Consider the following 57,671-nt stretch of genomic DNA (forward strand, 5'->3'; position numbering starts at 1 on the left):
CCGGCTTTGATGAGGTTCCTTGTTGCCATTGTTCTGTTGGTTTGGGGTTCCCGCTCCTTTCGTCTTCGAGTGCTTCTGGTTTACTCTGGCTCCGCTCGGTGGTCCCGTCCGTTCTGCCGGGGCCGCTGGCCGGGGGTTTCAACGAAGGGCCGTTACCCCTTGTTGACCGCACACCCTGTTCATAACCCCGCTAAGGCGCGCCCGCACTGGGAAAACTTTATTTTCTCTCGCCCCGGCGCACGCACGCGTTTGGCGGATGCCGGAGCCCGCGCGGCGTGACGAACGGTGGTGAACGCTGATGCATTCGCCGTTTTTGCGCCAGCAACTGCCGCAAGTGCGCTAGCGAATGCCATAGGTGCGCTAGCGAATGGCCCGTGTGCGATCGCGTTCGTGGCAAGTGCGTTGGCCAATACCACCGTTGCGTTAGCCAATGCCACAAGTGCGGTCGCGTTCGGCGCAAGTGCGTTGGCGAATGCCGCAGTTGCGTTAGCGAATGCCGCACATGCGGATGCGTTCGTCGCGTTTGCGTCAGCGAATGCGGTACATGCAGTTGCGCGAACGATCCGCGCAAACGCAAAAACCGCGCGCGCAGCCGCGAAAACCGCCAGCGCCTACCCTGGATCGGGTAGATCCGGTGCGCACGCCGCCGAAATGCCCCCACCACTACCCTGAACTGGGTATTGCACAACGCGTGCGTGCGCACCTGCTTGCCACGATGCAACAGGTGGACGGTGTTCTCCTGGAAATGCCCTGCGCGGCCACCCAGCGCGGTGCCCTGGCGTGCTGGACACAAGGCAGCACCGACCCATGGCGCCGCGCGCGCCCCGGCCGTGGCACCCTGCTGCCACCGCCGCTGGGACCCGTGCACCAGCTCTTCGCGTTCTTCTATCCGTTGGCGCCCGCACCCGAATCCTACTGGCTCACCGCCTTGGAGCGCCTGGTGCGCCACCCGCGACCGGTCTTCAGTTACTGCTGCTGCGTGCCGCGCGACCCCGCCCGTTGCACCGTGGGCGGCCGCCGCACCGTGCGCGTGCGCTGGGCCGTGCCCATCGAAAGCGCCACCTGGACCGGCCACTCCTTCCAGCTCTACTGGCGCGCCCGCCACGAACACCACTGGCGCATGGTGCCGCTCGAAGACACCTTCCACTATATGGACAAGGGATGTGTTTGGGTGGAGGGCGTGGTGGGGAGGGGGAGGAACAAGTCTCAAGATCCAAGTCTCAAGTCTCAAGACTCAAGACTCAAGACATAAGGCGCAAGGCGCAAGGCGGAATGTTGAAAGCCAGGGACAAGGGCCGTGCGGATGTGATACCTGAGGAAATAGTTGTTCCTTTACTATACCCTAAACCCCTGAGCCATGATCAGTTCATTCCTGTTGGTCATCTGCCTGCTGGCAGGTGCTCTGGTGCAAGCACAACTGGGCGACCTCATACGGCCGCGCGGCATTGTTGCCAATGCGGGACAAGTGAAGAAGGCCGATGGCAAGGTGGCCGATGAACTATTGTACCGCTGGCAAGGCCCCGACTTCTCCATCGCCTTCCTGGCCGATCGTTTCGTGTAGGAGATCAGCTATGTGCACAAGGACACGCTCGCCGCGCACCGCACCAAGAAGCCTGAAGAGCGCAAGGGACTGCGCGTGGGGCTGCACCGCATCGAGTACATCTTCAACTCAAGCACCTCGGCACGTTTGTTTGCGGAAGAAGGCACCAAGAGCAAGATCAGCTACCCCGACCACCAAGGCGGGCCGCAGATCGTGCCGATGGTGTATGAGAAGTTGCTTTACAAGAACGCCTTCCCTGGTGTGGACCTCGTCTTCACCATCACCCCCGATGGCCAATGCAAGTACGATGTGGTGGTGGGCGCCGCAGGCGACTTGGCGGATGTGCGTTTTGATGTCACTGGCTTGGAAGCCGCAAGCACCAAGCTCGACGGCAACCAGTTGACGTGCGAACTGCCCTTCGGGCGTTTTGTGGAGCGCGTGCCGGAAGCGTATTCGGAAAAGAACGGTGGGCGCGAAAGGGTGAAGGTGGGTTACGCGGGGTCGAACCGGTCAGTGGGGTTCAGGATGGAAGGTGAGGAACAGAAGGGGCCGTTGGTGGTGGATCCGATCGGCTTGATCGAGTGGGGGACGTGGTTCTGCCCGCCGAATGGCAACAGCGGCCGCGCAATTAGGGCACATGCAGAAGGTGTAGTGTTCGCTGCGGGCAGTTGTTGGGGCGGGGAGCTAATACTCAATACCACAACGACCTACAGTGCTTTGGAAGATGTCTGGGTCGCGAAGTTCACCGACACAGGAAGTGGACTTCAAGCGACAGACCTCAACTGGTGCGCGGTCCATGGCGGCACCGGAACGGACGCGGTCATGGACATGGATGCTACAAATGATATCGTGGCCGTGGTGGGTTGGACCGAATCCCAAACAGGCATAGGAACGACCGCACAAACGCTCGACTTGGGGATAGCGAACGACACCTTGTGCACTCAGAACGGGATGGACGGATTCCTGATGTACTTTGATGCAAACACTGGTTCCAGGACCTACGGAACCTATATAGGCGGTACATGCCAGGACTTTGCCAATACCGTCGCGTTGGATCACCGGCCACTCGTCGGAACGCGTTGCTATGTGGGCGGTACTGCAGCATCAACGGTTATCGCGCCGTCGTACTCAGCACCCCAGTTCAGCCCGTATCAGCTCTCATCATGTGGAGTGGGGGGCGGTTTTATTCAACGGTACAACGAAACCGGCATCGATTGGATGAGCTGGTACAATGGGTGTCCTTTCGGAGGAACATATCCACTGGACATTGCCGTGGATCAGAACGGCGAGCCGGTCATGGTCGCATTTCTTCTATCGTCTGCTCTTGGCAGTGACCTTGGTATCTCGTTCAACGGCCCACCGGGCAATGGTGTTGGATCGGACCTTGTGCTCTCATCGTTCTCCCAGAATGGCCCGTTGAACTGGGCCCGTTGGCACGGAACACAACTGGACGATGGCGGGAATTTCTTTCCGTGGGTCGGCTTCGGTGCTTCGTTGGCCATCGCCCCCACCAACAACATCTATCTGGGATGGAGCCAGTCGGACTTCGTCGATAGCGATGGCATCATCGCTTGCATCCAGAACGATCCATTGAACCCCGTGGATCTCTGGACCCCGCTTCTGGATCTACCGTCAACACCATCGGCTTGCGGTAGCAATATCTCAGCCTTGTCCGTCACCTGCGCGGGAACGATCCTGGCTGTAGGAACGACGAGCTGCAATGCCGGAGAATTCTCAGAACCGAATGCCCACCAAGAGATCTTCGGAGGGGGTTACGTGGATGGTTATCTCATTGAGGTCGAAGACCTCGGCGGTAGCGGCAGCATCTTGCACAGGACGTACTACGGCGGCAGCGATAACGACTGGGTGATGGATGTTTCGGCGGACGATCCCGGAACGGCGGCCATCTGCGGTGATTCGTTCACGCCTGTCGGGGCAGGGGATAACATCGCGCACAATGCGGGCAACGGTAATATCATTTGGGACGATGGCCTACCCCAGTACCAGCGAGCCTTCCTCTCCCGCTTCTCCTTCGATTGCTGCCCGTCCACCATCACCATCCCCGACGGCACCTCTGCCTTGCAGATGGGCATAACCCTCTTCACGAACGAGCAGATCAAAGTGGAGGGCCAGTGGTTCATCGACGCCTCGATCAACCTGGTGAACTGCACCGTTCGCACGGCAACCGGAGCGGAGATCATCGTGAGCAATGGTGCCTACATGGACATGTGGGACACCCATATCAACTCGTGCGAAGAAATGTGGAAGGGCATACACGCCACCGACGGTGCACGGCTGCGATGGAAGACATCGAGCGTTGCCGATGCGCAGTATGGTGCATGGCTGGATGACGGAACCCTTCTATCGGCTTACCAGTGCGGCTTCATCAACAACTATACGGGCATCTACATCAAGAAGCCCTGCAACGGGTGTTGGAATTCGGTGAGCCTGAGCATTCCAGGATGCTGGTTCCGTACGCTGGCACCGGGCCTGAAGGATCCCTATCCCGGCCAGTTGCCCGTGCCCGGCTCCATAGGTTATGCCGGCATCGATGCTTCCGGAACTTACCTCAACATCTCCTCCACCCCGGTGGCTGGCGATATCTTGTTCAAGCACCTCAACTATGGCATTACCACGGGCAACGTCGGTTTCACGGTGGCCGATACCCGCTTCGAGGATATGATCCCCGACCTCACCTACGGCAACAACCAGCACCAGGGCGCGGCCATCTATTCCACCGGCTACAGCGGGTTCTACGGATTGAAGCTGCAAGGCCTAGGCACAGCGCTGAACGCCACAGCCACCTTCAAGAATTGCCGCACGTCCGTTTGGACCGAGAGCATGGGCTTGCGCGCACAGCAATGCCGGGTGGAAGGCCCCATGTCCCTCACCGGCATCACGGCCCGGTTCAGCAGCGGCCGCCTCATTGACATCAGTTCCAACAACATCAATGTGCAGCATTCAGCCATCGACCTGCGCTTCAACGATGGGGCTGCCCAACTTTCGGTGCACGACAACGAACTGCACTTCGGGCTCAACGGCTCCAATGGCCTTGTCATGTTCCCCGGCATCAACGTGCAGGAGATGAACGGCACCAATAGTGCCAGTGAGATCCGCAATAATCAACTGCATTGCCGGGGCGCTTGGCGGGGCATGTCGCTGAACAGCGCCAGCAACTACCTGGTGTCGGAGAACACCGTGGCCATGCTCTCCCAGCAGGTCAATCGCGGTGGCATCGAACTCAGGGGCTGCACCGATACGCGGGTGACATGCAACACGGTGTTCGGCCAGAACGTGGTGGGGCAACCACCTTGGTCGGCCTTGTGGCCTGTGTCGCACTTCACCCAAACAGGCATACGCCACAGCCTGGGCGCCACCAACTACTTGGCGTGCAACTCTGTGGACAACATCCTCCACGGCATCCTCTTCAACGGCTGGACGCCCGGCCTGGACCTCACCGCTAACAACTTCGGCACGCACAACATCGGGTTGGAACTCACACAAGGGGCGCTTATTGGTGGGCAGCTCCATAAGGGTAACATTTGGAATGTTCAGGCGACGTTTCGCGATGCACGATGGAATACAACCTCAGCCGGTTTGGACGTGATGACCGTAAATTTGGGCAACCCGCTCTGCTGGCCGAACAACTATGAGCCATCGGACTGGTTCCAAACTACCCCCGACCCAAATGATGAGTGTAGTACTATCATGCCACAATGCCCTTCAGTTAACTTCCAAGGCGGAGGCGGCCAGCGGTCATTGATCATGGACGAAGCTGTGATGTTGGGCAGCATCGAGAATGGCATTTACACGGATGAAACACGGTTGACCTTGGCGTATGAACTTTACTTGGCGTTGCTCAAGGACCCCGCGCTTTACAGCGGCAGCCCTTACACCGCTGACTTCGTAACGCTGATGGAGAACAGTGTGGCCGATGGCCTGAAAGATGTTGAGCAGCCCCGGAAGGAGTTGTACGAGGTACCTGGTCCGGTGCTGGCGAGCGTACAGCAGAACGAATTGGCTATTGAAGCGCTGTTGCTCCAAGTGAAAACCGCCATGGAACAACTGGCCACGGGCGGGCTTAGCCCAGCGCAGGAGGCGGCGTTGCAGGCCAGTATCGCGTCTTGGCAGCAGAACATTGAGAACTTGAATACTTACAACACCACGGCCATGGCCAATCTGGATGCAGCAAGAGCAGTTGAGGCCATGCTGCTCGAAAACGGTGCGGCAGCGCTGGCGAGCACGGAACTCATTGAGCAGAACGCCAAAGCGGTGAACGAGATCTACCTCAGCACCATAGCGGTGTCAGGGGAAGGCTTGGTCTTCGATGCTTCGCAAGAAGCGACGTTGTTGTCCATTGCCAGCCAGTGCCCGCTTCTTGGCGGCAATCCAGTGTATCAAGCCCGTTCCATGTACACGCTGATCGATGAAGAAATGGACTTCGATGATGCGTTGATCTGTGTGGCTTCAGGCTTTGCAGTTAAGGATGCTGATGCGCGCGGGCAGCATGTTGTGGTTTACCCCAATCCTAACCGCGATGGATTGCTCAACTTCATGTTGACCGGTCTGGATGACACGAAAGAGCACACCGGGACCATCGTCCTCTACGACGTGCAAGGGCAGGAGGTCGGCAGGCAGAGCATCAACAGCGGGCGGGCACAAATGGATGTATCCGGGTTGGCACAAGGCCTGTACCAATGGTCATTGATCATGGATGAAGGAACTCGGGAACTCGGAACGGTGACCATCTTTTAAGCGAAGTATGCCTCAAACCCGGAGAGTCGTCACGATGTGCTATAGAGTCGGATGCGCGTTTGTTGTAGTCCTGGGCTGGAGCCAGTTGGCTCCAGCCCAAGGGCTCAACAATCTTTGGCAGGGCGGTTATGACACATGGTTCGGAGCGCCCTGGGGCGGTTCGGATATTGAGTTCTCAAGCGGAACACCAATCATATTCACTCAGCCTAGCCGCGTGGTTGATTTGGGGCGGACATCCGCCAACATCACCGATGCTTCTGGCAATTTGCTCTTCTTCACAAATGGCGCGACCGTGGGGATACAGAATGGCGATACAATGCCGAACGGCGGTGGCTTGGCGCCCAGCGACTACACGGACAATTATCCCGAGGCCCTTCAAATACCCCAAGCAGCGTTGATCATTCCGGATCCCGGAGATGGCGAACGCTACTACCTTTTCCATTGCACGGTGGATGACCTGCAGACCTCCACTACGTTCTATCTGTACGTTACCACCATCGACATGGGTTTGAACGGAGGATCTGGAGAAGTTGTCCAGAAGAACGAGGTGGTTCTTAACGCAGCCATTCAGCCCGGCAAGCTGGCAGCCGTGCGCCATGGCAATGGGCGGGATTGGTGGGTGTACGCCCATGAGGTCAACACCGACAGGTTCTGGCGTTTCCTTGTTACTCCGAGCGGTATTGCAGGCCCCAGCGATCAAACGATCGGTGTCGTTCGTCCGTCGGATGCAGGTCGGACGGCCTTTTCCGCCGACGGAAGCAGGTTTGCGTACTACTGGGGCGTTTCGGACTTGGACATTTTTTCCGTGGACCGTTGCACAGGCCTTTTCAGCGACGATGTGCACATCGACATCAACGACTACAATGGCAATGCTGGTGTTGCATTCTCACCGAGCGGCCGATTCCTCTATGTCTCTTCCGTTTACGATGTCTATCAAGTTGACATGGAGGCATCTGATATTGCTGCGTCGATTCTGCACATTGCTGAGTGGGACTCCACATATTCACCGGGACCGCCGTTAGCAACGTTGTTCAATGCCGCGCAGTTGGCACCTGACGGTAGGATCTACATCAGTACGGGCAACGGTACCGACAAGCTGCACGTAATCAACTACCCGGACAGCCTTGGGGCCGCGTGCGGCATTCAACAGCATGCCATTACGCTCCCCACCTACTGGTTCAACTCCCTCCCCAACCACCCCAACTACCACTTGGGCGCCTTGGATGGCAGCGTGTGCGACAGCTTGGATGTGGGGTTGGTGGAGCAGCCGGAGAACTTGAACCTGAGCTTGTACCCCAACCCGAACGCAGGTGCCTTTGCTATCACCTACGCACCACAACCCACCAGCGGTATGCTGGAGGTGGTAGCACTGGATGGCCGTGTGGTGCACCGCGAGAGCGTGGCGCCCTGGAGCCAACTGAATCGCGTGGAGCTGCGGGACTTGTCGCCGGGCATGTACCAGTGCACGGTGCGGTTCGGTGCCCAAGAGGGCGTTAGGAGGTTTGTAGTGGAGTGAGGCGCTGGTGAGCCTATGTTTGATGGAAGCACTATGCAACCATGCGACATACTTGGGGCCACAGGCCCACGACCGATGGACACTCGGCACAGCCGAGCGTCAGCCGAGTGCGATCAGCGGGCGCAGCACACTACGCGAGCAGGTGCGGGGTAGGTGGCAACCCGGTTTACCAGGCAAGGTCGCTGTACACACTGGTTGATGAAACGTTGGACTTTGATGACGCCTTGCTCTGCGTCGCAGCTGGTTACGCAGTGAAGAACGACGACCAAGAGAAACTACGTGTCATGGTGTTCCCCAACCCGAACAGAGATGGGTCATTGAACTTCCGGGTGCTCGGTTTGGTCGATAACAACTTGACTGCTACAGTCAAGTTGTTTGATGAACTGGGCCGCGAGGTTGGCAGCACTCGCATGAACGGCGATCGCACTACAATGGATGTGAGCCAGCTGGCCCAAGGAGCATAGCATTGGACGATAGCGACTGAGGTCGGGACGATCGGTCGCGGCACCGTAACCATCTATTGAGTCGCAGGTACTGATGAAGGCGGGGAGGCTCTTTCGTTGGGTGTTGTTGGGTGGCATAGTTCCTCTCGGCACAAGCATGGCCTGCGGTCAAGGCTCGGACAATCTGTGGCTTGGAGGGTATGACAATTGGTTCGGTGCGGCGCCTTACGGAGGCTCCAATATTGAGTTCGGCTCTGGTGCCCCCGTGATTTCAATGGGCAGCCGATCAATAGACCTGTTCCCCACTGCTGCCAATATCACCGATAGCAATGGTGCGCTACTGTTCTTTACGAATGGAGTGGTTGTTGGCCGAGCCGATGGGGACACCATGTTGAACGGATCAGGGTTGAATCCAAGCGACTACACCAACAACTGGTACCCTAGTGGATTGTCCCTGTATCAGGGTAACATGATCGTCCCCGACCCTGGTAACGACCATCGTTACTACCTGTTTCATTGCACGGCGGACTACATACCGCAGTTCAGTGCGCGGTTTTTGTACCTGACAGTTGTGGACATGAGCTTGGATGGAGGCAACGGTTCAGTAGTAACGAAGAACCAAGTGCTGTACGATGGTGAAATGCAAGCGGGCCGGATCAACGCAGTACGCCACGGCAACGGGCGCGACTGGTGGGTCTATTGCCATGAGTCCAACAGCGATGTATACGTGCGCTGGTTGGTCACTCCACAGGGTGTTACTGGACCATTCACACAAGCGGTGGGGACTTGGAGACCGGTCGATGCCGGTCAGGTCATTTTCTCTCAGGACGGAGAGCTTTTCGCTTACTACTCCGGAGATACCGGTATCGACTTGTATGACGTGAACAGGTGTGATGGCACACTGGCCTACATCGGCCATGCCAATGTGCCGAACGCCCAGTACGGCCTTGGGGTCGCCTTCGCCCCGGGTGGCCGGTTCGTTTACCTGAGTGCACAGTTCTACTTGTACCAAATGGATTGTGCTGCGCAAGACTTGGAAGGATCACTGTTGGAAATCGCTGAATGGGATTCCACATACTCGCCGGCACCCCCGCTCGCGACATTGTTTGGCGCCTCGAAGCTGGCCCCCGACGGCAAGGTGTACATCAGCACATTGAACGGCACCGACAAACTACACGTGATCAACTACCCGGACAGCCTTGGTGCGGCGTGCGACATTCAGCAGCACGCCATTACGCTCCCTACGTACTGGTTCAACTCCCTCCCCAACCACCCCAACTACCACTTGGGCGCCTTGGAAGGCAGCGTGTGCGACAGCTTGGATGTGGGCATGGTGGAGCAACCTGAGAACCTTAACCTGAGCTTGTACCCCAACCCCAATGCAGGGGCGTTCGCCATCACTTTCGCACCACAACCCATCAGCGGTGTGCTGGAGGTGGTAGCACTGGATGGCCGTGTGGTGCACCGCGAGAGCGTGGCGCCATGGAGCCAACTGAAGCGCGTGGAGCTGCCGAGACTTGCACCGGGCATGTACCAGTGCACGGTGCGGTTCGGTGCCCAAGAGGGTGTGAGGAGGTTCGTGGTGGAGTAGGCTACGGCAAGCCTATGTTTGATGGAAGCACTATGCAACCATGCGACATACTTGGGGCCACAGGCCCACGACCGATGGACACTCGGCACAGCCGAGCGTCAGCCGAGTGCGATCAGCGGGCGCAGCACACTACGCGAGCAGGCAATGTCATTAAGTTAAGGGTTCTCACAGGGCCGGTTTGGAGTTGGTGAGATAGACGGGCTTGTCGCGTGTGCGGTACTTGTCGCGATCGCGTGGGAAAGTGCGGCCTGGGCGGATGGGCACGGTGGTGGAGAGGAACAGCTCGGACAGGTCGCGCATGGTCTGCTCATCGTCCTCTTGGGCCATGATGCGCATCACCTCCTGCTTCATGTAGCCGAAGGACACGTTGTTGTTGATCTTGTAGGAGAGCTTGCGCGCGGGGTGCTCGGCGGGCAACTGGTCCTGCGCCTCGTCGAGGAGCAGGGCGTGCAGGTTGCACATGAAAAGCGCTGCATGGAAATCCTGCTGGATGACCACATCGGTGTGTCCGGTGAAGTGCTCCACACGGGCGATGTTCTTGATGGTGTTGTAGAAGCGCTCCACGCCCCAGCGCTTGGCGTACAACTCTTTGAAGACGGCCGTCGCATAGCGCTGTTCATCGGTCAAGGATGTGAGCAGCACTTCCAGTTCGCCATTGTCCAGCAACACCTTCACCATGCGTACGTTGATGCGATCATTGCTCTGCGGACCACGACCGTGCTGGGTGTTCTTGCCAGCGCCCATGGGCACGGTGTGCGAGTGCAGGCCACCGGCCACGAAGTCGATCACCTGCTGGTTGAACTTGTGGGTGCAACGGATCAGGAAATGCGCTCCGCGCTCCAGCACCGCCGACATGAGCGCATAGCTGGGATAGCCGCGGTCGTAGATCATCAGGTCGCCCTCTTGGCACATGTGCAAGTGCTGCAAGGCCAGTTCACGTTCGCCCACCGCCCAGGGCGATAGCGTGCCATGGAGCACCATGTTGTTGAGCACATCGTAGAGCACCGAGCAACGCGCCTGCACCGTGCGGTTGCCGTGCTGGTTGCTCGCGCCGCCGTAGTGCTCGCCCAGTTCCTTGGTATGCGGCAGGTTGATGATGGACCCGTCGGTGGCCAGGAGCCGAAAGCCTTGCCAGCGCTTCACACGCTCGTCGTTGTCGGTGTAGAACTCTTGGTTCATCACTCGCATGAGTTCCTTGAACACCCCGGGCTCCACCTTCCTTCTGCTCTGGTTGAAGGCACTGCCCGATACGTTGCGCACCCCGTCGGCGAAGGCGCGCACGAAGCCCGTGAGTTCCAGCTGCAGGCTGCGCCGCGAGAGGCTCAGCATGAAGAGCACCACCTTCTTGAAGGGCATCTTGCGTTGGCGTGTGAAGTCTTTGGGCGAGCGCCTGAAGGTCTCCCTCAATGCGTCGCTGGCCAAACATCTTCTCACTGTTACGAGGATCCCACGGTTGGTCTTGCGCTTCGCTCTTGGTGCCATGGGCCAAAGAGCCTCCCCGCCGATCACCGTTGATCCCTCGACACCGCGACTTTTCAACCGCGTTGATCACAGCACAAGGCACTCCTTAACTTAATGACATTGCGCGAGCAGGTGCGGGGGATTTCGATGACGCCTTGCTGTGCGTGGCTGCTGGATTCGCAGTGAAGAAGGAAGATGTGGTCTCACCAACGGTGATTGTCTTCCCCAACCCGAACCGAACGGGTCAATTGAACTTCAGGCTTAGCGTACTGGATACAGAACAACAACTGAAAGGTCAGGTGTTGCTGTATGATGTGCAAGGCCAACTGGTTGAGAGCAAGCTATTGCACAACACCAGAGAACTGTTGGAGGTGGGGCACTTGGCACAGGGCCTCTACCATTGGGAGGTAATCGTTGATGACCATGTGCTGGGAAGGGGCAAGGTCATTCAATATTGAAAGACAATGGTCAAGCTCTGGGGAGGCGCCGTATTTGGATTGTGCTCAACACTTGCCCTTGGTCAAGGGCGTGACAATCTGTGGATGGGGGGCTCGGAAGGGTTTGCTCCTATACCCTTCGGTGGTTCCTCGATCAATTTTGTCACAGGTACCGCAGACATCTACTATAACAACCGGCCCATAGACCTTTATTACACTGCCGCCAACATTAGCGATGCCGCAGGCAATCTGTTGTTCTTTTCCAACGGTGTTGTGGTAGGAAAGGCAGATGGCGATACGATGCAGAACGGCACAGGTCTGAACCAAGTGACTACACGGACAATTGGTACCCCACAGGCCTTTCCCTATGCCAGGGCAATATGATCTTGCCGGATCCTGGAAACGATGACCGGTATTATCTCTTCCATTGCACGGCGGACTACATACCGCAGTTCAGTGCGCGGTATCTGTACCTGACAGCCGTGGACATGAGCTTGGATGGCGGTAACGGAGCAGTTGATACGAAGAACCAAGTGCTATACGATGGCGAAATGCAGGCGGGACGGATCAATGCTGTACGCCACGGAAACGGGCGTGACTGGTGGGTCTATTGCCATGAGTCCAACAGTGATGTGTACATGCGCTGGTTGGTGACTCCACAAGGCGTTGCAGGGCCTATCACGCAAGCAGTAGGGACATGGAGACCGGTCGATGCCGGTCAGGTAATCTTCTCACAAGACGGGCAAAGGTTCGCCTACTATTCCGGTGACACGGGTGTGGACCTATACGACGTGGATCGTTGCAACGGCGAGTTGGTCTATGTCGGACATGCCGACGTACCGAATGCCCAATACGGGGTGGGTGTCTCATTCTCCCCCAATGGTCGATTCGTTTACCTGAGCGCCCAGAACTTTCTGTACCAGATGGACGCCGATGCGAGCGACTTACAAGCGTCCTTGTTGGAAATCGCGGAGTGGGATTCGACCTATTCACCGAACCCGCCTTTTGCGACAAAGTTCGGTGCCTCCAAACTCGCACCTGATGGCAAGATCTACATCAGCACGATGAACAGCACCGACAAGCTTCACGTGATCAACTACCCGGACAGCCTTGGTGCCGCGTGCGACATTCAGCAGCATGCCATTACGCTCCCCACCTACTGGTTCAACTCCCTCCCCAACCACCCCAACTACCACTTGGGGGCCTTGGATGGCAGCGTGTGCGACAGCTTGGATGTGGGCTTAGCGGAGTTGCCGGAGAACTTGAACCTGAGCTTGTACCCCAACCCGAACGCAGGTGCCTTTGCCATCACCTACGCACCACAACCCACCAGCGGTGTGCTGGAGGTGGTAGCACTGGATGGCCGCGTGGTGCACCGCGAGAGCGTGGCGCCTTGGAGCCAACTGAAGCGCGTGGAGCTGCCGCGACTTGCACCGGGCCTATACCAATGCACGATGCGGTTCGGTGCCCAAGAGGGCGTTAGGAGGTTCGTGGTGGAGTAGGCTATCGCAAGCCTATGTTTGATGGAAGCACATTGCAACCATGGAACATACATGGGGCCACAGGCCCACTACCGATGGACACTCGGCGCAGCCGAGCGTCAGCCGAGTGCGATCAGCGGGCGTTGTGCACTGCGCGAGCAGGTGCGGAGAAAAACTGGGACAGGGCAAAGTGACCATCTTCTAGAGCGTTCTCTGATGAAGCCTTTCCCTGATCCGATCAGTTCCGCGTGGGAACGGTGCGCTTGTATTGTTTTTGGCTTGGTTGTCTGTAGTGTCGCGCAACCGCAAGGTCTCAACAACCTATGGCAAGGCGGGTTTGAGCATATCAGCGGCCCTCCTTGGGGAGGCTCGGACATTGAGTTCTACAGCGGCGCAGCCGTGATCACTTCGGAACTCGACAGAGTCATCGACTTGAAGCACACGTCTGCGAACATTACCAACGCCAATGGTGATTTGCTGTTCTTCACGAACGGTGTCGTGGTTGGTCAAGCCGATGGTGATACCATGCTTAACGGTTCAGGCCTCAATCCCAGCGACTACACCGACAACTGGTACCCTGGTGGGCTGCTTCTACCACAAGCGGCAATCATCATCCCAGGCCCTGGAGATGCGGAGAAGTACTACTTGTTCCACTGTACCTACGACGACATACCGTCTTTCACGGCCTTCAACCTCTACGTTACAACTGTGGACATGAGCCTGAATTCGGGGGCTGGGGAGGTCGTGGAAAAGAACGAGGTCATCCTCTCAGGCGAGATACAGGCGGGAAGACTAGACGCTGTGCGGCACGGCAATGGAAGGGACTGGTGGGTATATGCCCATGAGGTGGATTCCGACCGCTTCTGGCGTTTCTTGGTGTCGCCGAGCGGCATTGATGGGCCGTACGAACAGACCATTGGGGTTGCCCGACCAGCAGATGGCGGGCGGACGGTCTTCTCTCCGGATGGGAGCAAGTTTGCCTATTACTGGGGTGGGTCTGACTTGGACATCTTCGCCGTAGATCGTTGTTCCGGTAATATGAGTGACCACGTGCATGTCGCCATCGATGATTTCGACGGTAGCGGTGGTGTTGCCTTCTCACCAAGTGGACGATTCCTGTATGTCTCGTCCGTGTACGATGTCTACCAAGTTGATATGGACGCTCCTGACGTGGGGGGTTCTATCACTCACATTGCAACATGGGACTCCACGTATTCACCATCTCCTCCGTTCGCTACACTCTTCGAAGAAGCCCGCCTAGCCAGGGATGGCAAGATCTACATCAGTACTGGCAACAGCACTTTCAAACTGCATGTGATCAACTACCCGGACAGTCTCGGCGCAGCGTGCGACATTCAGCAGCATGCCATTACGCTCCCCACCTACTGGTTCAACTCCCTCCCCAACCACCCCAACTACCACTTGGGGGCCTTGGATGGCAGCGTATGCGACAGCTTGGATGTGGGCTTGGTGGAGCAGCCGGAGAACTTGAACCTGAGCTTGTACCCCAACCCCAACGCGGGCGCCTTTGCCATCACCTACGCACCGCAACCCACCAGCGGCACGCTCGAGGTGCATGCACTGGATGGCCGTGTGGTGCACCGCGAGAGCGTGGCGCCTTGGAGCCAACTGAAGCGCGTGGAGCTGCGGGACTTGTCGCCGGGCCTGTACCAATGCACGGTGCGGTTCGGTGCCCAAGAGGGCGTTAGGAGGTTCGTGGTGGAGTAGGCTACGGCAAGCCTATGTTTGATGGAAGCACTATGCAACCATGCGACATACTTGGGGCCACAGGCCCGCGACCGATGGACACTCGGCACAGCCGAGCGTCAGCCGAGGAGCGCTTACCACTGGATGATCACAACAGTAAGCGGCGTGCTTTGACAAGGCACCGTAACAGTTTACTGAGCCCCACCGTGGATGAACCGATGAAGACGAGAAGAGCCCGAGTGCGTGTGTTGCTGAGCGCCGTTGTCGCGCTTGGCGGGGGTGCGGCCTTCGGTCAAGGTCTGGACAACCTTTGGCTAGGTGGCTATGACAACTGGTTTGGTGCAGCGCCATGGGGTGGGTCGAGCATCAACTTTACAACGGGAACACCAGTGATCTACCAAGATCCGAGATCCATTGACCTCCTTCACACGGCAGCGAACATTAGCGATTCGAACGGTGAATTGCTCTTCTTCACGAACGGTGTGGTGATCGGGAAAGCCGACGGTGATACAATGCAGAACGGAGCGGGGTTGAATCCGAGCGACTACACGGACAATTGGTACCCGGATGGCTTGCTTTTGTACCAAGCCGACTTGATCATCCCGAAACCGGGACACCCAAATCGGTATTTCCTGTTCCATAACACCGTGGACGTGATACCTGGGTTCACAAGCTTGTACGTTTACCTCACCGAGGTTGATATGAGCTTGGATGGAGGGAGCGGCGCTGTGCTAACGAAAAACCAAGTGTTGCATACCGGCCCACTTCAGAACGGGCATTTGACCGGTGTGAAGCACGGGAACGGTCGTGACTGGTGGGTGTTTGCTCACGCGCTTAACACGGATGAATTCCTCCGGTGGTTGGTTACCCCGCAGGGGGTTTTCGGACCCTGGAGCCAAAGCGTAGGTGCTGTCAGGGACGCGGACCCGGGCCAAGTTGTGTTCAGTTCCGATGGTGGTCGCTTCGCGTATTTTGCCGGCCTGTCCGGCTTGGACGTGTTTGAGGTGGACCGCTGTTCAGGACTTTTTTCCGTCTTTGGCCATGTGGATGTATTGGACGGGTTTTACGGCATCGGCGCTTCCTTCTCCCCCAACGGGCGTTTCGTGTACTTGAGCAATGGTTTGGACATGTTCCAAGTTGACACCGAGGCAGCCGATATGCAGGGCGACACGGTGCATATTGCGAGATGGGATTCCACCTACTCCCCAGAGTTCCCATTCGCAACCGTATTCGGTGCGTCAAAGCTTGCTCCGGATGGTAAGATCTACATCAGCACGTTGAACAGCACGGATAAGCTGCACGTGATAAACTATCCGGACAGCTTTGGCCTGGCATGTGGTATTGTGCAACATGCCATCACCCTGCCCACCTACTGGAAGAACTCCCTCCCCAACCACCCCAACTACCACTTGGGGGCCTTGGATGGCAGCGTATGCGACAGCTTGGATGTGGGGTTAGTGGAGCAGCCGGAGAACTTGAACATGAGCTTGTACCCCAACCCCAACACGGGGGCCTTTGCCATCACCTATGCACCGCAACCCAGCAGCGGCACGCTGGAGGTGCACGCACTGGATGGCCGCGTGGTGCACCGCGAGAGCGTGGCGCCTTGGAGCCAACTGAAGGGCGTGGAGCTGCCGCGACTTGCACCGGGCCTATACCAATGCACGGTGCGGTTCGGTGCCCACGAGGGCGTTAGGAGGTTCGTGGTGGAGTAGGCGGCGGTAGGCCTATGTTTGATGGAAGCACATTGCAACCATGGAACATGGGGGCCACAGGCCCACTACCGATGGACACTCGGCACAGCCGAGCGTCAGCCGAGTGCGTTCAGCGGGCGTTGTGCACTACGCGAGCAGGTGCTGGGGGTCTGTACCAGTGGACGATGACCATGGATGGTGTGCGATTGCAACAGGGTAGTGTGACAATTTTCTGAGCTACGAATGAGAGTAGTGATGCGCTACACGCAAAGGACAGTTCTTGGGATGTTCGGCATCATTTGCCTAGGCCATTGGTTTGCTCAACGAGCCATAGGGCAGGGTTTGAACAACCTGTGGCAGGGAGGATACGAGCACATCAGCGGTCCTCCTTGGGGCGGCTCGGACATCGAATTTGCCGGTGGCACCGCCACAATTTCCCCCCAATTGTCCCGTGTCATCGACCTGCAGCACACGGCAGCGAACATTACGAGTTCTACAGGCGAACTGCTGTTCTTTACCAACGGAGTTGTAATTGGCCAAGCCGATGGCGACACCATGTTGAATGGGGCAGGGCTCAACCCCAGCGACTACACCGACAATTGGTACCCGGGCGGGCTCCTGCTCCCACAAGCAGCACTCATCATACCTGATCCGGGCAATGCCGAGCGGTGCTTTTTGTTCCACTGCACATACGATGACATCCCCACGTTTGCGGCGTACAACTTGTATGTGACAATCGTTGACATGAGCTTGAACTCAGGCCAGGGATCTGTACTGCAAAAGAACCAGGTAATTCATACGGGGAATATTCAAGCAGGCCGACTGGATGCGGTACGGCATGGCAATGGACGCGATTGGTGGGTTTATGCGCACGAGATCGCCACAGACCGCTTCTGGCGGTTTCTCGTGTCACCAAGCGGCGTTGACGGTCCTTACGAACAATTCGCTGGTGTTGCACGACCTGCAGATGGGGGGCGAACTGTTTTCTCGCCGGACGGAAGCAAGTTCGCGTACTACTGGGGCGGGTCCGACCTGGACATCTTCTCGGTCGATCGTTGCTCAGGGCTCTTCAGCGACCATGTTCACATCAGTATTGATGATTACGACGGAAGCGGTGGTGTGGCCTTCTCCGCGAGCGGCCGCTTTCTGTATGTGTCCTCGGTGCTTGATGTGTACCAAGTGGACATGGATGCAACCGATATTGGTGCATCCATATTGGACATAGCCTCTTGGGACTCCACCTACTCACCTTTCCCGCCCTTTGCTACCGTTTTTGATGCGGCCAAGCTTGCTCCGGACGGGAGGATCTATATCAGCACGGGCAACAGCACTGACAAGCTGCATGTGATCAACTATCCGGACAGCTTTGGTCTTGCCTGCGATTTGGTTCAACATGATATCACTTTGCCCACCTACTGGCAAAACTCCCTCCCCAACCACCCCAACTACCACTTGGGTGCGTTGGCTGGGAGCGTATGCGACAGCTTGGATGTGGGGTTGTTGGAGCAGCCGGAGAACTTGAACATGAGCCTATACCCCAACCCCAACACGGGGGCTTTTGCCATCACCTACGCACCCCAACCCACCAGCGGTGTGCTGGAGGTGGTAGCACTGGATGGCCGCGTGGTGCACCGCGAGAGCGTGGCGCCTTGGAGCCAACTGAAGGGCGTGGAGCTGCGGGACTTGTCGCCGGGCCTGTACCAATGCACGGTGCGGTTCGGTGCCCAAGAGGGCGTTAGGAGGTTCGTGGTGGAGTAGGCGGCGGCAAGCCTATGTTTGATGGAAGCACATTGCAACCATGGAACATACATGGGGCCACAGGCCCACTACCGATGGACACTCGGCACAGCCGAGCGTCAGCCGAGTGCGATCAGTGGGCGTTGTGCACTACGCGAGCAGGTGCGGAGAGGTGAGCGTCTTGGACCGGCACCTCGCAAGAATGAGCTCTGGTCAGTGCCCAATACGATAGGTCGGTCCTGTTGCGGCAACGCTTCCAGTCCCCCACGTCTATCATTGCCACCGCAGTCCACTGATCGGCATGCCCTTGTTCAGCACCATCAAGAACTTCTTCTCCCCTGACCGCCGCTGGCCTTGGCTGCTGCTGGCCTTGGCGCTGAAGCTGGGCGGTGTGGTGTTCTTCCTCATCTATAACCGCGCCGAGGCCGGCAGCCGGCACATTGCGCTGGAGCACGGCGATACGTTCTCGTACCTGGACCCCATCGACAACCTGCTCAGCACGGGCCATTACACGCCCGACCTGCGCATGCCCGGCTACGGTGCGGTGTACCTGCTCTTCCGGTTGGTGGTGGAGCCCATCATCGCGCGCGACCTGGTGGTGCTGTTGCAGATGGTGCTGGCTGCCGTGGCCGTGTACGTAGGGGCGCGTCTCGCACAGCGCCTTACGGGCAGGAACGCGGCCTTCGTCATCGTCTTCTTCCTGCTGGGCATAAGCCCGTACATGAGCACGTTGGAGAGCCGGTTGTGCACGGAGAGCTTCTGCACCTCGGCGTTGATCTTCGCTTGTTGGCTGCTGCTGCGCTGGCGCGATGAAGGACGTAAGCGCTGGCTCTTGCTGGCCGGTGCGTTGGTGGGCTGGGCCATCTTCCTGCGGCCCATTACAGGCGTGGCGCTGTTGGCGCTGGCGCCCATGGCCTATGTGAGCACCGCCCCCACCCTGCTGAAGCGCTGGTGGCCGGTGGTGCTCTTCCTGCTCCCCTTCGGCGTGGCGGATGGCATTTGGACCGCCCGCAACTATGTGGTGAACCAGGCTTTCCATCCGCTCACCAACGGGCTCTACTACACCAATGCAAGCGGGCGTGTGTACTGGGCCTGCGTGGACCTGGTGCGCCTTTATGGTGGGCACAGCATGTGGTGGGACGACCGCAGCCACGTGGCCTGGTTCAACGCCTACGACGTGGGCACCGGGCTGCCCAAGAACACCAATGGCCTGCCCCCGCCGGATTGGTTCCACACACCTGAGTTCAACCTGGACAGTCTCAAGGATCTTTCCGCCCGGACCTATCATGTGCAGGAAAGTGCCATGGACAGCGCGGAACGCGAAACCCTAACGCTCGCCACAGTGGCCCGCTACCGGCGCTATGTCGACAGTGCGCGGGAGCACTTCCCGCTTCGCACCACCATAGGGGGCAGGGCCATGAACACATGGAACTTCTTCTGGCAATACGGCTCGGCGGGGTTGTTCTTCAAGCCATGGGCGGAATCGTCGCTGCCTGCCAAGGCCATGAAGGCCTACCAAGGCGCCGTGTACCTGGTGGCCATTTTCCTGGGCACCGCAGCGGGGCTGTTGCGCCTGTTCGACCGGCGCAGCAGCATGCCCCTGCGCAGCGTAGGTGCCTTGGCGGTCGTGGGGGTGCTGATGATCCCGCTCCTGTTCCAGTTGACGGAGTACAGGTACAGCGTGCCGAGCTTTCCCTTCCTGTTGATCCTGGCCTTGGACCAATTGTACCGGTGGAAGGCTTCCTTGCGCACCTGAACGCGTCTTGAAGTTTACGAACGACATTTGGCCGCCTTCCGCCCGAGCACGCCGCACCCATGCCACGGATCTCACTGGTCATTCCCGTATTCAACGAAGCTGAGAGCCTTCCTTACCTCTTCGAGGCCCTGGACAAGGCCCTTGCAGGCCTTGACCACGAGATCGTGCTGGTGAACGACGGCTCGCGCGACAAAAGCATGGAGGTGCTGCGCGAGCACGCCGCGCGCGACCCCAAGCTGAAGGTGATCGACTTCCGTCGCAACTTCGGGCAAACGGCCGCCATCAACGCTGGCATACAGCACGCCACCGGCGATGTGCTGGTGCTGATGGACAGCGATCTGGAGAACGACCCCGCCGACATACCGCGGCTGCTGGCCGAACTGGACAATGGCTTCGATGTGGTGAGCGGCTGGCGCAAGGACCGCTGGCAAGGCAGCTACCTGACGCGCAAACTGCCCAGCGAAACGGCCAACCGCCTGATCAGCTCCATCAGCGGGGTGAAGCTGCACGACTACGGCTGCACGCTGAAGGCCTATCGCCGCGACGTGATCAAGGACGTGGCGCTGTACGGCCAGATGCACCGCTTCATTCCGGTGTATTGCAGCTGGCAGGGCGGCCGCGTGGGCGAGCTACCGGTGAACTACACCCCGCGCCGTTTCGGCAAGAGCAACTACGGTCTGTTCCGCACTTACAAGGTGCTGCTGGACCTGCTGCTCATCAAGTTCCTGGACAAGTTCATGACCAAGCCCATCCACTTCTTCGGTGGTGCGGGCTTCATCAGCTTCATCCTTGCCTTCATAACGGGCGGGCTGGCGTTGTACTTCAAGTTCACCGGGCAGAAGGACCTGGTCGAAACGCCGCTGCCGGTCATCACGGCCATGTTCCTCATCGTGGGGCTGGTGATGGTGCTGCTGGGCATCCTGGCGGAAATACAAATGCGCACCTACTACGAAAGCCGCGGTGTGCGCCCGTACTCCATCCGCAGCAAGGTGAATTGCTGAACCCATGCGCAAACTGAACCTCGGCAGCGGCGAATTCCTCAAGGAGGGGTTCGTGAACGTTGACTTCTACTCGGTGAGCAAACCCGATGTGGAGCATGACCTGTCGAAGTTCCCCTACCCGTTCGCCGACAACGAGTTCGACCACGTGGAGAGCGACCACTGCTTCGAGCACCTGCCCAACCCGTTCGCGGTGATGCGCGAAGTGCACCGCATTGCGAAGCCCGGCGCCACCGTCGTCATACGGGTGCCGCACTTCAGCCGGGGCTTCACGCATGCCGAGCACAAGGCCGGGTTCGACGTCACCTTCCCGTACTACTTCCGCAGCGACTTCAAGGGTGGCTACCAAGGGGTGGAGTTCGGCACCACGGCGGTGAAGCTCACCTGGTTCGCACAGCCGTACTTCAAAAAGTCGGTGCTGTCCCCGCCGGTGTTCTGGACAGCACGCACCATGGGCGCCGTGTTCAGCTTCTTCGCGAACCTTTCACCGTTCCTGTGCAGCCGCATCTGGTGTTTCTGGGTGGGTGGTTTCGAAGAGGTTGAATTCCGATTGACGGTCAAGAAGTGAATGGCACGCACCGAGTTCGACCACGACCGGTTCGAAGAGGCCTACCCGCCGGGCATTGAGCGCTCGTGGTGGCAACGCGCCCGCAACGCCGTGATCGCACAGGCGTTCCGGAAGTATGTTCCGCGCAATGCCCGGGTGATGGAGATCGGTTGTGGTACCGGCATCGTAACGGCACACCTGCGCGAGCAAGGCTGGAACGTGACCGGGGTGGAGCTGGGCACGCCCAGCGCAGGGCTCCGCGCCCCGGAGCATTTGCTGCTCGGCCAGGACGCACTGGCACTGCCCCTGGACGTGCGCGAGCGCATCAATGTGCTGTGCTCCTACGATGTGATCGAGCACATCGAGGATGCCCCGGCCTTCCTCAAGGGGCTCGCTGGCGGTTTCCCGAACGCAAGCACCCTGGTGGTGACCGTGCCGGCGCGCACAGAGCTCTGGACCACGTTCGATGACCACTTCGGCCACTTCCGCCGATATGATCGGGCATTGCTTGCCCGGCATTTCGCTGAAGGCGGATGGCAGACGTTGAGCAACGAGTACTTCTTCCATGGGCTCTACCCGGCCATCCTATTGAACAACATGGTGCGCGGCCGGCAGCGCGCGCTCCGTTTCGAGGCGCCGGCCCCGGGCCCCGCATCGGCCGTCAATGCGCTGCTGGGCCGCATGTTCGCGGCTGAGCATGCGCTCTTGCCCGGGGCTTTGCACGGCACTTCGCTCATTGGTGTGGCCGCACGGACGCCAAGCAACAGTTGACATGTGCGGTATAGCGGGCTTCCAAGGCAAGGGCACGCTTGAAGATGCGCAGCGCATGATCGCGCGCATCAACTACCGTGGTCCGGACCTGCAGGATGCGACGATGGTGGCCGACACGGGTCTTGCCCATGCGCGCCTCAGCATCATTGACCTGAGCCATGGCGCCGACCAACCGATGTTCGATGCAACGCGCGAGCTGTGCATCGTCTTCAACGGCGAGATATACAACTACAAGGAGCTGCGCGAGGAACTGCTGCGCACCGGCAGGCACACGTTCCGCACGAACGGGGACACCGAAGTGCTGCTGGCGCTGTACCGCGAGCACGGCACGGCCATGCTGCCGAAGCTCAACGGCATGTTCGTCTTCGCGCTGCACGATGCACGCACGGGCGAGCTCTTCCTGGCGCGCGATCGCATGGGCAAGAAGCCGTTGCACTACGCGCAGACCGCAGCAGGTTTCGTCTTCGGTAGCGAACTGAAAGCGGTGCTCGCGCATCCCGATGTGCACGAGGACATCGACCCCGTTGCGCTGAACCAGTACCTCACCTTCGAGTACGTACCCACGCCGCGCTGCATTGTGCAAGGCGTGCAGAAGCTGCGTCCCGGCCACAGCATGCTGGTGAAGCACGGCCGCATCATCAGCGGGACGCCCTACTGGGAACCGTCGTTCACCAAGCAGTCCATCGGCGAAGAGGAAGCAGCTGCACTGCTTGACGACGCACTGCTGAAGGCCACCGAACGCCGGTTGATGAGCGACGTGCCGTTGGGCGTGTTCCTCAGCGGCGGTATCGACAGCAGCGCGGTGGCGTACTACGCACAACGCAGTTCCACCACGCGCATCAAGACCTTCAGCATCGGTTTCGAGGAGGCCAGCTACGACGAGAGCGCACACGCACGACTGGTCGCCGAGCGGCTGGGCACCGAGCACCACATGGAAGTGCTCACGCAACGTGACAGCCTGGAACTGATCCCGGACATCTACGCAAGGCTCGACGAGCCCTTTGCGGATGCCTCGCTCATCCCCACCCACCTGCTCAGCCGAAGCGCGCGCAAGCATGTAACGGTGTGCCTCGGTGGCGACGGCAGCGACGAACTGCTGGCAGGCTATCCCACCTTCAACGCCGATCGCTTCCGCAAGCTGTTCAGTGCATTGCCGCAACCGGTGATCGCTGCACTGCGCAACGCGGCCAACCTGCTGCCCACCAGCGACGCCAACATCTCGTTCGACTTCAAGGTGAAGCAGTTCCTCCGTGGCTTCGAAGGCAACGCTCGACAAGTGAATACGCTGTGGCTCGGCAGCTTCACACCACGCGAGAAGCAACAACTGCTGAGCCCGGAGCTGAGGGCAACGCTGGGCAACACCACCGGCCTCGAACCCATCGACGATGCGCTACGCGGCTCACAGTGGGCCAACAACGGCTTGGATGAAGTGATCCTCGTCTTCCTGCGCACCTACCTGTTGGACGACATCCTCTTCAAGGTGGACCGGGCCAGCATGTACACGTCGTTGGAGGTGCGCGCGCCATTCATGGACGTGGAGGTGGTGGCGCTGATCAACAGCCTGCCGGACCACATGAAGATCCGCGGAACCAACGGCAAGTGGCTGCTGAAGAAGGTGATGCGCGGCAAGCTGCCCGATGCCATCATCGACCGGCCGAAGAAGGGTTTCGGCATTCCGTTGAGCCATTGGTTGCGGCACGAGCTGCGCGCGTTGTGCGACGATATGCTCTCACCGGAGCGCATACGCCGCGATGGCTACTTCAATGTTGCTTATGTGGAACGTTTGAAGCGCGAGCACATGTCCGGCAAGGCCAACCACCGCAAGTTGCTGTGGACGCTGATCGTGTTCCAGCTGTGGCGGTCGCGCGCCTAGCCGTCGTCAGCGTCCGTTCTCTGCCACTACTTCCAGCGCCGCGCAACGCGCAATAGCAGCCGGAGTAACAACAGGCTCTTCACTAGGCAACTTGCCGTTCGGGAACCGTTGCTGGATGATGCGTTGCGCATGCGGGCCATCGAGCTTCATGCTACCCCACTTCTCCACCTCGCCCACTTCGATCCCCGCGCCGTTCTGGTAGATCTTCCATACGAGTTCACTGCAGTAGATCTCGTCGTCGCTCCAGAGGAAGCGGGTGTCGTAGGGGACACCCAGATGCTTCCTGCCTTCAGCTTCCATGCGAGAGAGCACCGCGGGAGTGAGTTTGGAAGGGTCCTTCAAACGCAGCACGGCCCAGTGCCCGGTACGGCCCAGCCATTCGCCCAGCGTTGTGGTACGCACCGGGCCCACCGCTTCGAGCACCATCGCTTTTCCGTTCTCCACGAAGACGATACCGCAGTGGGTCCAATCGCTACCGGTAGCTTCCTTGATGGCGCTGCACTGGGGTGAGATGGAGGTTTGCACCACGATGTCGCCGGCCTGCACCGCCGGCAGCGGCCGTGACTTGGCCTTGGTCTGAAGTGCGGCGTCTCCCCACGCACTGCCCACGATGAGCAAGCCGATGAAGGCGAAGAGGAAGAAGGAACGATAGCGGCGGACGGCGGTGCGGATGGACATGATCTTCAAGCTTGCCCGATGGAACCAACCACCGTGCCGAGCTTGAATGCTCCTACTTCAGCAGGGTAACGTCGTCCACGCCAAATGCACGCGACGCCACGAAACCTTCACCGTACTTCACCCCGATGAGACGGCCGATCTGCAACGCACGCCCTTCCACGAACGCCGGGAAATCCTGGCCGCTGATGCTCGAAACGGGCTCAGAGCTGGTGGGGTCGAAGAATTGGCTCTTGAAGGCGAACATGGCGGCCATACGCTTCTCCCAGTAGGGCGTGACATCCACTACGAGGGTGGGTTCCATCCACCAATCCTGGATGGTGTGCAGCACGGTGGTGGGGCGCCAAGCCTCTTGGGAATTCCCATCGTCGCTGGTTTCCACGCGGCGAAGTCCGCTGAGAAAGCAGGCTTCAGTAACGAGCGCTGCACTGCGCCCATGGTCCGGGTGGCGGTCCTTCAGTGTATTGGTGAAGATCACTGAGGGCTTGTGGCGGCGGATGACCTGCACCACCTTGAGCAGGCTCTCCCGATCGGCGCGGAAGAAGCCGTCGGCCAAGTCGAGCTGGTAACGGAAGTCAGCGCCGAGGACCTTGCGGGCCGCCTCTGCCTCCTCCTTGCGCAAGGCACCATTGCCGCGCGTGCCCAGTTCGCCAACGGTGAGTTCCACCAAACCAACACGTTTGCCCAGCGCCACATGGTGCAGCACGGTGCCGCCCATGCAGAGCTCCACATCATCAGGATGTGCAGTGATACAGAGGATGTCGACCTCGCTCATTTGCCGCCGAGCCAATTGAGCACCTCATCGCACAGCGGATCCTTGCCGCTCGGCAGGTACATGACCAGGCGCCCTTGTTCATCGATGAGGAACTTGTTGAAGTTCCACTTCACCTTGAAGTCGTCGAAGCCGTTCTGGCTCTTCTGCGTTAGCCACTGGTAAACGGGGTGCTGGTCGTCGCCCTTGGTGCTCACCTTGCTCATCATGGGGAAGGTGACGCCGTAGTTCTTCTGGCAGAAGGCACCGATCTCGGCCTCGGTGCCGGGCTCCTGCCCGCCGAAGTCGTTGCTGGGGAAGCCTAGCACCACAAAACCCTTGTCCTTGTAAGCTTCATACAGCTCCTGTAGCTGCTTGTACTGGCCGGTGTAGCCACACTCGCTGGCCGTGTTCACCACCATGATCTTCTTGCCCTTGAACTGCTCCATCTCAACGGGCTGGCCATCGAGCGAGGTGGCGGACAAGGAATGGAACGAAGCCGGTGGTTCAACGGGCACCGCAACGGACTGCGCCTTGGCACCGAACGGATTGAGCGCGGAGAGGACGGAAAGGAGGAACGATCGCATAAGCATGTCTTGACCTTGTGGGCGCGAAGATCGGGCTCGGCACCGTGCGTTTAACGCGCGGATATCTTTGACCGCGCATGCCCGGCCAACGGGCCTTGGACCCCGTGATGCGCATCCTCCTCTACCCGACCGTTCTACTGTCCCTTCTGGCCACCGCGCAATCGCCGGTGAAGATCCTCGACCCGAAAGCCCTCGACCCGAAAGAGGACCTGCGCAAGGACAAGCAGGCGATGCTCGGGCTACAAGCGGCCGGGCTCACCACCGAAGAGCAGGAAGCGGTATCGGCGCAGAGCATCCTGGCCATCTGGCCCATGGGCCTGTCCAACGACAGCGCGCGCAACGCGAACTCGCCCTACATCCAGAACTACTCAGCCTTCCGCCTTGGCAATTTCAAGCGCGACACGGTGATGATGGCCGTGGTGATGCTGCCCGCCGCAAGCAACATCCACATGCCGGAGGAGATGCGCCCGAAGGCCGACCTCTTCGTGGCAGTGCCGGAGCGCGCACTGTACAACGCCAACAGCAACGCGCAGCGCCCGCGCATTAGCCGCGGCCCGCGCTGGAAGAGCCTGCGCGAAGCGAAGATCATCAAGCCCGATGACCTCTTCGCCACCTATGAGCTGGCGGCCGACAGCGCCGGCAAGACAGCCATGCTGCGAACCATGAGCCAGAGCGAGTACGACCAAGTGGTGTTCCGCAGCAATGAGACCAACTGGCCCGACGGCATCAACACCTTCGACGAGCGCTACCCGAAGCTGACCGATTTCAAGAAGTACAAGGCCTACGCCAGCGCCAAGTGGGACGACAAGATCCTCATCATCGTTCCGGCCGAGAAGAACAAGAAGATGCCCGCGCTGCTGCGCCCCTACGTGGACCTGTACTTCATCTACAGCAAGAGCGCCGTGGAGGTGAAGGAGAAGAAGAAGAAGTAGGGACGACCATTTGGTCGTCCATGCGACCGGAGCACCCATGAAGCCCTCCGAGATACGTGGCATGCTGGCAATGGAGCTGCGGCTCGACCTGCGGCAGCGGCATGCGTTCGGTGGGCTGTTGCTCTATGTGATCGGCGCGGTGTACGTGTGCTACCTGAGCGTTCAGAAGCTCGTGGACGTCCCAATGTGGAACGCGCTGTTCTGGGTCATCCAGTTGTTCGCTGCGTTCAACGCACTCTCGCGGTCGTTCCAGCGGGAAGAAGGCGGACGGCAACTGTACCTCTACACCTTGGTGGATCCGCGGTCGGTGATCCTCGCGCGCACGCTCTACAACGCACTGGTGATGGTGCTGCTCACCTTTCTCAGCCTGGGTTTCTACACGCTCTTCCTCGGTGGAGAAGCGCTCGGCAAGGCTGAGCTGGGGCAATTCGTGCTGGTGACTTTGCTCGGGGGTGTGGGCTTCGCGGCGGTCCTCACGCTCATCAGCGCGTTGGCCGCACGCGCGGGCAATGGCCTTGGTTTGATGGCCATCCTCGGCTTTCCGGTGGTGCTGCCCATGCTGCTCACGCTGATGCGCGCGAGCCGCAATGCCATCGATGGTTTGCCGTGGGCGGTGAACGACAAATACGTGCTGTGGCTGCTGGCCATCGACGCGCTCACCGTGGCGTTGGCCTGGTTGCTGTACCCCTACCTTTGGCGCGACTGATGCGGCATTGGTGGTGGAAAGTCCTGTGCGTGCTGCTGCTGGTGTACACGGCGGTGGTGGGGTTGCGGACGCCGTTGGGAGCAAGCATTGTGTGGGCCTCCTTCAAAGACAGCCAAACACTCGAGATCAAGGGATACGGCACTGAGTATGGCGTTTATCCAACAGACTCGGTCACTATTGCGCTACGGAGCAACAACGTGAACGTCTGCGCTGCTCGCGTGGATGTGGAGTCGAACACAGACCTGAAGGCATCCTTCCGGGACGGCACGAACCCTGGTTCACGCTCTGACTTGGTTGTTATCAACGGCACTCATGGCGAGCTCGTTTTGAATGACGCGTTCTTCTCGAAAGGTTCTTTCCGTGGCGACACTTGTGATATTGGAATGGAAGACCCATTCACTCATAGGCGGTTTGTCTTCCCCAACCGCTCCATCCTGAACGAAACGATCCGCAACCTGTTCTTCCACGTGCCTATGTGGTTCACGATGATCGTGCTCATGGGCATCTCGTTCTTCTTCAGCATCAAGCACCTGCGCACGGGCAATTTGGGCGATGACCTCGCCGCCAGCATCGCCGTGAACGTGAGCCTGCTGTTCGGGATCCTCGGCATCACCACCGGCAGCATCTGGGCGCGCGCCACTTGGGGCGGCTGGTGGACGTACGACACCAAGCTGAACGGCTCGGCGCTCACACTGCTGATGTACTTCGCCTACGTGGTGCTGCGCGGCTCGGTGCCCGATGCCCACAAGCGTGGTCGGCTGGCTGCCGTGTACAACATCTTCGCTTTCATGCTCATGCTGGTGTTCATCATGGTGCTGCCGCGCCTCACGGACAGCCTGCATCCTGGCAACGGTGGCAATCCGGCCTTCAGCCAATACGACCTGGACTCGGCACTGAAATCCGTCTTCTACCCCGCCTGCCTCGGCTGGATCCTGCTGGGCATTTGGGCCTTCAACCTGCGGCTGCGCCACGGCCGTCTAACCGCACTGCTCGATGAGAACGAAACTTAGGAGTGTTGCCTCCGGGTTCACCACAGAGGCACAGAGTCACGGAGGGAATGCCGATGCGCATCACGATGCTCCTTGCGGGACTGAGAGCGTTCGCCTGCGGCGAAGAGAGATTTTCTTGCGTGGCCTGTCCGGGTTGATGTTGGTCATCCTGGCCGCCTTGCCTGCCGGTACCTTTGCCCAAGGTGCGCCGAGCTGGCTGGAGGAGACGATGTTCGCCAGCGGGAAGATCAACACGGTGGTGGCAGTGGTGAGCGTGGTGCTGCTGGGCCTGGCCGGTTGGATGTTCGCCATGGATGTGAAGTTGCGGAAACTGGAAAGGAGAGTGAAAAAATGACTGGATCGCGTCGTCGTTCCTCCTCGCGATGACGAGAGCACGGTCCGCACGAACGGAACGACCGAAACAATGAAACGCTCCCACATCATAGCACTGGTGGTCATTGCAGTGGCCATGGCCATGCTCATTGGCACCCTGGCGGGCAACAGCACCTTCATGGGCCTGGCGCAAGCCATGGAAAGTCCAGGAAAAGAGGTGCGGGTGAAAGGGCAGCTGGACAAGAGCCAGCCCATCGTGTACGAGCCCTTGACCAACGCCAACATGACGGAGTTCACCTTGGTGGACGATGAGGGCGTGAAGTGCAAAGTGAAGCTGGCCAAGGCCAAGCCCTACGACTTCGAACGCAGCGAGAGCATCGTGCTCACCGGCAGCTACAGTGGTAGTGAGTTCCACGCCAACGACATGCTGATGAAGTGCCCCAGCAAGTACACCGAAGGCAACCAGCTGAAGACGGAAGGCGAGTGGACCAAAGTTGAATAACGGATGAGCCAACGGCCGATAGCTATTGGCCAATGGCTCTTGGCCTTTGGCTCGTGGTGCCAATCCGCTCACTCCACAGAAGAAACAGACCTGCGGGACGCTCGGTTCTGAGCACGACCTTCGCGCCGCATTCATGGGCACCTCCTACATCGGTGAGCACACGTGGGCCAGCTGGCTCGGTCACGGCTTCGCCATCCTCTCGCTCATCGGGGCGCTCTTCGCGCTGCTGAACTACTTCCTGGCTGAACGCAAAAGCGACGGCGCCTTCCTGCGCACTGGTCGTTTGTTCTTCCGGGTGCACAGCTCGGCCGTGTTGAGCATCGTTGGCCTGCTCTTCGTCATGCTCTTGAACCACTGGTTCGAATTCGACTATGTGTGGAAGCACAGCAACACCTCCATGCCGCTGCGCTACATGCTCAGTTGCTTCTGGGAAGGTCAGGAAGGCTCGTTCCTGCTTTGGACGTTCTGGCATGTGGTGATCGGCAACATCCTCATCTGGCGTTGGAAGCAAGGGCGCCATGGCGATTGGGAAGCACCGGTGATGATGGTCTTCGCGTTGGTGCAGGTTTTCCTTGCCAGCATGCTGCTGGGTGTACATGTGTTCGGTGAGCGCATCGGCAGCAGTCCCTTCATCCTGATCCGCGAGCTCGGTGAGAACATCGGCCTGCCGTGGACGCAGATGGCGGACTACCTCCAGAAGATCCCCGCATTCCAGGACGGTCGCGGCCTCAACCCGCTGCTGCAGAACTACTGGATGGTCATCCACCCTCCCACCCTGTTCCTCGGTTTCGCGGCCACGCTTGTTCCGTTCACCTATGCCATCGGTGGCTTGTGGCGCGGCAAGCTGAAAGAATGGATGGAACCCGCGCTGGGCTGGACCTTCTTCGGTGTGATGGTCCTCGGCACGGGCATCCTCATGGGCGGTGCTTGGGCCTATGAGGCGCTCAGCTTCGGCGGCTTCTGGGCGTGGGATCCGGTTGAGAACGCTTCGCTGGTGCCATGGCTCACGCTGGTCGCGGCCGGCCACCTGATGTTGGTGAACAAGCGCAAGGAGACCTCGCTGTACGCCACGTTCCTGCTTACGCTCGGCACGTTCCTGCTGGTGCTGTACAGCGGCTTCCTCACGCGCAGCGGCGTGCTCGGCGATACCAGCGTGCACAGCTTCACCGGCGACGGCATGAAGCCCGGGCTCATGCTCTTCGTGCTGTCGTTCATCCTGCTCAGCGTGGTGATGCTGGTTCGCGATGCGGGCCAGCGCAAGTTCATCGCATTGCTGAGCGCCGCGTTGTTCATTGTTGGCATCGCCGCGAAGGTGCAGGTGCTGGCGGTGGTGGTGTTCGCATTGCTCGCCATCGTTGGTGCCGTGTGGGCCTTCAGGAAGTTCCCGAAACCTGAACAAGAGGAGGCCGTGTGGAGCCGCGAGTTCTGGATGTTCATCGGCGCGCTTGTGCTCGTCTTGAGCGCCGTGCAGATCACCTTCAGCACCAGCGTTCCGGTCTTCAACACGTTGCTCACGCCGTTCGCCAAACCGCTCACCTGGCTGGCGGAAGTCACGGGCATGGGGTTCTTCAACGAGCTGGCACAGGCCAAGCTCGCTCCACCGAGCAAAGCCATCGAGCACTACAACAAATGGCAGATCCCGTTCGCCTTCATCGTATCGCTATTGGTGGCCATTGGCCAATACCTGAAGTGGAAGACCACGGACATGAAACGCTTCTGGAAGCAGTTACTGCTGGCAATGGTGCTCGCGTTGGTGGTCACCGTCGTGCTGGTCGTAGCGTTGAGGTTTGAATGGAAGGAATTGAACCTTATTGCGCTGCTCTTCGCCACGGCGTTCGCGGCCATTTCCAATACCGCCTGGATCTGGCAGGGGCTCAACGGCAAGTTCAAAGGAGCCGGTCCGAGTGTTGCGCACGTCGGTTTCGCGCTAGTGCTGCTAGGTGCACTGGTGAGCACCAGCAAGCAGAACGAGGTGAGCCGCAACACTGGTCGCATGGTGCTGAGCTTCCTGAGCGACGACTTCAACGACAACCAGGACGCGCTGCTCTACCGCGGTGACACCGTGCGCATGGGCGAGCACTTCGTCGTTTACCACCGCAAGCGGCAGGAAGGCGTGAACCTGCACTATGAAGTGGAATACCTGCAGGCTGTTCCGCGCACATACCATATTGGCGACACCGTGCGGGTGAACGACAACCTTTACGTGTGCACAGCTGAGCACCCCGCTGCCGACCACTTCCTCGCCGACCCCACCAAGTGGAAGGCATTGCAGGAATACAACCGCCGCGAACTGTGGCACGCAAAGGGCTACGCGAGCATGTCACCCGGCGAAAGCCTGTTCACGCTCGATCCGTTCGTGCAGATCAACCCGCGCTTCGGCAACGTGGCCGAGCCCAGCACCAAGCACTGGTTGCACCGCGACCTGTACACGCACATCCGCTACGCCGAACTTCAGAAGGGCAGCAACGAGGACTCCGACAGCCTGCACTGGATGCCGCCCCGCTACTACGGCCGCAACGAAGGCGATACGCTGGTGACGCCCACCAGCGTGGCCATCATCGACAGTGTGCGCACCGTGCGCGACAGCATGACGCTGGCGATGCTGGGCACGGAGTTCGATGTGAAGGTGGCCTACCTGCGCGTGCGCGACCTGTACGACGAACGCCGGTGGTTCGAGGCGCGGCCACTGCTCATCTTCCGGGGCACCACCATCGTGGCCGGCAAAGGTGCTGAGATCGCTCCTCTGCGGGTGCGCTTCGACCTGGAACGCATCGGGCCCGGCCAGCCCATGGAAGGCCAGGACCCCAACCGCTGGGAAGGCAACGTGGGCTTGAGCGTGAGCGAGCGCGAGTTCATCGTGATGCAGGCCATCGTGTTTCCCGGGCATCAACATCCTGTGGATCGGCTGCGCGCTCATGTTCTTGGGCTCTTTGATGGCCGTGCGGCAGCGGTGGAAGAAGCCCCGGCAGAAGTCATGACCCGTGTGTTGCTGATCGGTACCGGCCGCGCTGCTCACCACTTGGGCCGTGCGATCGTGGCTGCCGGGAACAACGTGATTGGCGTTGTTGGGCGCGATGGCTCCAAGGCACGATCACTTGCGGATGAACTCAGAACAAGGTCATTGACGTTCGATGCGGCTTGGCCGGAACACGAGGTAGCATTGATCGCAGTGAGCGACGATGCTCTGTCGGAAGTCTCGGCACGTATCCCGAAGGGCACCGCCATCATTTGCCACGTCAGCGGTGCGAAGAGCATGGATGTACTGGAACCGCACCAGCACCGCGGTGTGCTTTGGCCAGTGCAAAGCCTAGCGGAAGGCGCGCAGGTTGACATCACGAAAAGCCCGCTCGTGGTGGATGCCAGTGATGAAGGCACACGGACCACTCTGCTCTCCCTTGCACGCAGCATCAGCCAGCGCGTTCTCGAACTGGACCACAACGACCGGCAAGTGCTCCATACAGCGGCGGTCATCGCGGGCAACTTCCCGGTATTCCTGCTGGCCGAGGCCCAGCGGCTGCTGAGCGACCACGACCTGCCCGGCGAGCTGTTGCTGCCTTTGTGGACCAACAGCACCGCACGCGCGGCAGCCCTTGGTCCCCGTCAAGCCCTGACCGGTCCGGCCCGCCGTGGCGATGTGAAGACTTTACAAGCACACCTCGACCTGTTGGCGGCCGATCCCGACATTCGCCGCGCCTACGCGCTCCTCTCCCGGTCCATCCTGAAGGCGCATGGGCACCCCACGGATGGCCTCGAAGACCTATAAGGAGATCCTCGCCGACATCGACACCTTCCTCTTCGATGTGGACGGTGTCTTCACCGACAACCGCGTGCTGCTCTACCCCGGCCTCGATCCGGTGCGCACCTTCCACAGCCGGGATGCGTACGCCGTGCAGCACGCCATCAAGGAAGGCCTGCGCCTGGTGATCGTCACGGGCGGAAAAAGTGATGGCGTGGAACAATCGTTCGCGCGGTTGGGCGTGAAGGAGTACCACTACCACACCTACGACAAGAGCCGCAAGCTCGATGAGCTGATCACGCTCACCGGCTTGGACCCCGCACGCACCGCCTACATGGGCGATGACATCCCCGACCTGCGTGTGATGCAGCGCGTGGCCTTGCCCTGCTGCCCGGCCGATGCCGCCGAGGAGATCAAAGCCATCAGCCTTTACGTGAGCCACAAACCCGGCGGCATGGGCTGCGTGCGCGACCTGCTGGAGCAGGCCATGAAGGTGCAGGGCAAGTGGATGACCGAAGGCGCGCACACCTGGTAGGCATGAAGGACCTCATCCGCCTCACCCGCCCGCTCAACCTGATCATCGTGGCGTTGACGATGGTGGTGATGAGGTATGGCGTGATCGGCGGGATCTGTAAGCGCGATTTTGCCCGTGACTACCTGCCTTCGAGCTTTACAGTGAACGGCGTCATCTACTCTCCGCAAGTCGGATTCCAGCTCTCCTTGGTGATGTTCGTTCTCCTGATCATTAGCACGGTGCTGATCATGGCTGGTGGCAACGTTATCAACGACTACTTCGATACGCGCATCGATCGGGTGAACAAGCCGGGCGCGGTGCTCGTTGGCCGGAGTGTTAAACGCCGTGTTGCCATGGCCACGCATTGGATACTTAGCGGCTCAGGTTTGTTGCTCGGGGTATTGGTCGCTCTGCTGGCACACCAGAAGTGGCTCGCGTTGATTCCACCGTTCGCCGTGGGGGCATTGTGGTGGTACAGCACAACGGCCAAGCGGCAACTACTCTTAGGTAATGGTCTGGTAGCCACCCTTTCTGCCATCGCAGTCCTACAAGTAAGTCTCTATGACCTGCGCATGTTGGAGCACGGCAATGAGGCGGACTCGCTGTTCTGTATAAGGTCTCTTTGGTGGTGGTTCCTCGGCTACACCGCCTTTGCCTTCATTAGCACTCTTCTGCGCGAACTTCAAAAAGACATGGCTGATGTGCGCGGCGATGCGGCCAACGGTTGCCGCACCGTGCCGATCGCTTGGGGCATGAAGGTCGCCCGGTTGTTGGTCGCGTTCTGGGCGATGGTCATCATTGTGGCCGTGGGCCTGCTGGCGGACAGGGTCTTCACGGAAGTCGCAGCGCGGGTCTATCTGTACGTGCTGGTCATCGCGCCCATCCTCGCCTCGTGCATCCTCACATGGAACGCTCGCAACCGCGACCAGCACAACCGCGCCGGCAACGTGATGAAGCTGGCCATGGTCTTCGCCGTGGCGTTCGGCGCCATCTATCCTTGGCTGATCGTATGATGCAACCACCGATCCATCCGTGGCGCCTCATCCTGTGCAGCGCTTCACCCCGTAGGCGCCAGTTGCTGCAAGGGCTCGACCTGCCCGTGGAGATCACCAGTGTGGACGTGGACGAAACACCGCCGCGCGGCATGCCCGTGGACCAGGTCGCCGAACACCTCGCCCGCAAGAAGGCGGAAGCATGGTCAGGCAGTCTGGCCAGTGACCAGGTGCTCGTTGCGGCCGACACGACCGTGGTGCTCGACCTGCCCAACGGAAGCCTTCTCCTGAACAAACCGGCGGACGAAGCCGACGCGTGCCGCATGCTCGCCCAGCTTGCTGGTCACACGCATCGCGTGGTCACCGGTGTTTGCCTGCGCACCGCATCGCGCACCATCAGCTTCGCGGATACGGCACTCGTGACGTTCCGTGCACTCAGCGAAGCAGACATCGCCTATTACGTGGCGGCCCACAAACCACTGGACAAGGCCGGAGGCTACGGCGTGCAGGACTGGATCGGCTACACAGGCGTTACGCGCATCGAGGGCAGCTTCTACACGGTGATGGGGTTGCCCATGCACAGGGTATGGGAAGAACTAGCGGCACTCAGGCCCTGACACTTAGCGAAGCAGCACCACATGCCCTTGGGCACTGTGCAACTGGTTCTCGCTGTCACGCAGCCGCACTTTCCAAGCGTACACGCCTTGGGGCGTTTCAATGCCTGCCTGCTTGCCGTCCCATGCGTCGTTCACCGAGCGACCGCTGAACACCGGTTGTCCCCAGCGGTCGAACACGTCGAATTCAAATAGGCTTGGCTCGCGCACCGTGGTGAGCGGAATGAACCCGTCGTTCACACCATCGCCATCAGGGGTGAAGGCGTTGGGCACGAACAGCGCGAATTCGCCTTCAACGCAAACCTGAGCCGAGGCGGTGTCAGCACAACCACTACCGTTCGTGACCACCTGCACCACGGTGTAGCACGCCACATCGGCATACGAGAATCCGGGTGTGGGTTCGGCGGAAGTCGAGTTGTCCGGGTCACCGAACGACCACGACCACTGATCGGCGCCTTGTGAGCCGTCCAAGAAGAGGAAGTTGGGGTCTGAAATGATGGCCACCGGCGGGAAGGGCGTGAAGCCTGCAACCGGCGTGGGCAGAACATTCAAGAGATCGTTCGATAAAACGGTTCCCACACAGCCGTTACCGTCCGTAGAGGTCAGCGTCACGCTGTAGAGACCTTCGCCCACGAAGCAATGGCTGACCGGTGAACCGGCACCGGACGCACCATCACCGAAACTCCAGTCGCTTTGCACCGCACCAGGGGAATCATCCGTGAACGTCACGCACAAAGGTCCACAGCCTTGCGAGGACGAGACGGAGAGCTGCGCGACCACCGGCGGGAACACCGTCACGAGCACGGTATCCGGCTCAGCGATACAACTGTTGGCATCGATTGCTTGAACGATATAAGGCGTGAACACCGTGGGGGCAACGGCGGGGCCGCTCGGCGACCATTGGAACGTATAGCCCGGGGTGCCGCCCACCGCGGAGGCTTGAAGGAGGACCGCCGCACCGGAGCATACCACAGTGTCGTTCTGGGCCGTCACCACCAGTGGCGCAGGATCGGTGATCGTGAAGGGAACCGTTGCGGTGCAAGCACCGGCATCCTCGACTTCCAATACGTGGGCGCCTGCCGGCAATGGTCCGCTTTGCATCCCCGTTTGCCCACCGGGTAGCCATGTGAACTGCGGCTGGTTCTGCGCGCCGTTGATGATCGCCGTTGCTGAGCCGCTCTGTCCATTGCACAAGGGTTCCGTCACGCTCACGCTCACATCCAGGATGAGCACCTCAACCGTGTCCGACAAGCTGATGCCGCACGGCCCGGATGAGGTGACCACCACCTCGAACGCACCGGGTCCGCTGAATTCATGCCACGGCGATGGATCCGTGCCCGTGTTCGCCGCTCCGCTACCAGGATCGCCGAAGTTCCACGACGTATTCGTTCCGCAACCGAGAAGGCCGTACGTGAACTGCACACTATCTCCGGTGCACTGCACCTGCTCGGCGGTCAAACTGATCGGAGCGTTCTCAATGTGGATGTCATCCACCGCGAAACCATCGTAGCCGTTGCATGTGGTGCCACTTCCGAAGGTGAAGCGCAACAGCACATTGGGCTGACCACCACAGCCCAGAAGGCAGTGCTTCGCTTCAACCCATTGGTTGCTTCCGAACCCGCCCACGCACGCACCGGCTGTGGCTCCGGTGCGCCCGCTCCAGCCGTGCGCCGGACTGGCCAGGCTCAGATTGGTGATGCTGCCGTAGTTGAACCAGTTGTCATTGAGGCAATCCACCGCATTGCCGAATGCACCAACGTTGTTCCAACTGGCACCGCCGTTCACGCTGTACTGCAGGTTGGCGCCGTCGTACTGGCGCTCCATTTCCCAGAACACCTTGAAGCTGATCCATGGGTAGGGCACGTTGGCGAAATCGAAGCATGGGCTCTCCAACCAACTGTCTTGACCGGGGCTGTACAGCGTGCCCGTGAGGCCACCGATGCACCACGCGTTCAATCCACCCCCAGCCCCACTGATGATGGGTTTGTTCGGCGAGCCCCAGGCCCAGTCGTTCCCTGCACCGCCGGAGGTCCACGTCGGCGCGGCTTCGAAATCTTCGTCGTAGGGGAACACCGAAATACATTGGGCCGCGGACATCATCGCCCATCCCGCCATCAACAGGACCAAAAGGGTGCGGGAGTGCCACCAAGCCATCACAACAGGAGACGCTGAAAAGCGACGCAAAGTTCGTCGGCCTTTTACGCCACCGCCTTCTCCTTGGCGGGAACCACACCCCTCGACTCCCACTTCCTGAGCCGCTCAGCTGAAAAAACCAAAGCTGCATCGCCCCACTCCAGAGCGTGATGCCCCACCAGCTTGAATTTGTGGAACAGTTCGGCCTTGGAAAAGCGCTTTTCTTGGGGGGTGGACCAGTCACGGAAATATGGCCCGAAGTCGGCGAGGTGTTCGACCCCATCGCCAAAGACGAGCTTGAGCACATGCGCCCTGACCACCTGGACTTCCTTGAGTTGGAATGCCTTGTTCATTTGGGTATGCGCAAGATACGCTCGGGTTTGATGTCTTTCCCGAACACGAACCGGTCGTTCCACTTCTTCACGATATCCGAAGCCTTGACTTTTAGCAACCGTTCGGCCTTGGCCACTTGGGCCGGTGGAAGTTTACCAGCGACCCGCGTCCATTCGATAGCGCTCAGACAGCCGTCCGTAGCGAAGCGCAGAACCGCCTTCATCTCCGAGCCTTGGAACCTGACGTGCAAGTGGATCGGCGTATGGTCATCGCTGTAGAACAGGAAGACCATGCCCGCATAGATGTAGAGCTTGGGCATGCTGTTCAAACCTGTTTCGCCCGTTCCCAATACGCATCCATCTCGGCCAAGGTCATCTCCCCCATCCGCTTGCCATCCTTGGCGCTTTCGCGCTCCAGGAACTGGAACCGCTGGATGAACTTCCGGTTGGTGCGCTCCAGCGCTTCATCCGGGTCGATGCCCAGGAAGCGCGCGTAGTTCACGATGCTGAAGAGCAGATCGCCCAGTTCATCGGCTTGGTTACCGGAGCCCGCGTCCACCTCCTGCTTCAGTTCGCTCATCTCCTCGTTCACCTTCTCCCACACCTGATCGCGGGTATCCCAGTCGAAGCCCACCCCACGGGCTTTGTCCTGCACACGAATGGCCTTCACCATGCTCGGCAGTCCGCGCGGCACACCGTCCAATACGCTCTTCGGCTCATCGCCGTCACCGGCTCTCTCGGCCAGTTTGATCTTCTCCCAGTTCGCCTTCACCTCCTCCTCGTCCTTCACCTTCACAGCCTGTCCCGTAACGGGATCGCCGTAGATATGCGGGTGGCGGTGGATCAGCTTGTCGCAGATGGCGTTGCACACGTCCGCGATGTCGAAAGCGTTCTTCTCGCTGCCGATCTTGGCGTAGAACACGATGTGCAGCAGGATGTCGCCCAATTCCTTCTTCACGCCGTCCAGGTCGTTCGTCAGTATGGCGTCGCCCAGCTCGTAGGTCTCTTCAATGGTGAGCGGGCGCAGCGTCTCCAACGTCTGCTTCTTGTCCCAAGGGCATTGGGCACGCAGGTCGTCCATGATGGATAGAAGGCGCAGGAAAGCCGCGCCGCGGGGATCGTTCGACATGGCGCGAAGTTGCTGGTTCCGTGCATGCGCGCTCGGATAAATTCGGCCTCGTGCTGCGCGCCTTAACCACTTCCTTGTTGCTCCTGACGACGGTTTGCCTGCATGCTCAGGAAACCGCGTGGGCCTTGGGGGTGCGCGGCGGCTACGGCTACCTCATCGCCCACCACGACAATCTGAAGCGCATGGTGGCAGGGCATATTCCGAGCGCGGAGGTCTTCCTCGAACGCAAGCTGGACCACAAAGGGTGGCACATGCGTTATGGCAAGCCTTCGTGGGGAATCGGCTTCTGGGCGGCGGATCTGCGTGCCGATGAACTCGGCAATGGGTTCCGACTAACGCCATATCTCTCCCTTCCTCTTGCTCAGGACGAGCATCAAGCACTGCACTTGCGCTTTGGATGGGGCATCGGCTACATCACCCGGCCGTTCAACCGCGAGGACAACTACAAAGGCCAAGCGATCGGCAGCTACGTCAACGTGAACATGCCGCTCGGTTTGGAATACACCAGACGCATCGGACGCACGGTGATCGGCGCAGGGTTGTGCATCGAGCACCAAAGCAATGGGGCTTTCAAAGTGCCGAATCTCGGCGTGAACATTCCGAGCGTGCAGCTGGTGGTCAAGCATGATGTCGGCCAGTTGGAAGAGCGGGACACCACGGTGTTCGTGTGCGGTGGAATAGCGATCAACCCGGATCGGTTGGTCGCCTATGCCACGGTTGGCCTCAAGGAGACCTTCCCGGTGAGCAGTGGAAAGCACTCTTGCTTGGCCGTGGTGATCGGCTATCAGTTCCACTCGTTCAGGAAAGTGAGCTGGGAAGCCGGGCTGGACTACTTCCGGAACGGTGCATTGGAGCAACGAGCCGATCGGCTCGGACTGGAAGCGCCATCAGCCTGGGGGCAGCTCGGTATTCACGGTGGACCTGTGCTTGTATTGGGCCGGATGTCGTTGCTCCTGCATGCCGGGGTGTACGTGGCCAATTCGTTCGAAGACGATGGTCTCATCTTCAACCGCCTCGGTTTGCGCCATCAGCTCGGAAGGCATTGGCTGGTCAACTTCACCTTGAAGACGCATCTGGCAACCGCCGATCACTTCGAACTCGGCTTCGGATACCGCATACGATGACACAGATGCTGAAACTCCTCGGTCTGTGCGCGCTCGTTGCGTGCGCCGATGACCAATGGGATGATTGTATCACCAGCACAGGCCCCACCGTTCAGCAGGAGCGTGAGGTGAGCGATTTCCACACCATCGAACTAGGCGCGAAGGTGGACGTGCTGCTGACGCAGGACAGCGTGAACAGCATCGTGGTGGAGGGCGGCCGCAACCTGCTCGGGCAGACGGAGACGAGCATCAGCGGAGGCGTGCTCACGATCAACAGCAACATGACGTGCAACTGGGTGCGCAACCTTGAGCAACGCGTCACCGTGCACGTGCACTGCAAGGAACTCCGGCAGGTCACCTTCACCGGCAGCGGCGATGTGCGCTGCAAGAACATGCTCAACGTGCCGACCTTCCGGGTGGAGCAACGCCAAGGCAGCGGCACGCTGAACCTGAACGTTACCGCCGACACCATTTGGTATGGCCTGCACACCGGTCCAGGCAACGTGGTGGCCACCGGCTCGGCCGATGTGCTCTACCTGTACTCCAGCGGCTACGGGCACATCGACGCGCGCAACCAGCCCAGTCGCGAAAGCCATTGCAACAACAGCGGCAGCGGCGACTTCCGCACGGCGCCCACCGATGTGCTCTACGCAGCCGTGCGCGATGCCGGCGACATCCACTACTACAGCACGCCCACGTTCGGTGTCTTCATAGAGGATACGGGAAGCGGGTCAGTGGTGCAGGGGGATTGACGGCAAGAAGCACCTATGAAACCGCGTTCCACAACCATGCGCCGCTTGTTTTATGTGCCCGGTCTCTTGAGCCTTGTCGTGCTTGCGCCTTCGCTGATGTGGTTCTTGAACAGCAAGGAGGTCTGGGTCGAGGAGCGGTGCATACAGATGACCTTTCCGACGGAGGCCGCCACCAAGGAGGACTCAGCACAAATGCCCGGGAGATGGAACCTTCCGGAACGCAATTGGATCGAACTGCACTTCTCTGGCGGGCTCGGAGAGAGCCGAGCTATGCTAGATGAGTTCGACCGCCACGCACGAGACCTTGTAAGGAAGCAGGACACAGTCAATGGCTTGCACGTCACGCTGGCGCGAAACATCAAATGGGAGACGGTGATCGCGGCAGTGGACATCCTAGAATACGATTCGATCAGAGCCTGGATGGTTGACGAACAAGACATCACGGCGTTCTACCTACAGGCCGCAGCAATCTCCGATCCTGCCGAAGCCTTCGGCGTTATTGAGCACGACCTAAGCTTCTGTGGATACGACTACGATCCTCCGCCGAGCTTCTATGACCGCATACTTGATCGCGCTTTCGGGCCCTTCCTTGCATTAAAAGAGTCACCGATGGTGCTTTGGCCAATTGCTATCGCCTTGCTCGCCCTTTTGCTCAGCACCGCTTGGTGGCTGGTCGGCCGAACCAGAAACAACCTCCCATGAAACGCCGAAGCCCCCCGACAAGTCAGGGGGCTTCGTTGCGTAGTTGAGTAATGCTCAGGCCTGGGCAGCCGGTCCCCCGAAGTTCATCGGGATCTGCGGCATTTCCGTGTCCTTGATGGCGCCGTGCGTCTGCTCGTACTTGCCGATGTTGTCGGCCAGTGCGCGCATGAGCCGCTTGGCGTGCTGGGGCGTGAGCAGGATGCGCGAACGCACCTTGGCCTTGGGCACACCGGGCATCACCCGGATGAAGTCCAGTACGAACTCCGAGTTGCTGTGGGTGATGATGGCCAGGTTGCTGTAGATGCCATCGGCCACCTCCTCGCTGATCTCGATGTTCAGCTGGTTGCCTTTCGGTTTTTCGTTCGCGTCCATTGCTCAGGTGTCTTCATCCCGATCCTTCGGGATCAGGCTTCGGTCATCTCGGTGCGGGCCTCCATGGCAGCAAGGTCGTCCTTGTTGCCTACGATGTTCTTCTGGAAGCGGCGCGTGCCGGTACCCGCAGGGATGAGGTGACCAACGATCACGTTCTCCTTCAGGCCGAGCAGGAAGTCCTCCTTCGCGCTCACAGCAGCCTCGTTCAGCACCTTGGTCGTCTCTTGGAACGACGCAGCGCTGATGAAGCTCTCCGTTTGCAGCGATGCGCGGGTGATACCCTGTAGCATGATGCGGGCCGTTGCGGGCTTCGCATGGCGGGCCTCAACCGGTTTGGCATCCTTGCGCTTCAGGGCACTGTTCTCGTCGCGTAGCTTGCGCGCGGTCACCATCTGGCCCTCCTTCATCGTGGCGCTGTCGCCGGCGTTCGTCACCACCATCTTCTCGTAGATGGCGTCGTTCTCGGACATGAATTCCGTCTTGTTCACGCTCTGGCGCTCCAAGAAGCGGGTGTCTCCGGGATCCTCGATCTCCACCTTGCGCATCATCTGGCGCACGATCACCTCGAAGTGCTTGTCGTTGATCTTCACGCCCTGCATGCGGTACACCTCCTGCACCTCGTCCACCAGGTACTCCTGCACGCGGGTGGGGCCTTGGATGTCCAGGATGTCCATGGGGCTGATGCTGCCGTCGCTCAGCGGAGCGCCTGCCTTGATGAAGTCGTTCTCCTGCACCAGGATGTGCTTGCTCAAGGGCACCAAGTAGGTCTTGCGCTCGCCGGTGCGGCTCTCCACGTTGATCTCGCGGTTACCGCGCTTGATCTTGCCGTATGACACGATACCGTCGATCTCGCTCACCACGGCCGGGTTGCTCGGGTTACGGGCTTCGAAGAGCTCCGTTACGCGGGGCAGACCACCGGTGATGTCACCGCCTTTGCCGCTCATGCGCGGGATCTTCACCAGCACGTCGCCGGCCTCCACTTTGTCGCCCTCCTTCACCATGATGTGGGCGCCAACGGGCAGGGAGTAGCTCTTCAGCTCTTCCTTGCTCTTCACGTCCATGATCTTGATGGTCGGGTTCTTCCGCTTGTCGCGGCTTTCCACGATCACCTTCTCGGTGAAGCCCGTTTGCTCGTCGATTTCTTCGCGGTAAGTAACGCTCTCCTCGATGCTCTCGAACTCCAGCTTACCCGTGAGTTCGCTGATGATCACCGCGTTGTAGGCGTCCCATGTGCAGATGACGTCGCCCTTCTTCACGTTCTGGCCGTTCCTCGTGTAGAGGAATGCGCCGTACGGGATCACGCTCGTGGTGAGCACGATGCCCGTGTTGTTGTCCACGATGCGCATTTCGGTGCTGCGGCTGATGACCACTTCAGCGTCCTCGCCTTTGCGGTCCTTGCGCTTCACCGTGCGCAGTTCGTCGATCTCCAGTTTGCCATCGTACTTGGCCTTCACCTCGCTCTCCTCGGTGATCTTGCCTGCCACACCACCAACGTGGAACGTACGCAGTGTGAGCTGTGTACCTGGTTCACCGATGGACTGCGCGGCTATGACACCCACGGCCTCGCCGATGTGCACCATGCGCCCGGTCGCGAGATTGCGGCCGTAGCACTTCACGCACACGCCCTTCTTCTGCTCGCAGGTAAGCACGCTGCGGATCTCCACCTCTTCGATGGGGCTCGCCGCAATGGCCTTGGCAACGTCCTCGGTGATCTGCTCACCGCTGTTCACCAGCAGTGCGCCGGTTTGCGGATGGTATACATCGTGCACCGCGCAACGGCCGAGGATGCGGTCGTGCAGGGATTCCACGATCTCCTCGTTCTTCTTCAGCGCAGTGGCCACCAGACCGCGGAGCGTGCCGCAATCCTCGTTGTTGATGATCACGTCCTGCGCCACGTCCACCAGACGACGGGTCAGGTAACCGGCGTCGGCGGTCTTCAGTGCGGTATCCGCAAGACCCTTACGGGCACCGTGGGTGCTGATGAAATACTCCAGGATGGACAGGCCCTCCTTGAAGTTCGAGAGGATCGGGTTCTCGATGATGTCCTGGCCACCGCCACCACCGCTCTTTTGCGGCTTGGCCATCAGGCCACGCATGCCGCTGAGCTGGCGGATCTGCTCCTTGCTACCACGTGCGCCACTGTCCATCATCATGTAGATGGAGTTGAAGCCCTGGCGGTCGGAAGCGATATGGTCCATCAACGCTTTGGTCACACGGCTGTTGGTGTGTGTCCAGATGTCGATGACCTGGTTGTAGCGTTCGTTGTTGGTGATGAGGCCCATGTTGTAGTTGCCCATCACCTCGTCCACTTCGGCCTGCGCCTTCTTCACCAGTGCATCCTTCGCGGCAGGCACAACTACGTCGTCCAGGTTGAAGGAAAGACCGCCCTTGAAGGCGATGTTGAAGCCGAGTTCCTTGATATCGTCGAGGAACTGCGCTGCCTTTGCCGTGCCGCACTCCTTCAGCACCATGCCGATGATGTCGCGCAGGGCTTTCTTGGTGAGCAGCTCGTTGATGTAACCCACTTCGTCGGGCACCACTTCGTTGAAGAGCACGCGGCCAACGGTGGTCTCGACGATCTCGCCCTTGCCGGTCTTGGGGTTGTGCCAACGCACCTTCACCCAAGCGTGCAGGTCCACCTGGCCTTCGTTGTAGGCGATGGTCACCTCTTCTGGGCTGTAGAACGTACGGCCCTCGCCCTTCATGGTGCGCTCGGCGTCGCTCTTGCGGCCCTTGGTGATGTAGTACAGGCCAAGCACCATGTCCTGGCTCGGTACCGCGATGGGCGCACCGTTGGCAGGGTTCAGGATGTTGTGGCTGGCGAGCATGAGAAGCTGAGCCTCCAGGATAGCGGCATGGCCCAGGGGCACGTGCACGGCCATTTGGTCACCGTCGAAGTCAGCGTTGAACGCGGTACAAACGAGCGGGTGCAACTGGATGGCCTTGCCTTCGATCAGTTTGGGCTGGAAGGCCTGGATACCGAGGCGGTGCAGCGTTGGTGCGCGGTTGAGGAGCACGGGGTGGCCCTTCAGCACGCTTTCCAGGATGTCCCACACCACGGGCTCCTTCTTGTCCACGATCTTCTTGGCGCTCTTCACCGTCTTCACGATCCCCCGCTCGATGAGCTTGCGGATGATGAACGGCTTGAAGAGTTCAGCGGCCATGTCCTTGGGCAGACCGCACTCGTGCAGTTTCAGTTCTGGACCCACCACGATCACGGAACGCGCGCTGTAGTCCACGCGCTTACCGAGCAGGTTCTGGCGGAAGCGGCCCTGCTTGCCCTTGAGCGAATCGCTCAGTGACTTCAAAGGGCGGTTGCTCTCGCTCTTCACGGCGCTGCTCTTGCGGCTGTTGTCGAACAGGCTATCTACGGCCTCCTGGAGCATGCGCTTCTCGTTGCGCAGGATCACCTCGGGGGCCTTGATCTCCACCAAACGCTTCAAGCGGTTGTTGCGGATGATCACGCGGCGGTAGAGGTCGTTCAGGTCCGACGTCGCGAAGCGGCCACCGTCCAGGGGCACCAGTGGACGCAGCTCGGGCGGGATCACGGGCACCACCTTCACGATCATCCATTCGGGCTTGTTCTCGCGGCGGCTGTTGGCATCGCGGAAGGCCTCAACCACGTTGAGGCGCTTGAGCGCTTCGTTCTTGCGCTGCTGGCTGGTCTCGGTGTTGGCCTTGTGGCGCAGGTCGTAGCTCAGGCTGTCGAGGTCCAGGCGGCGCAGCAGTTCGTTCAAGGCTTCAGCACCCATGCGGGCGATGAACTTGTTCGGGTCGCTGTCATCCAAGTGCTGGTTGTCGCGGCCGATCTGCTCCTGCGCGTCCAGGTATTCTTCTTCGGTGAGGAAGTCGAGGAACTGGATGGGCGCACCTTCCTTGTTCTTGGCAGTGCCGGGGCCGGCGCTGATCACCACGTAACGCTCGTAGTAGATGATCTGGTCGAGCTTCTTGGTGGGCAGGCCCAACAGGTAGCCGATCTTGTTCGGGAGCGAACGGAAGTACCAGATGTGCGCCACCGGAACGGTGAGGCTGATGTGGCCCATGCGCTCGCGGCGCACTTTCTTCTCCGTCACTTCCACACCGCAGCGGTCGCACACGATCCCCTTGTAGCGGATGCGCTTGTACTTGCCGCAGTGGCATTCGAAATCCTTGACCGGTCCGAAGATCCGCTCGCAGAACAAGCCATCGCGTTCGGGCTTGTAAGTGCGGTAGTTGATCGTTTCCGGCTTGATCACTTCGCCATGGCTACGCTCCAGGATCTGCTCCGGGCTCGCCAGGCTGATGACGATCTTGTTGAAGTTGCTGTTCAGCTTGATGTCCTTCTTCATGTCAGGCAGCTGTTGAACGATCAGTTGACGGCGTTTTCGGTGTTCTCCAGGCTCACGTTCAGGTTGAGGCCACGGAGCTCGTGCAGCAGCACGTTGAAGGATTCGGGGATGCCCGGTGCCGGCATGGGTTCGCCTTTCACGATGGCTTCGTAAGCCTTCGCGCGGCCCATGACGTCGTCGCTCTTCACGGTGAGGATCTCCTGCAGGATGTTGGCGGCACCGAAGGCCTCCAGCGCCCACACTTCCATCTCACCGAAACGCTGACCACCGAACTGGGCCTTACCACCGAGCGGCTGCTGGGTGATGAGGCTGTATGGCCCGATGGAGCGGGCGTGCATCTTGTCGTCCACCATGTGCGCCAGCTTGATCATGTAGATCACGCCAACGGTCGCGGGTTGGTGGAAGCGCTCGCCGGTGCCACCGTCGTAGAGGTGCACCTTTCCGCTGCGGGGGACACCGGCCTCGTCCGTCTCGCGGTTGATCTCGTCGTTGGTCGCACCATCGAAGATCGGGGTGGCGTATTTGCGGCCCAGCTTCAGACCGGCCCAACCGAGCACGGTCTCGTAGATCTGGCCCAGGTTCATACGGCTCGGTACGCCCAGCGGGTTGAGCACGATGTCCACCGGTGTTCCATCCTCCAAATAAGGCATGTCGGCATCGCGGACGATGCGGGCAACGATGCCCTTGTTCCCGTGGCGGCCGGCCATTTTGTCACCGATGCTCAGCTTGCGCTTCGCTGCCACGTAAACCTTGGCAAGCTTCACGATACCAGCGGGCAGCTCGTCGCCGATGCTCACCTGGAACTTCTTGCGCTTGTAGGCACCGCCCACGTCGCTATACCGGATGTTGTAGTTGTGGATCAGCTGGCGGACGTGCTCGTTGGTCTTCTTCTCGCTCGTCCATTCGGTGGGGTCCACGGTCACGTAGTCGATGCCCAACAGCACCTTCTGCGTGAACTTGGTCCCCTTCTTCACCATCTCCTCCTTGTACTTGTTGAAGATGCCGTTGCTGCTGAGCCCGCCCACGAGCTTCATCAGCTTCTCCACCAGCAGCTCCTTCAGGTCGTTGAGCTCCTTGAACTCTTCTTTCTCGATGCGCTCGATGATCTCCTTCTCGTTGCCCTTGCTCTTCTTGTCTTTGATGGCACGGCTGAAGAGCTTCTTGTCGATGACGATGCCCTTGGTGCTGGGGGGCGCTTTAAGTGAAGCATCCTTCACATCACCGGCCTTGTCACCGAAGATGGCGCGGAGCAGTTTCTCCTCAGGGCTCGGATCGGTCTCCCCTTTCGGCGTGATCTTGCCGATGAGGATGTCGCCCTCGTTGATCTCGGCACCGATGCGGATCAGGCCGTTCTCGTCGAGGTCTTTGGTAGCGTCCTCCGATACGTTCGGGATATCCGCCGTGAGTTCCTCGAGGCCGCGCTTGGTGTCGCGCACCTCCATGGTGTACTCGTCGATGTGGATGGAGGTGAAGATGTCCTCGCGGCTCACGCGCTCGCTGATCACGATGGCATCCTCGAAGTTGTTGCCCTTCCACGGCATGAAAGCCACCACGAGGTTGCGGCCGATGGCCAGCTCGCCGTCCTGGGTGCTGTAGCCTTCGCACAGGATCTGGCCCTCGGTCACCTTGTCGCCCTTGCGCACAACAGGGCGCAGGTTCATGCAGGTGCTCTGGTTGGTCTTCAGGAACTTGGTGAGCTTGTACTCCTTCTCGTCACCATCGAAGCTTACGGTGCGCTCCTCCTCGGTGCGCTTGTAGTCCACCACGATGCGGTCGGCGTCCACAAGCTTCACGGTGCCTTCACCTTCGGCGGTTAGCAGCACACGGCTGTCGCGGGCCACGCGCTCTTCCAGGCCGGTGCCCACGATCGGGCTCTCGGGCCGCAGCAGCGGCACGGCCTGGCGCATCATGTTCGAGCCCATCAGCGCACGGTTCGCGTCGTTGTGCTCAAGGAAGGGGATCAGGCTTGCGGCGATGGAAGCGATCTGGTTCGGCGCAACGTCCATCAAGTGCAGCTCTTTCGGCTCCACCACGGGGAAGTCGCCCATGAGGCGGGCCTTCACACGGTGGCCGTCGAACGTGCCGTCGTCCTTCACTATCGCGTTCGCTTGCGCGATCATCTTGTTGTCTTCTTCCTCAGCGGTGAGGTAAATGACATCGCTCTTCATGTCCACCTTACCGTCCTTCACGTGGCGGTAGGGCGTCTCGATGAAGCCCAGGTTGTTGATCTTGCTGTACACGCAAAGCGAGCTGATCAGACCGATGTTCGGTCCTTCAGGCGTCTCGATGGTGCAGAGGCGGCCGTAGTGCGTGTAGTGCACGTCACGGACTTCGAAGCCTGCTCGTTCACGGCTCAGACCACCGGGTCCGAGTGCGCTCATACGACGCTTGTGGGTGATCTCGGCCAGCGGGTTCGTCTGGTCCATGAACTGGCTCAACTGGTTCGTTCCGAAGAACGAGTTGATCACCGAGCTCAGCGTCTTGGCGTTGATCAGATCGGTAGGCGTGAACACCTCGTTGTCGCGCACGTTCATACGCTCACGGATGGTGCGGGCCATACGGGCCAAGCCCACGCCGAACTGGGCGTGCAACTGCTCGCCCACGGTACGCACACGGCGGTTGCTCAGGTGGTCGATATCGTCCACATCGGCCTTCACGTTCACCAGCTCGATCAGGAACTTGATAATGCTGATGATGTCCTCTTTCGTGAGTACGCGCACGCTAAGCTCGCTCTCCAGACCCAGCTTCTTGTTGATGCGGTAGCGGCCCACCTCACCGAGGTCGTAGCGCTGCTCGCTGAAGAACAGCTTGTCGATCACGCCACGGGCGGTCTCGATATCGGGTGGCTCGGCATTGCGCAGCTGGCGGTAGATCACCTCCACAGCTTCCTTCTCGCTGTTGGAGGTATCCTTCTGCAGTGTGTTGTAGATCAGCGCGTAGTCGGCGGCGTTGATCTCCTTCTTGTGCAGGATAACCGTCTTGGCACCGCTTTCCAGGATCTGGTCCACATGGTGCTCTTCGATGATGGTCTCGCGGTCGATGAGCACTTCGTTACGTTCGATCGAGACCACTTCTCCGGTGTCCTCGTCCACGAAGTCCTCCACCCAGGTCTTCAGCACGCGGGCGGCCAGCTTGCGGCCCACGCTTTCCTTGATGGCGGCCTTGGTCACCTTGATCTCATCGGCCAAGCCGAAGATCTCCAGGATCTGCTTGTCGCTCTCGAACCCGATGGCACGCAGCAGCGTGGTCACGGGCAGCTTTTTCTTACGGTCGATGTAGGCGTACATCACCCCGTTGATGTCCGTGGCGAACTCGATCCACGAACCCTTGAAGGGGATGACACGGGCGCTGTACAATTTGGTGCCGTTGGCGTGGCGGCTCTGGCCGAAGAACACGCCCGGGGAACGGTGCAGCTGGCTCACGACCACGCGCTCGGCGCCGTTCACCACGAACGAGCCTTTGGGGGTCATGTACGGGATCTGGCCCAGGTACACGTCCTGCACAATGGTCTCGAAGTCCTCGTGCTCAGGGTCGGTGCAATAGAGCTTCAGTTTGGCCTTGAGGGGCACGCTATAGGTAAGACCGCGCTCGATGCACTCGTCAATGGAGTACCGGGGCGGGTCGATGAAGTAGTCAAGGAATTCCAGCACGAACTGATTGCGGGTGTCCGTGATGGGGAAGTTCTCCATGAAGGTCTTGAAAAGACCCTCATTGGACCTGTTCTCCGGCAGGGTGTCGATCTGGAAGAAATCCTCGAAGCTTTCCAGTTGGATGTCGAGGAAGTCGGGGTACTCTTTGGAGAGCTTGTTCGACCCGAAATCGATGCGCTTGTTCTTCTTGATGCTGATGGTCTTCGCCTGGGCCATGGATGCGATCGGGGGTTGACTGAAGGAGGAGAGACAGGGTGCGGCACAAAACACCGCAGGCAGGCACGGACCGCTCCTTCAGCGGCCCGGCCTGCTCAATGCTTGCAGCGGAGGTTCTTACTTAACCTCAACTTCGGCGCCGGCTTCCGTCAGTTGCTGCTTCAGGCTCTCGGCTTCCTCTTTGGAAACGCCTTCCTTCAGCGGCTTCGGAGCACCGTCGACGAGGTCTTTCGCCTCTTTCAAGCCCAGGCCGGTGAGCTCCTTCACGAGCTTCACCACGGCGAGCTTGTTGGCTCCGCCGGCCTTGAGCACCACATCGAAGCTGGTCTTCGCAGCGGCGGCTTCGCCACCACCTGCACCACCAGCGGCAGCAACAGCAACAGCTGCAGCAGCGGGCTCGATGCCATAGGTATCCTTCAGGTATTGAGCGAGTTCGCTCACCTCTTTCACGGTGAGGCCCACGAGGGTGTCGCCCAGTGATTTCACGTCTGCCATTGTCTTCGGGTTGTTGAGAGTTCTTGTGTGGAAGTGCGTAACGTCTTTCGGAGGCGCGTCAGGCTTTCGCCGCGCGCTCTTCCAATGCTTTTACCAGGCCGGCCACCTTGTGCCCACCACCGCCTTGCAGGGCGCTGAGGACGTTCTGGATCGGGCTCTGGAGGATAGCGATGATGTCGCCGATGAGCTCTTCCTTGCCTTTCAGCTTGGTGAGCACGGCCAGTTGGTCGTCGCCGACGAAGATGGCCTCATCGATGTATGCGCTCTTCAGCAAGGGCTTCTTGTGCTTCTTGCGGAAGTCGCTGATGATCTTGGCGGGGGCATTGCCCTTCTGTGCGAAGAGCAGCGCCGTTTGACCGGCCAGTGTGGGGAACAGCTCGCTGTAGTCCTTGCCTTCGATCTTCTCCAGGGCCTTGCGCAACAGCGTGTTCTTCACCACGCGCATGCGGATGCCGCCGTTGAACATGGCGCGGCGCAGGTTGCTGGTCTGGTCGGCGGTGAGGGCCGAACTGTCGGTGAGGTAGAACACGTTCGCCTCGCGGAGCTCGCCAACGAGCTCGTTGATCATGTTGTCTTTCTCTGTGCGTGTCATGGCTCGGTGCTCTATCAGTTCATTACGGTGCGGGCATCAACGTGCACACCTGGGCTCATGGTGCTGCTGATGCAGATGCTCTTGATGTACACGCCCTTGCTGGTGCTGGGCTTCAGCTTCAGCAGGGTTTGCAGCAGCTCATTGGCGTTCTCGCTCAACTTCTGCGCATCGAAGCTGGCCTTGCCGATCACCGCGTGGATGATACCGGCCTTGTCCACCTTGAAGTCGATCTTACCGGCCTTCACCTCTTTCACGGCCTTGGCCACGTCCATGGTCACGGTACCGGTCTTGGGGTTGGGCATCAGGCCGCGGGGACCGAGCACACGGCCCAGGGCACCCACTTTGGCCATCACAGCAGGCGTGCAGATGATCACATCCACGTTCGTCCAGCCGCCTTTGATCTTCTCCACGTACTCGTCCAGACCGGCCATGTCGGCACCGGCGGCAAGGGCCTCCTCGCACTTGGCGGGATCGGCCAGCACAAGCACGTTGACCGTGCGGCCAGTACCGTGGGGCAGGCTCACGGTTCCACGCACCATTTCGGTGCTCTTCTTGGGGTCCACGCCCAAACGCACGGCAATGTCCACCGTGGCGTCGAACTTGGTCGTGCTCACTTGCTTCACGATGCTGGTGGCCTCGGCGAGGTTGTAGCTCTTCGTGGTATCGAACTTGGCCATTGCGGCCTTGCGCTTCTTGCTCAGGGTAGCCATGGCTTATGCGTTTTCAAATGGATTGGCTCCTGTCACCGTTACGCCCATGCTGCGGGCCGTACCGGCCACCATGCGCATGGCGCTCTCGATGGTGAAACAGTTCAGGTCGGGCATCTTGTCCTGGGCGATGGCTTTCACCTGCTCCCAGTTGATGCTGCCCACCTTCTTGCTGTTGGGAACGCCGCTACCGCCTTTGATCTTGGCGGCATCGATGATCTGCACCGCTGCGGGCGGCGTCTTGATGATGAAGTCGAACGACTTATCGGTGTAGACGGTGATCACCACGGGGAGGACCTTGCCTGCCTTGTCCTGCGTGCGAGCATTGAACTGCTTGCAGAACTCCATGATGTTGACGCCCTTGGCACCCAATGCGGGGCCGATCGGCGGTGCGGGGTTCGCGGCCCCGCCTTTTACTTGGAGCTTCACCAGAGCCCCTACTTCCTTTGCCATTGCTGTCAATTTGTGTCCTCAAACGCCCTTGGTCAGGGCTCGGACGGGTTTCCTTTCTCTATCGATCCATCGTGTTGCTGCGCGAGCGCGGCCCTACGATTCTTTTTCCACTTGCATGAAGCTCAGTTCCAGCGGGGTCTTACGCCCGAAGATCTTCACCATCACTTTCAGTTTCTTCTTCTCCTCATTGATCTCCTCAATAACACCGTTGAACCCGTTGAAGGGCCCATCGATCACCTTCACGCCTTCACCCACGTGGTACGGAATGCTGATGGACTCGGTCGATTCCGCCAGCTCGTCCATCTTGCCCAGGATCTTGTTCACCTCGGTCATGCGCAAGGGCACTGGATCACCGCCCTTCTCGCCGCCGAGAAAGCCGATCACGTTGGGCAATTGCTTCAGCGCGTGGGCGATCTCGCCGGTGAGGTCCGCCTCGATGAGCACATAACCCGGGTAGAGGTTGCGCTCCTTGCTCGTCTTCTTGCCGTCCCGGATCTGGTAGAACTTCTCCATGGGGATGAGCACCTGGCTGATGTAGCCGCCCATCACCTTTGAGCGTTTCACCTCCAGCTCAATGGTCTCCTTCACCTTCTTCTCCTTACCGGAGATGGCGCGGACCACGTACCACTTCTTGGTTGCTACCTCGGCCATGGATCAGCGGAAGATGGAATAGAGGAACCCGACCATGCCTTTCCAAAAACCGTCCTCGCCCACCGCCATGTTCTGGGCCCCGAACACGTAGTCCATGATGAAGACCACGATGGCCAGGATCAATGCGCTCACCAGCACCACGATGGCGCTGCCTTGCAGTTCCTTCCACGTGGGCCAGCTCACCTTGTTGACGAGCTCGTTGTAGGACTCCTGGAGATATGCTCTGAAGTTGGCCACTGTCGTTGGGGGCTGTTCGGTGCTTGGCACGGGTGGCAGGAATCGAACCCGCAGCCTAAGGTTTTGGAGACCTTCGCTCTACCAATTGAGCTACACCCGTGTATCCGTTTGGTTTCGTTCAGCGGCGCGGGGGCTTCCGTTGCCGGAAGCCCCCTTGCCACAGTTGCTGTCTTACTTGATGATCTCCGTCACCTGGCCTGCGCCCACGGTACGGCCACCTTCGCGGATAGCGAAGCGGAGGCCTTTGTCCATGGCGATCGGCTGGATCAGGTTCACCGTGATGGTCACGTTGTCGCCCGGCATCACCATTTCGCGACCGGCCTCGAGGTTGATCTCGCCGGTAACGTCGGTGGTGCGGAAGTAGAACTGCGGGCGGTACTTGTTGTGGAAGGGCGTGTGGCGGCCACCTTCCTCTTTCTTCAGCACGTAGATCTCGGCTTTGAAGTTCAAGTGCGGGGTGATGCTGCCCGGCTTGGCGATCACCATACCGCGGCGGATCTGGTCTTTTTCGATACCGCGCAGGAGGATACCGACGTTGTCGCCGGCCTCACCGCGGTCCAGGATCTTACGGAACATCTCCACACCCGTGCAGGTGCTCTTCAGCTTCTCGCTCATCATACCGATGATGTCCACTTCGTCGCCGGTGTTGATCACACCCGCTTCGATACGGCCCGTAGCAACGGTACCGCGACCGGTGATGGAGAACACGTCCTCCACGCTCATCAGGAACGGCTTGTCCACAGCACGCACCGGGAGCTCGATCCAGTTGTCAACGGCATCCATCAGTTGCATGATGGTGTCCACCCACTTGGCTTCGCCGTTCAGGCCGCCGAGGGCGCTGCCACGGATCACCGGGGTGTTGTCGCCGTCGTACTTGTAGAAGGTGAGGAGTTCGCGGATCTCCATCTCAACGAGATCGAGGAGTTCCACGTCATCCACGCTGTCCACTTTGTTCATGAACACCACGATGCGGGGCACGCCTACCTGGCGGCCGAGCAGGATGTGCTCACGGGTCTGGGGCATGGGGCCGTCGGTGGCGGCAACCACCAGGATGGCACCGTCCATCTGGGCGGCACCCGTCACCATGTTCTTCACATAGTCAGCGTGGCCGGGGCAGTCAACGTGCGCGTAGTGACGGTTGGCCGTCATGTATTCCACGTGCGCGGTGTTGATGGTGATACCGCGCTCCTTCTCCTCGGGAGCGTTGTCGATGGAATCGAAGCTGCGCACCTCGCTGAGGCCCTTTGCTGCCAGCACGGTGGTGATGGCGGCGGTCAGCGTGGTCTTGCCGTGGTCAACGTGGCCGATGGTGCCGATGTTGACGTGGGGTTTGTCCCTTTTGAAAGTCTCCTTTGCCATGGTCCTCGTCGTTGTTTCTTCCCCGGTGGGGACTGCGTTGTGGTTGTTCTGCTGTTGTGGTGCCTACGTGCTGTGGTCCTTCTTCGCTGTACCGCCATCCCGCGTGAGAGGGATGGGCTTTCTGCCTGTTCCGTGGAGCCTTTGCCGGGAATTGAACCCGGGACCTCTTCCTTACCAAGGAAGTGCTCTACCCCTGAGCTACAAAGGCCGATCCTTCCTTCTTTCTTCTTTCCGGCCCTCACCACCTGGAAGCGATGGTGTTGGCCACTTGCGATCCCCCTTCACCCTTTCGGGACCCGGTGGACGAGAGCGGGAGACGAGATTCGAACCCGCGACATTCAGCTTGGAAGGCTGATGCTCTACCAACTGAGCTACTCCCGCAAGTTTCACGATGCTCCGCCGGCCGGGTCGGGCCTCTCTCTCGGCTCCTTGTGGTGGGGAGAACAGGATTCGAACCTGTGAAGCGTTGCCGCAACAGATTTACAGTCTGTCCCCGTTGGCCACTTGGGTATCTCCCCGTCGGTCGGCCTGCCTGCAAGAGGCAGGCGCAAGGAGCCAATGGAGGGACTCGAACCCACGACCTGCTGATTACAAATCAGCTGCTCTAGCCGGCTGAGCTACATTGGCAGGTACAGCAAGAGAAAGAACCACAACCCCCTTTCCGGGGCACTCCTCCGGAAAAAGGACTGCAAATGTAGCAGCCTTGGGGTTACCACCAAACACCGGGGGCCAAGGTTTTTCTCCTTGGCCCCCGGCAGGCGTCCGAAAGTCGCGGTGGGCTTACGAAGCTTGGCGCAGGTTGGTGGGCTTCACGCGCTCCATTTGGCGGCGGATGGCCTCGGCGGCCTGGTCAATGGCTTCCTCGAAGCTCTTACTGCGGCGTTGGCTGAAGAGGTCTTTGCCCGGCACCCCCATGCGCACCTCCACCACCTTGTTCTCCCGCTTGGCGGTGTCCTTGTCCAGCCGAAGGAACACCTCGGCGTTGATGATGCGGTCGTGGAAGGTGGTGAGCTTGCCCAGTTTGTCCTGGATGAAGCTGATGAGCTTGGTGTCGGCGTCGAAGTGGATGGATTGGACTTGCACGTTCATGACGGGAAAGTTTGGTTGGTTAGAGTTCACTCGCCTCCTCGCGGATGCGCCTTCCGGTGCGCCGAACGGAGCTTCTCCACCGTATTGTGCGTGTACACCTGCGTGGCGGCCAGGTTGGCGTGGCCCAGCAATTCCTTCACGGCGTTCAGGTCGGCGCCGTTGTTGAGGAGGTGCGTGGCGAAGGTGTGTCGCAAAACGTGGGGGCTCCGTTTGGGCTGGGAGGTCACCCGGCTAAGATAACGTTGAACGGATCGTTGTACGCTTCTCCTCGGCAAGGGTTTGCCTTCCTCGTTAACCAAGATCGGGAGGTCGGTGCGTTGGCCGCCCAACACCTGTTCCCGTGCTGCATTGTACACCCGCAGCACCTCCACCAAACGGTCGCTCAGCGGTAGGATGCGCTCCTTGTTGCGCTTGCCCAGCACCCGCAGCGTGCGGGCGGCCAGGTCGGCATCGTTGGGGCGCAGACCGAGCAGCTCGGCCAAGCGCATGCCGGTGCCGTAGAGCAGCTCCAACACAGTGCGGTCCGTCAATCCCTTGAAGCTCAGTTGTGCCGGGTCGCCGTCGAAGACGTGCTGCATACCACGCTCTTCCACGTACTCGGGTAGGCGCTTAGGGACTTTGGGGGCTTCAATGAGGGCAGTGGGATCGGCGGTGACGCTGCCCACGGTGCGGGCGAACCGGAAGAAGGCGCGCACGGCGCTCAGCTTGCGGTTCACGGTGCGGGGGCCGTCGCCGCGCTCCAGCAATTGCATCATCCAGGCGCGCACGGCCCGGTCATCTGCTTGCTCCACCCCTTCCTTGCCGGTGCGTTCCTTCAGGAAGGCCCCCAATTGCGCCAGGTCGCGCTGATAAGCCGCCACGGTATGGGGACTGGCCCGTTTTTCATAGGCCAAGTGTTCCAGAAAGCGATCAAGGAGCATCAGAACAAAGAAGGGGGCAGAACCTCACCGGTCCTGCCCCCTTCAACGGGACTTGCGAACAAGGAATTACTCCTCGCTGCGGAACATATCGTTCTTGTACACCGCGTGCAGCACCTCCTTGCGGCGGCTAACGCTGGGCTTGGTGTAGGCCTTGCGCTTGCGGAGCGCGCGCAGCACACCGGTCTTCTCGTACTTCTTCTTGAACTTCTTGAGGGCCTTGTCGATGGCCTCGCCTTCCTTGACCGGGATGATGAGCATGCGCGTCTTTTTCTGTAAGGGGCGGCAAATATAGACGGGGAATGGATCCGGCAAAACATCCCTTTGGCGCCAAAAGCAGAACCCCGCCCGGATCGCTCCGGACGGGCCGTTCACCCACCACCATCCACCTCACCCTGCCATGGCCTTGGCCGGGGCGCTCCACTCGCTGGCACCTGCCGTGCCCCTTGGCGCGCACCCGGTAACAGTGGGTGCTGCCGCTGGCCAACCCCTCGTGCAGGTACTTGCTCGGGCTCGCCGTGTCCAGGGTATTCCAACCGTTGTGGTCCATCGGATCCACATCGTTGCGCTCCACCTCGTACCCGTGCGCACCGCACACCACGTCCCAGTCCACCTTGATCTGGCCGGCCACATCGGAGAGGTCGGCGTTAGTGACGGGGTGAGCCGGGGACTGGTGAGTTGATGACCGTTCTTCAGGCCAACGGCCTCTAGAACAGGCCGATGAGCTTCTCGGATGGCACGGAGAACATCTTTTGTCAGGCGGAGAGTTTCTTGAACGAGTCTCCGTGCTTCTTTGAAGCTCCGAAGTGCACCTTT

Annotated in this window: 50 protein-coding genes, 5 tRNA genes and 1 pseudogene (1 of these 56 only partly in view); 29 read left to right on the top strand and 27 right to left on the bottom strand. The window is 59.8% G+C overall.

All coding sequences use genetic code 11. The features are described 5' to 3' along the window. On the bottom strand, positions 1–29 hold the start of the coding sequence (locus tag IPJ76_02765; GenBank protein ID QQR87169.1) for a fibronectin type III domain-containing protein. It extends 598 nt beyond the left edge of the window; only the first 29 of its 627 coding nucleotides appear in the window; the start codon lies at positions 27–29; the stop codon falls past the left edge of the window. Positions 30–634: 605 nt separating this feature from the next. Between IPJ76_02765 and IPJ76_02770 the strand changes: the two genes are divergently transcribed. From IPJ76_02770 to IPJ76_02795, 6 genes are all read left to right on the top strand, one after another. Then, positions 635–1,252, top strand: a complete 618-nt coding sequence (locus tag IPJ76_02770) for a hypothetical protein (protein ID QQR87170.1) — start codon at positions 635–637, stop codon at positions 1,250–1,252. Positions 1,253–1,357: 105 nt separating this feature from the next. Beyond that, the gene (locus tag IPJ76_02775; protein QQR87171.1) at positions 1,358–1,561 is read left to right on the top strand and encodes a hypothetical protein; all 204 of its coding nucleotides are present in this window, start codon (positions 1,358–1,360) and stop codon (positions 1,559–1,561) included. A 12-nt stretch (positions 1,562–1,573) separates the two neighbouring features. Further along, entirely contained in the window at positions 1,574–6,295 is a 4,722-nt protein-coding gene (locus IPJ76_02780; protein ID QQR87172.1) for a T9SS type A sorting domain-containing protein, read from the top strand. 265 nt (positions 6,296–6,560) lie between these two features. Beyond that, positions 6,561–7,811, top strand: coding sequence for a T9SS type A sorting domain-containing protein (locus IPJ76_02785; protein ID QQR87173.1), 1,251 nt, complete (start codon positions 6,561–6,563; stop codon positions 7,809–7,811). Positions 7,812–7,852: 41 nt separating this feature from the next. After that, positions 7,853–8,275 (top strand): T9SS type A sorting domain-containing protein, encoded by a 423-nt coding sequence (locus IPJ76_02790; protein ID QQR87174.1) that lies wholly within the window; start codon positions 7,853–7,855, stop codon positions 8,273–8,275. Positions 8,276–8,411: 136 nt separating this feature from the next. Continuing rightward, positions 8,412–9,845, top strand: coding sequence for a T9SS type A sorting domain-containing protein (locus tag IPJ76_02795; protein QQR87175.1), 1,434 nt, complete (start codon positions 8,412–8,414; stop codon positions 9,843–9,845). 165 nt (positions 9,846–10,010) lie between these two features. Here IPJ76_02795 and IPJ76_02800 read toward each other — a convergent pair whose 3' ends face one another. After that, positions 10,011–11,327, bottom strand: a complete 1,317-nt coding sequence (locus tag IPJ76_02800; protein ID QQR87176.1) for an IS4 family transposase — start codon at positions 11,325–11,327, stop codon at positions 10,011–10,013. A 161-nt stretch (positions 11,328–11,488) separates the two neighbouring features. Here IPJ76_02800 and IPJ76_02805 point away from each other — a divergent pair, with 161 nt between their 5' ends. From IPJ76_02805 to asnB, 11 genes are all read left to right on the top strand, one after another. Further along, positions 11,489–11,764 carry a T9SS type A sorting domain-containing protein gene (locus IPJ76_02805; protein QQR87177.1) on the top strand — a complete coding sequence of 92 codons (276 nt, stop codon included), beginning with the start codon at positions 11,489–11,491 and terminating at the stop codon, positions 11,762–11,764. 6 nt (positions 11,765–11,770) lie between these two features. Then, entirely contained in the window at positions 11,771–12,127 is a 357-nt protein-coding gene (locus IPJ76_02810) for a hypothetical protein (GenBank protein ID QQR87178.1), read from the top strand. Further along, positions 12,124–13,245: a T9SS type A sorting domain-containing protein gene (locus IPJ76_02815; protein QQR87179.1), complete on the top strand. Its 1,122-nt coding sequence runs from the start codon at positions 12,124–12,126 to the stop codon at positions 13,243–13,245. Before IPJ76_02810 ends, IPJ76_02815 begins: the two co-directional genes overlap by 4 nt. A 195-nt stretch (positions 13,246–13,440) precedes the next feature. Further along, on the top strand, positions 13,441–14,952 hold the full coding sequence (locus IPJ76_02820) for a T9SS type A sorting domain-containing protein (protein QQR87180.1): 1,512 nt from the start codon (positions 13,441–13,443) through the stop codon (positions 14,950–14,952). Between the two features lie 197 nt (positions 14,953–15,149). Beyond that, positions 15,150–16,646: a T9SS type A sorting domain-containing protein gene (locus IPJ76_02825; protein QQR87181.1), complete on the top strand. Its 1,497-nt coding sequence runs from the start codon at positions 15,150–15,152 to the stop codon at positions 16,644–16,646. 234 nt (positions 16,647–16,880) lie between these two features. Continuing rightward, on the top strand, positions 16,881–18,383 hold the full coding sequence (locus IPJ76_02830) for a T9SS type A sorting domain-containing protein (GenBank protein QQR87182.1): 1,503 nt from the start codon (positions 16,881–16,883) through the stop codon (positions 18,381–18,383). Positions 18,384–18,663: 280 nt separating this feature from the next. Then, positions 18,664–20,118: a glycosyltransferase family 39 protein gene (locus IPJ76_02835; GenBank protein ID QQR87183.1), complete on the top strand. Its 1,455-nt coding sequence runs from the start codon at positions 18,664–18,666 to the stop codon at positions 20,116–20,118. Between the two features lie 59 nt (positions 20,119–20,177). Continuing rightward, a complete protein-coding gene (locus IPJ76_02840) occupies positions 20,178–21,119 on the top strand; it encodes a glycosyltransferase family 2 protein (GenBank protein ID QQR87184.1) in 942 nt (313 codons plus the stop codon). Positions 21,120–21,123: 4 nt separating this feature from the next. After that, positions 21,124–21,684, top strand: a complete 561-nt coding sequence (locus IPJ76_02845; GenBank protein QQR87185.1) for a methyltransferase domain-containing protein — start codon at positions 21,124–21,126, stop codon at positions 21,682–21,684. Beyond that, positions 21,685–22,434 (top strand): class I SAM-dependent methyltransferase, encoded by a 750-nt coding sequence (locus IPJ76_02850; GenBank protein ID QQR87186.1) that lies wholly within the window; start codon positions 21,685–21,687, stop codon positions 22,432–22,434. A 1-nt stretch (position 22,435) separates the two neighbouring features. After that, positions 22,436–24,307 (top strand): asparagine synthase (glutamine-hydrolyzing), encoded by a 1,872-nt coding sequence (gene asnB, locus IPJ76_02855; GenBank protein ID QQR87187.1) that lies wholly within the window; start codon positions 22,436–22,438, stop codon positions 24,305–24,307. 6 nt (positions 24,308–24,313) lie between these two features. Here the strand turns inward: asnB and IPJ76_02860 are convergent, their stop codons facing one another. From IPJ76_02860 to IPJ76_02870, 3 genes are read right to left on the bottom strand one after another with little or no spacing between them, the layout of a single operon-like run. Then, positions 24,314–24,985 (bottom strand): peptidoglycan peptidase, encoded by a 672-nt coding sequence (locus IPJ76_02860; GenBank protein ID QQR87188.1) that lies wholly within the window; start codon positions 24,983–24,985, stop codon positions 24,314–24,316. A 52-nt stretch (positions 24,986–25,037) separates the two neighbouring features. Next, on the bottom strand, positions 25,038–25,757 hold the full coding sequence (gene bshB1, locus IPJ76_02865; GenBank protein QQR87189.1) for a bacillithiol biosynthesis deacetylase BshB1: 720 nt from the start codon (positions 25,755–25,757) through the stop codon (positions 25,038–25,040). Then, on the bottom strand, positions 25,754–26,320 hold the full coding sequence (locus IPJ76_02870) for a glutathione peroxidase (protein QQR88380.1): 567 nt from the start codon (positions 26,318–26,320) through the stop codon (positions 25,754–25,756). The genes bshB1 and IPJ76_02870 overlap by 4 nt, the downstream gene beginning before the upstream one ends. Before the next feature lie 77 nt (positions 26,321–26,397). Between IPJ76_02870 and IPJ76_02875 the strand changes: the two genes are divergently transcribed. From IPJ76_02875 to maf, 9 genes and pseudogenes are all read left to right on the top strand, one after another. After that, on the top strand, positions 26,398–27,252 hold the full coding sequence (locus tag IPJ76_02875; GenBank protein ID QQR87190.1) for a hypothetical protein: 855 nt from the start codon (positions 26,398–26,400) through the stop codon (positions 27,250–27,252). A gap of 37 nt (positions 27,253–27,289) precedes the next feature. Beyond that, positions 27,290–27,958, top strand: coding sequence for a heme exporter protein CcmB (locus IPJ76_02880; GenBank protein ID QQR87191.1), 669 nt, complete (start codon positions 27,290–27,292; stop codon positions 27,956–27,958). A gap of 330 nt (positions 27,959–28,288) precedes the next feature. Continuing rightward, positions 28,289–28,968: pseudogene (gene ccsA, locus IPJ76_02885) on the top strand (cytochrome c biogenesis protein CcsA). Positions 28,969–29,104: 136 nt separating this feature from the next. Then, the gene (locus IPJ76_02890; protein ID QQR87192.1) at positions 29,105–29,302 is read left to right on the top strand and encodes a hypothetical protein; all 198 of its coding nucleotides are present in this window, start codon (positions 29,105–29,107) and stop codon (positions 29,300–29,302) included. Positions 29,303–29,371: 69 nt separating this feature from the next. After that, positions 29,372–29,782, top strand: coding sequence for a cytochrome c maturation protein CcmE (locus tag IPJ76_02895; protein QQR87193.1), 411 nt, complete (start codon positions 29,372–29,374; stop codon positions 29,780–29,782). 133 nt (positions 29,783–29,915) lie between these two features. Beyond that, a complete protein-coding gene (locus IPJ76_02900; protein QQR87194.1) occupies positions 29,916–33,545 on the top strand; it encodes a DUF2520 domain-containing protein in 3,630 nt (1,209 codons plus the stop codon). Further along, positions 33,526–34,053 carry a 3-deoxy-D-manno-octulosonate 8-phosphate phosphatase gene (locus IPJ76_02905; protein QQR88381.1) on the top strand — a complete coding sequence of 176 codons (528 nt, stop codon included), beginning with the start codon at positions 33,526–33,528 and terminating at the stop codon, positions 34,051–34,053. Before IPJ76_02900 ends, IPJ76_02905 begins: the two co-directional genes overlap by 20 nt. Before the next feature lie 2 nt (positions 34,054–34,055). Continuing rightward, the gene (locus tag IPJ76_02910) at positions 34,056–35,045 is read left to right on the top strand and encodes a geranylgeranylglycerol-phosphate geranylgeranyltransferase (protein QQR87195.1); all 990 of its coding nucleotides are present in this window, start codon (positions 34,056–34,058) and stop codon (positions 35,043–35,045) included. Next, positions 35,045–35,641: a septum formation protein Maf gene (gene maf / locus IPJ76_02915; protein QQR88382.1), complete on the top strand. Its 597-nt coding sequence runs from the start codon at positions 35,045–35,047 to the stop codon at positions 35,639–35,641. The genes IPJ76_02910 and maf overlap by 1 nt, the downstream gene beginning before the upstream one ends. Before the next feature lie 3 nt (positions 35,642–35,644). On the opposite strand, the gene IPJ76_02920 is transcribed toward maf, so the two are convergent. From IPJ76_02920 to mazG, 4 genes are all read right to left on the bottom strand, one after another. Next, positions 35,645–37,711, bottom strand: coding sequence for a gliding motility-associated C-terminal domain-containing protein (locus tag IPJ76_02920; protein QQR87196.1), 2,067 nt, complete (start codon positions 37,709–37,711; stop codon positions 35,645–35,647). A gap of 125 nt (positions 37,712–37,836) precedes the next feature. Then, positions 37,837–38,124 (bottom strand): DUF2442 domain-containing protein, encoded by a 288-nt coding sequence (locus IPJ76_02925; protein QQR87197.1) that lies wholly within the window; start codon positions 38,122–38,124, stop codon positions 37,837–37,839. Next, complete coding sequence (locus IPJ76_02930; protein ID QQR87198.1) at positions 38,121–38,423, bottom strand: DUF4160 domain-containing protein; 303 nt, start codon at positions 38,421–38,423, stop codon at positions 38,121–38,123. The genes IPJ76_02925 and IPJ76_02930 overlap by 4 nt, the downstream gene beginning before the upstream one ends. 5 nt (positions 38,424–38,428) lie before the next feature. After that, on the bottom strand, positions 38,429–39,232 hold the full coding sequence (gene mazG / locus IPJ76_02935) for a nucleoside triphosphate pyrophosphohydrolase (GenBank protein ID QQR87199.1): 804 nt from the start codon (positions 39,230–39,232) through the stop codon (positions 38,429–38,431). A 50-nt stretch (positions 39,233–39,282) separates the two neighbouring features. Here mazG and IPJ76_02940 point away from each other — a divergent pair, with 50 nt between their 5' ends. Genes IPJ76_02940 through IPJ76_02950 form a run of 3 tightly spaced genes read left to right on the top strand, consistent with a single transcriptional unit; the run spans position 39,283 to position 41,789 of the window. Continuing rightward, positions 39,283–40,356 (top strand): acyloxyacyl hydrolase, encoded by a 1,074-nt coding sequence (locus IPJ76_02940; protein QQR87200.1) that lies wholly within the window; start codon positions 39,283–39,285, stop codon positions 40,354–40,356. Between the two features lie 5 nt (positions 40,357–40,361). Next, the gene (locus tag IPJ76_02945; GenBank protein ID QQR87201.1) at positions 40,362–41,087 is read left to right on the top strand and encodes a DUF2807 domain-containing protein; all 726 of its coding nucleotides are present in this window, start codon (positions 40,362–40,364) and stop codon (positions 41,085–41,087) included. Positions 41,088–41,123: 36 nt separating this feature from the next. Beyond that, the gene (locus IPJ76_02950) at positions 41,124–41,789 is read left to right on the top strand and encodes a hypothetical protein (GenBank protein QQR87202.1); all 666 of its coding nucleotides are present in this window, start codon (positions 41,124–41,126) and stop codon (positions 41,787–41,789) included. A gap of 54 nt (positions 41,790–41,843) precedes the next feature. On the opposite strand, the gene IPJ76_02955 is transcribed toward IPJ76_02950, so the two are convergent. The 18 genes from IPJ76_02955 to IPJ76_03040 form a co-directional block, all read right to left on the bottom strand. After that, positions 41,844–42,161 (bottom strand): DUF3467 domain-containing protein, encoded by a 318-nt coding sequence (locus IPJ76_02955; GenBank protein ID QQR87203.1) that lies wholly within the window; start codon positions 42,159–42,161, stop codon positions 41,844–41,846. A 32-nt stretch (positions 42,162–42,193) separates the two neighbouring features. Then, positions 42,194–46,489 carry a DNA-directed RNA polymerase subunit beta' gene (rpoC, locus tag IPJ76_02960; GenBank protein QQR87204.1) on the bottom strand — a complete coding sequence of 1,432 codons (4,296 nt, stop codon included), beginning with the start codon at positions 46,487–46,489 and terminating at the stop codon, positions 42,194–42,196. Positions 46,490–46,509: 20 nt separating this feature from the next. Next, positions 46,510–50,337, bottom strand: a complete 3,828-nt coding sequence (gene rpoB, locus IPJ76_02965) for a DNA-directed RNA polymerase subunit beta (GenBank protein QQR88383.1) — start codon at positions 50,335–50,337, stop codon at positions 46,510–46,512. Positions 50,338–50,472: 135 nt separating this feature from the next. Then, positions 50,473–50,850 (bottom strand): 50S ribosomal protein L7/L12, encoded by a 378-nt coding sequence (gene rplL, locus IPJ76_02970; protein QQR87205.1) that lies wholly within the window; start codon positions 50,848–50,850, stop codon positions 50,473–50,475. Between the two features lie 58 nt (positions 50,851–50,908). Continuing rightward, positions 50,909–51,442, bottom strand: coding sequence for a 50S ribosomal protein L10 (locus tag IPJ76_02975; GenBank protein ID QQR87206.1), 534 nt, complete (start codon positions 51,440–51,442; stop codon positions 50,909–50,911). A 14-nt stretch (positions 51,443–51,456) separates the two neighbouring features. Beyond that, entirely contained in the window at positions 51,457–52,152 is a 696-nt protein-coding gene (locus tag IPJ76_02980) for a 50S ribosomal protein L1 (GenBank protein ID QQR87207.1), read from the bottom strand. 3 nt (positions 52,153–52,155) lie between these two features. Continuing rightward, positions 52,156–52,602 carry a 50S ribosomal protein L11 gene (gene rplK, locus IPJ76_02985; GenBank protein ID QQR87208.1) on the bottom strand — a complete coding sequence of 149 codons (447 nt, stop codon included), beginning with the start codon at positions 52,600–52,602 and terminating at the stop codon, positions 52,156–52,158. Between the two features lie 93 nt (positions 52,603–52,695). Beyond that, on the bottom strand, positions 52,696–53,253 hold the full coding sequence (nusG, locus tag IPJ76_02990; GenBank protein QQR87209.1) for a transcription termination/antitermination factor NusG: 558 nt from the start codon (positions 53,251–53,253) through the stop codon (positions 52,696–52,698). 3 nt (positions 53,254–53,256) lie between these two features. Continuing rightward, a complete protein-coding gene (gene secE / locus IPJ76_02995; GenBank protein QQR88384.1) occupies positions 53,257–53,490 on the bottom strand; it encodes a preprotein translocase subunit SecE in 234 nt (77 codons plus the stop codon). 24 nt (positions 53,491–53,514) lie between these two features. Further along, a tRNA-Trp gene (locus IPJ76_03000) sits at positions 53,515–53,590 on the bottom strand. 71 nt (positions 53,591–53,661) lie between these two features. Further along, entirely contained in the window at positions 53,662–54,849 is a 1,188-nt protein-coding gene (tuf, locus tag IPJ76_03005; protein ID QQR87210.1) for an elongation factor Tu, read from the bottom strand. Positions 54,850–54,982: 133 nt separating this feature from the next. Further along, positions 54,983–55,057 (bottom strand) — tRNA-Thr (locus tag IPJ76_03010). A 100-nt stretch (positions 55,058–55,157) separates the two neighbouring features. Further along, positions 55,158–55,230: transfer RNA gene (locus tag IPJ76_03015), tRNA-Gly, on the bottom strand. Positions 55,231–55,281: 51 nt separating this feature from the next. Continuing rightward, a tRNA-Tyr gene (locus IPJ76_03020) sits at positions 55,282–55,367 on the bottom strand. A 35-nt stretch (positions 55,368–55,402) separates the two neighbouring features. Continuing rightward, positions 55,403–55,476 (bottom strand) — tRNA-Thr (locus tag IPJ76_03025). A gap of 153 nt (positions 55,477–55,629) precedes the next feature. Further along, positions 55,630–55,938 carry a ribosome-associated translation inhibitor RaiA gene (gene raiA / locus IPJ76_03030; GenBank protein ID QQR87211.1) on the bottom strand — a complete coding sequence of 103 codons (309 nt, stop codon included), beginning with the start codon at positions 55,936–55,938 and terminating at the stop codon, positions 55,630–55,632. Between the two features lie 26 nt (positions 55,939–55,964). Continuing rightward, positions 55,965–56,858 (bottom strand): tyrosine-type recombinase/integrase, encoded by an 894-nt coding sequence (locus IPJ76_03035; protein ID QQR87212.1) that lies wholly within the window; start codon positions 56,856–56,858, stop codon positions 55,965–55,967. Between the two features lie 66 nt (positions 56,859–56,924). Further along, the gene (locus IPJ76_03040; protein ID QQR87213.1) at positions 56,925–57,116 is read right to left on the bottom strand and encodes a 30S ribosomal protein S21; all 192 of its coding nucleotides are present in this window, start codon (positions 57,114–57,116) and stop codon (positions 56,925–56,927) included. Positions 57,117–57,671: the final 555 nt, after the last annotated feature.

The sequence above is a fragment of the Flavobacteriales bacterium genome, from assembly GCA_016699575.1.
Taxonomy (GTDB): Bacteria; Bacteroidota; Bacteroidia; order Flavobacteriales_F; family PHOS-HE28; genus PHOS-HE28.

Bases quoted from the DNA above. Each gene is read 5' to 3' on its own strand.
- nusG (QQR87209.1), bottom strand. From the start codon at position 53,253: ATGGCCGAGGTAGCAACCAAGAAGTGGTACGTGGTCCGCGCCATCTCC.
- IPJ76_02835 (QQR87183.1), top strand. From the start codon at position 18,664: ATGCCCTTGTTCAGCACCATCAAGAACTTCTTCTCCCCTGACCGCCGC.
- IPJ76_02810 (QQR87178.1), top strand. From the start codon at position 11,771: ATGGTCAAGCTCTGGGGAGGCGCCGTATTTGGATTGTGCTCAACACTT.
- IPJ76_03040 (QQR87213.1), bottom strand. From the start codon at position 57,116: ATGCTCATCATCCCGGTCAAGGAAGGCGAGGCCATCGACAAGGCCCTC.
- IPJ76_02845 (QQR87185.1), top strand. From the start codon at position 21,124: ATGCGCAAACTGAACCTCGGCAGCGGCGAATTCCTCAAGGAGGGGTTC.
- IPJ76_02800 (QQR87176.1), bottom strand. From the start codon at position 11,327: ATGGCACCAAGAGCGAAGCGCAAGACCAACCGTGGGATCCTCGTAACA.
- IPJ76_02880 (QQR87191.1), top strand. From the start codon at position 27,290: ATGAAGCCCTCCGAGATACGTGGCATGCTGGCAATGGAGCTGCGGCTC.
- IPJ76_02900 (QQR87194.1), top strand. From the start codon at position 29,916: ATGGGCACCTCCTACATCGGTGAGCACACGTGGGCCAGCTGGCTCGGT.
- rplK (QQR87208.1), bottom strand. From the start codon at position 52,602: ATGGCAAAGGAAGTAGGGGCTCTGGTGAAGCTCCAAGTAAAAGGCGGG.
- IPJ76_02820 (QQR87180.1), top strand. From the start codon at position 13,441: ATGAAGCCTTTCCCTGATCCGATCAGTTCCGCGTGGGAACGGTGCGCT.
- maf (QQR88382.1), top strand. From the start codon at position 35,045: ATGCAACCACCGATCCATCCGTGGCGCCTCATCCTGTGCAGCGCTTCA.
- IPJ76_02860 (QQR87188.1), bottom strand. From the start codon at position 24,985: ATGTCCATCCGCACCGCCGTCCGCCGCTATCGTTCCTTCTTCCTCTTC.
- IPJ76_02825 (QQR87181.1), top strand. From the start codon at position 15,150: ATGAAGACGAGAAGAGCCCGAGTGCGTGTGTTGCTGAGCGCCGTTGTC.
- IPJ76_02905 (QQR88381.1), top strand. From the start codon at position 33,526: ATGGCCTCGAAGACCTATAAGGAGATCCTCGCCGACATCGACACCTTC.
- IPJ76_02930 (QQR87198.1), bottom strand. From the start codon at position 38,423: ATGCCCAAGCTCTACATCTATGCGGGCATGGTCTTCCTGTTCTACAGC.
- IPJ76_02795 (QQR87175.1), top strand. From the start codon at position 8,412: ATGGCCTGCGGTCAAGGCTCGGACAATCTGTGGCTTGGAGGGTATGAC.
- IPJ76_02980 (QQR87207.1), bottom strand. From the start codon at position 52,152: ATGGCTACCCTGAGCAAGAAGCGCAAGGCCGCAATGGCCAAGTTCGAT.
- IPJ76_02910 (QQR87195.1), top strand. From the start codon at position 34,056: ATGAAGGACCTCATCCGCCTCACCCGCCCGCTCAACCTGATCATCGTG.
- asnB (QQR87187.1), top strand. From the start codon at position 22,436: ATGTGCGGTATAGCGGGCTTCCAAGGCAAGGGCACGCTTGAAGATGCG.
- IPJ76_02945 (QQR87201.1), top strand. From the start codon at position 40,362: ATGCTGAAACTCCTCGGTCTGTGCGCGCTCGTTGCGTGCGCCGATGAC.
- IPJ76_02950 (QQR87202.1), top strand. From the start codon at position 41,124: ATGCGCCGCTTGTTTTATGTGCCCGGTCTCTTGAGCCTTGTCGTGCTT.
- IPJ76_02870 (QQR88380.1), bottom strand. From the start codon at position 26,320: ATGCGATCGTTCCTCCTTTCCGTCCTCTCCGCGCTCAATCCGTTCGGT.
- IPJ76_02890 (QQR87192.1), top strand. From the start codon at position 29,105: ATGTTGGTCATCCTGGCCGCCTTGCCTGCCGGTACCTTTGCCCAAGGT.
- raiA (QQR87211.1), bottom strand. From the start codon at position 55,938: ATGAACGTGCAAGTCCAATCCATCCACTTCGACGCCGACACCAAGCTC.
- IPJ76_02840 (QQR87184.1), top strand. From the start codon at position 20,178: ATGCCACGGATCTCACTGGTCATTCCCGTATTCAACGAAGCTGAGAGC.
- rplL (QQR87205.1), bottom strand. From the start codon at position 50,850: ATGGCAGACGTGAAATCACTGGGCGACACCCTCGTGGGCCTCACCGTG.
- IPJ76_02850 (QQR87186.1), top strand. From the start codon at position 21,685: ATGGCACGCACCGAGTTCGACCACGACCGGTTCGAAGAGGCCTACCCG.
- IPJ76_02875 (QQR87190.1), top strand. From the start codon at position 26,398: ATGCCCGGCCAACGGGCCTTGGACCCCGTGATGCGCATCCTCCTCTAC.
- IPJ76_02815 (QQR87179.1), top strand. From the start codon at position 12,124: ATGATCTTGCCGGATCCTGGAAACGATGACCGGTATTATCTCTTCCAT.
- IPJ76_02830 (QQR87182.1), top strand. From the start codon at position 16,881: ATGCGCTACACGCAAAGGACAGTTCTTGGGATGTTCGGCATCATTTGC.
- IPJ76_02775 (QQR87171.1), top strand. From the start codon at position 1,358: ATGATCAGTTCATTCCTGTTGGTCATCTGCCTGCTGGCAGGTGCTCTG.
- mazG (QQR87199.1), bottom strand. From the start codon at position 39,232: ATGTCGAACGATCCCCGCGGCGCGGCTTTCCTGCGCCTTCTATCCATC.
- IPJ76_02975 (QQR87206.1), bottom strand. From the start codon at position 51,442: ATGACACGCACAGAGAAAGACAACATGATCAACGAGCTCGTTGGCGAG.
- rpoC (QQR87204.1), bottom strand. From the start codon at position 46,489: ATGAAGAAGGACATCAAGCTGAACAGCAACTTCAACAAGATCGTCATC.
- IPJ76_02925 (QQR87197.1), bottom strand. From the start codon at position 38,124: ATGAACAAGGCATTCCAACTCAAGGAAGTCCAGGTGGTCAGGGCGCAT.
- IPJ76_02790 (QQR87174.1), top strand. From the start codon at position 7,853: ATGCGACATACTTGGGGCCACAGGCCCACGACCGATGGACACTCGGCA.
- bshB1 (QQR87189.1), bottom strand. From the start codon at position 25,757: ATGAGCGAGGTCGACATCCTCTGTATCACTGCACATCCTGATGATGTG.
- tuf (QQR87210.1), bottom strand. From the start codon at position 54,849: ATGGCAAAGGAGACTTTCAAAAGGGACAAACCCCACGTCAACATCGGC.
- IPJ76_02895 (QQR87193.1), top strand. From the start codon at position 29,372: ATGAAACGCTCCCACATCATAGCACTGGTGGTCATTGCAGTGGCCATG.
- IPJ76_03035 (QQR87212.1), bottom strand. From the start codon at position 56,858: ATGCTCCTTGATCGCTTTCTGGAACACTTGGCCTATGAAAAACGGGCC.
- IPJ76_02955 (QQR87203.1), bottom strand. From the start codon at position 42,161: ATGGACGCGAACGAAAAACCGAAAGGCAACCAGCTGAACATCGAGATC.